Raw genomic sequence first — 57,671 nt, forward strand, 5'->3', positions numbered from 1 at the left:
GGGTTTCGGGGGTGTGGATCCAGTTCCTCAGCAGGCCCTGCGCTGCTTGGTATCTCACGCCGGGGTCCTCGCGGGAGTCGAGCAGAAGCTCCAGCAACACCGTGCTCGCGCCGCGCATCTGTGGCCACCACTCGGACAGGCCTAGTGCGACGAGCGTTCGCGTCAGCGCAACCGTGTCCTGGGCAAGGCCCAGCACAACAGCGCGAGCCTGATCGTCCCTCCAGCCAGTCCTAAAGAGGCTGTGCGCGGCGGCATTCCGAACGTCCGAGTGTTCGTCCTGAGCCAGCCGGGCGAGCGTGTCACACGGGGCATCCTCCTCCCACCAGCATTCGCCCAGCCCTGTGGCGACGGCGCACCGGACCTCCCACTCGGGGTCGGACGCCAGCCGCAGGAGCACGGCACGCGTGTCTGGATGGTCGGTCCAGTGCTCCACCAGAGTGGCGAGAGCGGTCCTGCGACTGTCCGGGTGGGACAGCCGGGTGGCCGCCACGAGCACGAGGCGCTCGTCGTCGGGTGAGGGCGGCTGTGACGCATCCAGGACCCGGTACAGGGTGCGGGCCTGCTCGTCCCCGCGGGCGTTGACGGTGTGGGCCTTCTCCAGCGCGGACTTGATGTCGTCGAGTGCGTCGAGTGCCGGCTCGGCGAACAACTCCACAGCGGGCAGCGGCGGTGCACCGGCAGGGTGGCCGGTGGCGGTCTGCGCGGCATCGGGGAGCTGGGACAGCCGGTGCAGTTGAGCGTGGGCCTGCTCCCAGCAGTCTTCAAGTGTCTTCAAGCGGGCGAGGGCACGGTCTGCTTCGGCTTGCGCGGCCCGCTTGTAGTCGAGTGCCCGCTCCGTGTCGCTGTGCAGTTCGGCGAGCTGGGCGGCCGGGCCGCCCGCGTGCGCGAGGCGGATCTGGTCGTGGTGGCGGCCGGAGATGATCTCGCGCAACGCGTTGATGATGTTCCACAGCGTCGCCACGAACACCTGGGTGTCCCGCAGCGCGTAGTCCAGCTGGGTCACGGTGTGCTGGGCGCGTGCCAGGTCCAGCTGGAGCCGGAGCCGGGCGACCTCGTCCCCTCGGGAACCGGATTCCGGTGCGCCCGGCTGGTCGAGCACACGCTGGTCGGCCCTCTCCTCGGAGAGCGCCCTGAGCAGCACGCCCGCTTGTTTCCACCGCCGCTCCTGTTCCGCTGGAGGGAGGCCTGCCGCCCTGCTGGTGATGATCAGGAACTGGCGGGTGAACGGCACGGGCGGACGGGGGAAAGCCCCACCCTTGAGGAGACGGTCGATGGTCGACCTGGAGCAGCTCATCGCGCTCACCGGATGCTGCGGGGGCTCGCCGGTGGCCGCCGTGCGGGCGCCCTGCTTACGGGCCTCCTCGGCGAAACAATCGGCCAGGGCCCGGGCACCGAGTCCCGCCTCCTCGGCCTGCCGCGTGAGGAAACGCGCGTACCGCTGCAGCGCCCCGTCGCTGTCCCGCCCCTGAACGGCCATCCATCCACCCCGCCTCGTCCGTGCAGCCCGTCCCAGGACCGCCCACCACGGCCCAAACAGCAGAATCCGCCCGCCCGGCGCCAGTGTCCCGTGGCCTGCCCTCATACTGCCGTACTGCCCCGCCCGGTCCCTCCCTGTCCCAGCCTGTCCCACAGCCCGTTGGGGACACGGCCGACGGCGGTTCATGGTCTGGCTCCACCCGCCAGACGCCACGGCGCCCGGCCGACGAGATCGGAGCTCCACACCATGATCGACTGTCCCTCCTCCCTGCACGCAGCCTCCGCCCACCCGGGACTTGGCCAGGCCGCGGTGTCCGTGCTGGCGTCCGCGGTGCCCGAGTTCCTCGGAGCACTTGGCGCCGCGCTCGTGATCGCCGCGGCCACCGCCGTGCTGCGCCGCCTGCGCCGCCGCACACCCGGTGATGCAGAGATCTCCGAGTAGACCCGGCCCTCACGACGCCAGAGCAACGCCGGGAAAGGGACGGTCCGTTGCTGGGTCTTGACCAAAGGCCGTCGTGCCGCTGTCGGCACTGCGGGCGATGACGGCGGCCCGTGACCGAAGGCTCGGGCCGGGGCCGGCCGGTGTTTTCAGATCGCCGCAGCCGATGCGCTCCAGTTCCTGGAACTGCACGTCGCGCTCCAGCTCGCCGACCACGGTCTTCAGCGCAGCGGCCTGCTCGTCGGTCACCAGGCGCACTGGGGCGGTGAGTTCGACCGTGATGCCGTAGGCGTGGCCGCGGTCGTCAGAGCAGACGCGTCCGGGCGGGGCTCCGCCGGACGCGTGGTGGTACAGGTACGCCGTGATGGTGTGGCTGCTGGTCAGCATGGCCGCCCGGTCCAGATCGGCAGTCTGTTCCAGGAGATGGTGGACGAAGTGCAGCCGGGCCGGGTCCACCCAGGTGCCGTCCGACGTCGGGCCAGGCCGTGACCAGGGCATCGGCGGCGGCGCGGGCGAGCCGGGGCACCGGCCCCCTGGACGGGGCCCTGTGGCCGTCATTCGTCTTCTGTCTGCTGGTCGACAGTCCGTGCCAGGCCGCCGAGGTCGAGTCGGTGGCGGGCGCGGGTGACGGCGACGTAGGCGAGACGAGCGTCCGTGTCGCTCACGTCAGAGTCCTGACCGGCCATGCTGGCGTCGGGGTCGGGGTCGGGGTCCTTGGGCTGGGGAAAGTCGTTGCCGATCCTGACCGTGGGCCATTCGCGGCCTTTGGCCTTGTGGGCGGTGGAGACGGTGACGTCGGCGTGCGCTTCCTCGGTGAGGTGCGACACGGCGGCGAGGATGGCGTCGGGGCCGTGGGTGTCGACGAGGTCGACGAAGGGCTGCAGGTCGTGGCCGGCCGGATCGTAGGCGGCGTAGTCCTGCAGGTCGCCCCAGGTTGCGAACAGCACGAGTTCGGGATGGTGGGTGCGGCGGCCTTCTTTCAAGCCGCGTGCCGCGGAGGCGAGTTGGGCCAGCTGCTGGCCTCCTCGGGTGAGGGCGACGCGGTGTCCTTCGTCGAGAAGGCGCATGACCTCGGTCATCGCACCGATGTTGGTCCGGCACAGCACGGCGTCGGGGTGGCCGACGCTGCTGACCTCCGCGGGAACGGTGGCGGATCCGGTCAGGCGGATGGGCGCGTCGGCGAGCGCGAGCCACCGGTTGGCCTCATCCGCGATCCGTGGCCCGAAGCGGAACGAGCGGGTGAGGGTCAGCTGCTCGGCGTCGAAGCCGGTCATGACGTCGGTGGCGCCCCGCCATCCGTAGATGGCCTGGGCCGAGTCGCCGACCATGACGAGCTGGGCGTGGTCGCGCTGGGCAGTGAACACCTGTTCCAGAACGGGGTTGGTGTCCTGGGCCTCGTCGAGGAAGAGGAAGTCGGCCTCGATCTTCGGGCCGGTCAGCGCCCACATCTTGAGGTAGTGGTCGTGCTCGAAGCGGACGACGCCGTGGTCGGGGCGCTGGAGGTCTTCCCAGGCCTTGGCCGCGAAGGGGAGCACGAGTTCGGCGAACTGGCGGTGGCTGGCCGGTGCGTCGAGGCCGCGCAGGGCCGGGACGTGGTGGCGGGCCAGGGTGGTGTCGGCGGAGTGGCAGAAGCGGGTGACAGTGCGCAGTACGTTGTGGGACAGGGTTCTTGGGCTGATCTCGTGGTCGGCGATCCGCTCGGGGCGCAGGATGCCGAGGGCCTGGCCGGTCTTCCAGGCCGGCTGGCGGGGGCTGTTGAGCCGGTCGGCGTAGCGGTGGCCGAGTGCGGCGAAGGCGGTGGCGTGGGCGGTGCGGCACTGCACGGTGGACGGAAAACGAGTCGCGGCGTCATGCGCGATGTCCTTGTTGAAAGCCAGGTAACGGCCGCGCCGTTTCGTGCCGGCGGCGAGCAGACACAGGGTGCTGGTCTTCCCGGTGCCGGCGCCGGCCTGCAGCGCGAGATGCCGGCCTGCGCGGAAGGCGTCCGCCGCGTGGACCTGTTCGTGGGTGGGGGTGTGCACTGGGGCTCCGTGGGATGAGGAGGGCTGGAACGGGCGCGGCGGGTGTCTGCGTCCGTCTGGGAAGCGACGGGGGGTTAGCGCGGTGGACGGGCCTGGAGAAGTCGGTCTGCCGCACAGGCCAGAACTTCTTCGGGGGTGTGGTGGGTGAGCAGGAGCTGCAGCTGTTGCTCCAGCCGGTGACGCCGCTGGTGTTGCCTGCGGGCGAGGCCGGCCGTGATCCGGTCGGCCAGGACGTCCCCCGCACGCCGACCCCTAGCGGCCGCCTCCCGGCGGATCTGCGTGTCGGCGCTGTGGCTGAGGACTACGTTGACCAGGACGTGGCCATGGCGGCCGGGGTAGTTCGTGGTCAGCACGTCGATCGGCAGGACCGTGTCGAGTCGGTGCCGCAGGCGGTGCAGGGCGCGGGCCGGGCTCTTGCCGCTCTGCACCGTCATGAGCCGGGTGCGCTGCGCGTTCGCGGCGAGCGTCACGCGGTGGCGGGCCTGCTGGAGTTCCCGTGCGGTGGCGGGCCGGGTCAGGACGATCTCGACGGCGTAGTGGCGTGTCACGGCCCAACCCGCCGGGGTGCATGGCCGCCGGGGCGGCGCCGATGGGCAGGCAGGCGGGTGTGGATGTGCTCGTGGTGGCGCAGCGGGTCGAAGGGATCCCAGTCCGCGACGGCGAGGTCACCGGCCGTGGTGGTGGCGGCGTGCTGTGCGCACCGCTGGGCGCGCCAGCGCAGCTGTTCCCGGTAGGGCAGGGCGGACAGGCTGTAGACGGCCATGACATCCGACGGCAGCGCCAGCTGACCGTGGCGTGAGGTCACCGGCACCAGGGTCCACACACCGTGCAGAGCATCAGGTGCGAGGACCCCGGCGGTGCAGCGGGTACGGCGCAGCGTCTGGGCGACGCACTGGATCTCGTCGAGGGGACGGGAGGCCAGGTAGCAGACGAACAGCAGCTGCACGACGGGCCGGGCCGGACGGCAGAGTGCCTCGTCCGGCGGCGGCCCGGCGGCCGGTGCGGCGGGCGGAACGAGGACTCCGGCGTCAAGCAGACGGCGCGTGCGCAGAGCGAGAGAGCGGCGCAGCCCGGACAGCTGCGGCGCGGCTGGCGGTGCCGGACGGGCGGGGCACAGCAGGTCATGGGCCAGTCGGCACCAGCTGCTGCCGTCGCCCGCGGGATGGGCGATGCCGCGGCTGACGTGCCAGCGGCTGGACTCCGGTACCCGGTCCGCCGGCAGTTCGCGCGGGTGCAGCCGCACCGGGTGGTCGTCGCCCCGCAGGTACCACTCGACCGGATTGCCGCATTCGCGGCAGGAGGCGGTCTGGCCGCAGCGCAGCAGGCGGCTGACGCTGTCGGGGGCGATACGCAGCGACCGCCGCTGAGGCGCGTTCGCGCGGCTGCCGTCCCAGCGCCGCGCAGAAGGAGAAGGAGAAGAGCACATGCGGGCGAACCTGCCAGCCGACACGCCGACACGGCGGCGCCCGGCCCGGAGGATCCCCCAGGCAGCGCAGAACAGGGGGACAGCAGTACGAACAACAGCTCGCGCATTCGATACGGCGTTGCCGGATCGGGTGAATCGCCGCCGGTGTCGGACGGCTCGGATCAGCTGCGGGAGCGGTCGTCGCCCCCGGGCAGGTCGTGCTCATGGCAGAGGGTCGCGAAGAGTTCGTCGAACGGGGTGTCCAGGGCGTGTGCGAGGGCGTGCCATGTCTTGAGGGTGCCGATGGTGCGGCCCTGCTCAATCTCGATCACGGTGCGCCTGGCCAGGCCACTGCGGGAGGCGAGCTCGTCGTAGCTCCACCCGCGCGCGGCCCGCAGACGCCCCAGCTCCAGCCGGAGTGCGTCGAGGTCCGGATCAGGCGGCAAGATCGTCACCTGACCATCCGACGGTGCAGACCCCTGCCCTGTCAGTGCAGGCCTCTGCCCTATTTCTCCCGGTGGCTCCCTCGACGGGAGGGCAGGGGTCTGCACTACGGTGTCGGCCGCCTGGCCCCGCCGTGCGGCGCGGACGGCGCGGTGGGGCCGGCGCCGGATGAGGAAGGGAGGGACACACGCACATGAGGCTGCGCACCGTGTGTCCTCAGGCGCCCCGGACCTGGACGGTGGAACTGAGATGCCAGAGTGGCGGGCTCGTCCTGGTCTGCCAGCACTGCCCCCAGGACGGCCGGCGGGTCACCGCGGAGTCCGCGCGCTCCGCAGCCCTGGCCCACCTCGCCCGGCATGCACGCGGTGATCTGAGGGCGCCTCATCTGAGGATCTGTCAGTGCCATGAACGTGGCTGCCGCTGGCACCGCCGCCACCGCGGATGCACCGGCCCCATCCGCCTGCTCTTGGCCTGCGAACGCGGGGGCCGCATCTGGCGCCTCGCCGATGCCTGCGGCGCCTGTGCCGCCGCAACCGCCCAGGCCTCGATCGTGCCCGACACCGTCCTGGCCGCCCCGCTCCGCCCGCCTTCCGCCAGAACGCGTCACACCCGGCTGCCCAGGGGGCCGGGAGAGCGCGTCCGGGTGCGGGAGATCCTCAGCTACCTGGCCGCGGCCCTGCCTGCGGATACTTCCGCCGGAGCGAGGCTCCTCGCTCTGCAGTGCGCGCTGCGCATGAACGCGTACATGCGTGTCGATCTCCCCGCGGGCCTGCTGTGCGGTCTTCGCGTCGACGCGGTGGAGGCCTGCCGCGAGTTGGAGCGGGCGCGGTGGCTGGGCGTGGCGAACGGTACTGGAACGACCGGGGTCACCGCGGAGCTCCGCGATGTCACGCTGCTCTCCCAGGCGTCGGCCCGTCCCGACCGGCGGCGCGCGGCCGACTGGGCACTGCGTACCGGGAGCCCCGCACGGATCGGTGCGGCCGAGCCTCTCCGGCTGGCGGGCATCTATCTCGCGGCGCACAGCGATCCGTCCTTGGGGGAAGGACGGAGCGAATGCGACCGGATCATCCGCGACTGCGGCCTGCACGGTGAAGGGTTCCACGGTGCGCTGACCCGCCTGACAGCGAACGGCGTCCTGGACGGGTGGCGGATCTGCCCGGCCTCGGGGGACGTGCACTGGACGCTTGCGCCCAGGCCGTGACCGGCGCCCCCACGGCCCCTCAGCCGTCGGTCGCGATGGTCCCTGCCAGTTCGGGAAAGGCCTCCTCCCATACCTCGCGGATATGACGGCTGATCAGCTTGCGCAGGACGGGCCACTGCTCGACCAGCAGCCGGTGATCGAGAAACGCGATCAGGTCGTCCCGCTGCCCCTCGGCGAGCACGGTCCGGTACAGGCCCATCCGCGACCTGGGCCCCTCCAGGGCGAAACTCGTACGCCCCGACCAGGCCACATGAAGGGGAAGGGCGACCGTACCGACGGTGGGGCCTGCCAGCTCTTCGAGCCGCTCGGGCATACGACGGCGGTAACGCGCCCGGAGGATCTCGCCGACGGCCGCCGGATCTGGCTCCCCACCCGTGTCCATGCCGTCAGTATCCGCCAGACCGTGCAGGCCCGAAGCAGGCCACCGACAGGGCAGGCCAAGGCGGTGCTCGTCCATGCCGTGCTGCTGGGATGAGCGGCCAGGCAGTCACAGATCCGCCTGCGGAACCGGGGCCTACGTCTCCGCCGCACAAAGCGAACCACCCTTCCCCCTTCGAAGTTGCAGGAGCACGGCCGATAAGTCTGGGACCGGTCCCGTTCCGTCGGAACAGTACTGGAGTTCAACCCGATTTCACCTTGCCTCACGCGCAATCTGACATGGTGGGACCGGTCCCGAGGGCTTGACATGAGGTCGCCTCTGTTGTGTGAATGGGACCGGTCCCGATCGCCGTTGCTCGAAAGGCCACACCGTGCGTTCTTCCACCCGCTTCAAGCGCGTCGCCGGCTGTACAGCCGTCGCGATGTCGTTCGTCCTCGCAGTCGCCGGCTGCTCGTCCTCGTCCTCCAGCAGTGACGGGAAGACCAAGCTCAGTCTCATGATGTGGGACCCGGAGCAGCAGGCCGGCGTTCAGAAGGCTGTCGACGGCTTCGAGAAGGCCAACCCGGACATCGCGGTCGATGTCCAGATGGTCCCGCAGGCCCAGTACTTCACGAAGCTCGACGCTTCTCTCCAGGCCGGAGAGGGCCCGGATGTGATGTGGCAGAGCAGTTCGGCGTCGCAGTACGTCAAGGGCGGTGCGCTGGAGCCGCTCGACAGTTACATCAAGCAGTCGGGCCTGAAGCTGTCCGACTACCCGGCGAAGCTCACGAACCTCTACAAGTTCGACGGGAAGCAGTACGGCGTCCCGAAGGACGAGGACGTGTGGAGCTTCATCTACAACACCGCGGTGTTCAAGAAGCTCGGGATCACCGACGTCCCGAAGAACGACTGGACCTGGGACGACATGGTCCGGATCGCCACGGAGATCAAGGCGAAGCAGACCTCCAGTGCCGACTATCCGATGTACTACAACACCACGTTCAACAACGGTGCGGCGGGCATCGTCCACCAGCTCGGCAGCACCGTCGTCAAGGACAACAGAGGGAACATGGCCTCGCCGCAGGGCACCGAGGCGCTGGAGCGGATCAAGAAGCTGCAGGACGACAAGCTGATCCCGCCGGTCAAGGACTCCGCCGACTTCAGCGTGACCTCGGCGCTGGTCTCCGGCACCATCGCCATGGGTGCGGTCCCGTCGTACTTCCTGTCGGACCTGACGAAGGCCAGCCTCCCCAGCGGCACGCTGCACGCGGTCCCGGTGCCCTCGGTCAACGGGTCGCGCGCGACGGACACCAACGGACTCGTCTACACGATGAACGCGCAGTCGTCGCACAAGGACGCCGCCTGGAAGCTCATCCAGTACCTCACATCGGACGAGGGCGCCACGCTGCACGTCGAGGGCGGTGCGGGCTTCGCCGCCAACACCTCCAGCTCCGTGGAGGACGCCTACTACAAGGCGAACAGCATGATCACCGGCCTCAAGGAGGCGTACCAGCCGATGCTGGCCGACAGCTACCTGCGCACCACCACGCAGTACCCGGCGACGCGTCCGAACTTCCCGGAGATCGAGAGCGCCATGGGCGACTACCTGGCCGGCTCGATCTCCGCGCCTGACGTCGAGAAGAAGATCGACTCGATCCTCACGGACGCGCTCAAGTGACCAGCGCGTCCATCACGCGGCCCGAAAAGGCCGTCGAGCCGAGCCCGCGCAGCCGCCTCGTGCGGCAGCGCCGGCTCGGCCGGCGTGACGCCTTGACGGGCTGGCTGTTCCTGCTCCCGCTCCTTGCCGGCCTGCTCGTCTTCCGCTTCTACGGGTTCGGCTACAACGTCTGGCTCTCGTTCACCAAGGCGGGCGCGTTCGGCCCGCCGCAGTGGATCGGAACGGGCAACTACACAGAGCTGTTCAGCGACGATCTGCTGCGGACCGCGCTGGTCAACACGTTCAAGTACTGCGCCTTCATCGTCCCCAGCGTCGTCGTGGTGTCGCTGCTGTGCGCGACGCTCATGAGTTACCGGTTCCGCGGGCAGTCGGTGTTCCGGGCCGTGATCTTCCTGCCCGCCGTCACGCTGCCGACGGCCGTGATCCTGCTGTTCGGCTGGATCTTCCAGACCCAGTACGGAATCATCAACGCCGCCCTCACGGCGGCCGGAGGATCCCCGGTCAGCTGGTTCGGCAGTGCGGCCGGCGTCTCCGTCGTCGTGACGGTGGTCGTCGTCTTCCTCTCCTTCAGCATTCCGACGGTCATTCTCTACGCCGGTATGCAGGACATCTCCCCGGACGTCTACGAGGCCGCAGCCCTCGACGGCGCGGGCCCCGTCCGCAGGTTCTTCTCGATCACGCTGCCGCTGCTGAGCCCGTCACTGTTCTTCGTGATCCTGACGACCACCATCAGCACGCTGAAGCTCTTCGACGTCGTCTATCTCCTGCTGCCACCGGACCGGCCCACGGCAGCGAAGTACGGGATCACGCTCGTGTACTACTACTACCAACTCGCCTTCTACGGCGTCGGCCAGCGCGGCTACGCGTCCGCGGTGTCCATTGTGCTGTTCGTGATCGTCCTCGCGGTGTCGCTGGTGCTGTTCCGGCTGCAACGCCGCTTCGTGCACTACGGGGAGGACGGCTGATGCCGCACCAGACCCGCACCCCCCGCGCCCGCTGGTGGACGTACACCCTCATCGCCGTGGTCGGGCTCCTGGCCCTGGCCCCGTTCGCATGGATGATCTCCACCGCGCTGATGACCACCGGCCAGACCCTGCAGGTCCCGCCGAAACTTCTGCCGTCCCCGGCGACGCTGGCCGGGATCAAGGAGGTTTTCGAGCGGCTGCCCTTCGGCACCCTGGTGCTGAACACCGCGCTCGTCTCCGCGGCACGCGTCGCCGGAACGATCGTGATCGCCTCGCTCGCCGCTTACGCCCTGGCCGTGATCAAGGTGCCCGGCGCGCGGATCGTCCTGATCACCATCCTGGCGCTGATCATGGTTCCCGGTGACATCTTCATCATCCCGAACTACGCGATCATCTCCTCGCTCCACCTCACCAACACGCTCACCGCGCTGTTCGTGCCGAACGTCTTCGACGTGTTCGCGGTGTTCCTGCTGTACCAGTTCTTCCGCAGCATCCCGCGGGAGCTGGTGGAGGCGGCACGGATGGACGGCGCATCCCATCTGCGCATCCTGGTCACGATCATCGTTCCTGTCGCCCGCAGCGGCATCATCACGGTGGCCCTGCTGACGGTGCTGTCGGAGTGGAAGGAACTGCTCTGGCCGATCGTCGTCAACCGGTCGGAGGACAAACTCCCCGTCGGGCCGGGGCTGGCCATGCTCCGGGGCACCTACACCACGGACTACAACGTCCTGATGTCGGCCGGACTCCTCGCGGCACTGCCGATGGTGATCATTTTCCTCCTCCTGCAGAAGCACTTCATCGCCAGCGTCGCCCGCAGCGGACTGAAGTAACAGGCCCGCACGCCATCGCGCCCCCTCCCCGCCGCCTCCGCAGCGGGGAGCGGCACGCACAACAGACAAGGACACACGTCACCTTGACCGACACCAACCCACTCGAACTGCTGGACATCGCACAGAAGGTCGCCGCTGCGGCCGGAACCCTGGCCGCGAGCATGCGCAGCGACGGCATCAGCGTGGCCGCCACGAAGTCCAGCCAGCTGGACATCGTCACGCAAGCCGACACCGCCGTCGAGACCCTCATCCGCGACCGCCTGCGCGAGCTGCGCCCCGACGACGGCTTCTTCGGCGAGGAAAGCGGCGAAGCCGGCGGCACCAGCGGGATCATCTGGGTCGTCGACCCGATCGACGGGACGGTGAACTACCTCTACGGCTCCCCCTACTGGGCCGTCTCCATCGCCGCGACGGCACCCGGACCCGGCAGCACCCGCCTCTCGGTCGCGGCCTGCGTCCACGCACCCGCCCTGGGCGCGCAGTACACCGCGGCCGCCGGCCACCCGGCGCGCCGCAACGGAGTGGAGCTGCGGGCCAACCTGGACGTGCCGCTTGCGAAGGCGCTTGTGTCCACCGGGTTCATGTACGACCTGGCCACGCGGCCCCGTGTCCTTGCCGACCTCACCGCGCTCACCCCGCTCATCCGCGACGTCCGGATCGGCGGGGCGGCAGCCCTCGACATCTGCGCCGTGGCCGAGGGCCTCACCGACGGCTACGTCCAGCGCGGACTCCCACTGTGGGATTACGCCGCGGCCACCCTGATCGCCGCCCAGGCAGGCGCGGACGTGCGCGGGCTCGGCGGTGGTGCGCCCTCCTCCCCTCTGCTCGTCATCGCGGGCAAGGGCCTCGCCGGCGCCATCGAACCGCACCTGGCCTGAGAGCCGGCTGCTCGACTGTCCGCCCCAACTCCCCACCGAACGAAGGAACTTCGATGACCAGCCCCCGCACGTTCATCCTCTGCGGACACCGCGGCAACCTGGCCAACACCCCGGAGAACACGCTCTCCGGGTTTGCCAGCGCAGAGCACATCGGCGTCGACGAGATCGAGCTGGACGTGCGCACGACCCTCGACGGCGAACTCGTCATCCTGCACGACCGCACCGTGCGCCGCACCGCCGCGGCGCCGACACCTTTCCTCGACGTGCCGATCGAGCGGCTCACCTTCGAGCAGGTGCGCAGCATCGACCTGGGGGCCGGAGAGCAGATCCCGACCTTCACGGAGACCCTGGAGGCGACCAGCGTCCTGCTGCAGGTCGAGATCAAGGCACCGACCGCGGCCCGCCCGCTCGCACGGTTCTTGCGCGAGCGGCCTGCCACAGACCGCGACCGGTGCGTGATCACGAGCTTCGATCCGCTGTCTCTCGCGGACTTCCTCGACGAGTGGACGGGAGGCGCCCGCGGACTCGGGCTGCACATCCCCGATGTCACCGAGAACTGGCGCGACCACGTCGAACGGCTCAACCTCTCGACGGTCTACATCCCCGTACCGCAGCTCACCGTCGAACTCGTCCAGGAACTGCACGAGGACGGGCGACGCGTCGCGGGCTCGCTGATCGACGGCCCCGACGACGTACGGCGCCTCGTGGAGACGAACGTGGACGCCACCGCCTCCAACTCGCCCGCCTACGCCCGCCGGCTCCTGGAATCCAACACCGACTTCATCACACGCTTCCCGACGTTCCAACGGACCGTCGCTGTGACGGCGTAGGGCATGCAGTACGTCCCCCCACTACGAAAAGAAGGGTTGGTAGCATGATCTCCATGCCACCCGGCCCCCACAACCAGCACGGACGCCGGCCCAGTACCATCCGCGACGTCGCTGCCCTGGCCGGGGTTTCGAAATCGACAGTCTCACGTGCCGTCATGGGCCAAGGCGGTGTCAGCGCCGAGAACATGGAGAAGATCCAGCGCGCGATCGAGCAGCTCGACTTCGTTCCCAACCAGCTCGCCCGAAGTCTCAACGCCCGCTCATCAGCCGTCCTCGGCCTCTTCTTGCGGCACACCCGCTCCCCGTTCTACGCCCACCTCGCCGGCGCGTTCGAGGAGAGCGCCGGCGAAGTGGGGTATGAGGTGATGTCCCTCGCCTCGGGGGATCAGCCCGACGACGCGAACTACCGTTCGCTGATGCTCATGGCCGACATGCACACCGCGGGCATCGCCGTCGCGGCGCCGAACGTCGACCCCCGCACAATCCGCCAGGTCGCCTCCCGGGTCCCCCTGGTGCTGGTCAGCCAGATGGGCCAGCCATCCAATCCCGGGGTGCAGTATGTCGCCCCGGACCCGCGGGCGGCCGGCGCGCTCATCGACCACATCGCCGATCTGGGCCACACCTCGATCGCGCTGCTGGCCCATTCGCCCGAGCAGTCTCCGACCCAGTGGGCCCGGATCACCTGGATGCGCGACGAGCTCACCTCCCGCGGCCTGCTCGCGGGCCCGCAGAGGATCGAGCCCGACCAGGACCTGACCCACGTGATCGGGGAACTGCACCGAGCAGGCGCCACAGCGATCCTGTGTCCCAGCGACTGGGTGGCCTTCGACGCCCTCGCCGCCGCGCAACGGCTAGGGCTGGCTGTCCCGGACGACATCTCGATCACCGGCTACGACGGGGTCCCGCCCTTCGACCACGAGGTGTTCGGCCTGACGACGTACCGGATTCCGGTCGACGCGATGGCGGCCGCCGCTCTCGAACTCCTCGACAACCTCATCCGTGACAACCATGTCGAGGCGGGTGGGATCTTGATGAGCGGCGAACTGGTCACAGGCCGCACCACCGGACCAGCCCCGGCACGCTCAGCCACCCCCCGCACGTCGTGACCCGGAACCCCGAGCTCCTTCCCCAGTAGCTCGGGGAGTTCACCGAAACCCCTGCGCGGACCGTCCTCCTGCTCGTACAGCGCTGGAGGCCCGGTCTCCGTTCCAGGGGCCCTCAGCACTACACCGGCGGACCGTGTCTCGAGCTGCGGCTTCTGCAGTCGCACAAGCGGCTCCAACTCAGCGCGTGGCGGGCGGGATCGGGGACGGACTGCGGCCTTCACGGGTTCGCCAACCCGTGGAGGCCGCAGTCCGAGAGCAGTACACCGCCCCCGCCAGCCGCTGCCCCTGACTCCTCCCGCTGGCACTGGTGCGCTCACATCGGCCGAGCACGTCCGTCGCGCAAACCGACCAGCGCAGCGGACAACCGCCTCCACCTCCTGCAACGGATCGTCCGGCACGTTCCTGCCGGTAGAAGGGACCACCTCACCATGGCCACTGTCACGTTCGACAAGGCGACCCGGATCTACCCGGGTTCCACCAAGCCCGCCGTCGACGGCCTCGACATCGCGATCGAGGACGGCGAGTTCCTCGTCCTGGTCGGCCCGTCGGGTTGCGGCAAGTCCACCTCGCTCCGGATGCTCGCGGGGCTCGAGGACGTGAACGCCGGCGCCATCCGCATCGGTGAGCGCGACGTCACGCACCTGCCGCCGAAGGACCGGGACATCGCCATGGTGTTCCAGAACTACGCCCTCTACCCGCACATGACCGTCGCCGACAACATGGGCTTCGCGCTCAAGATCGCCGGCGTCAACAAAGCGGAGATCCGCAAGAAGGTCGAGGAGGCCGCCAAGATCCTCGACCTGAGCGAGTACCTGGACCGCAAGCCGAAGGCCCTCTCCGGCGGTCAGCGCCAGCGTGTCGCCATGGGTCGCGCCATCGTGCGTGAGCCCCAGGTCTTCCTCATGGACGAGCCGCTGTCCAACCTGGACGCCAAGCTCCGTGTCTCCACCCGTACACAGATCGCCTCGCTCCAGCGCCGTCTCGGCATCACCACCGTCTACGTCACCCACGACCAGGTCGAGGCCATGACGATGGGCGACCGGGTGGCCGTGCTCAAGGACGGTCTGCTCCAGCAGGTCGACTCGCCGCGCAACATGTACGACCGCCCGGCCAACCTCTTCGTCGCCGGCTTCATCGGCTCCCCGGCCATGAACCTGGTCGAGGTCCCGATCACCGACGGCGGTGTGAAGTTCGGCAACAGCGTCGTGCCCGTCAACCGCGAGACCCTGACGGCCGCCACCGACAAGACCGTGACCGTGGGCGTGCGTCCCGAGCACCTCGACGTCGTGCCCGCCGACTCCGACCAGGGCCTCGCCATCACCGTCAACGTCGTCGAGGAACTGGGCGCCGACGCCTACGTCTACGGCACCGCCAAGACCGACGGACAGAGCAAGGACCTCGTGGTCCGGGTCAGCGGCCGGTACATCCCGGCGAAGGGCGCGACGCTGCACATCGTCCCGCGCTCCGGCGAGACCCACGTCTTCTCCACCTCGACAGGCTCACGGCTCTCCGGCTGACCTGCCCGTCATCCCGGATGTGAGGGGTGTCCCGCAGACATCTGCAGGACACCCCTGTCACTCCGACGACGCCCAAGGCGAGGACACCCAGCCGCGCCCAACCAGGCATGGGCGGGCCTGAAACGACTACAGACCACAGGAGGAACAGCGATCTCATGACCTTCTCGCTGCCCCACGCATGGGTATGGGACTTCTGGACAGCCGTCGACAAGGACACCGTCCACCTGTTCTACCTGCACGCGCCGAAATCACTGAACGACCCGGAGCTGCGACACCGCAACGCTTCGATCGGCCACGCCACCTCGACGGACTGCATCACCTGGACCGACCACGGCACCGTCCTCGAACACGGCCCCTCAGACGCCCCCGACGCCTCCGCCACCTGGACCGGAAGCGTCATCCAGGACGACGCCGGTCTGTGGCGCATGTACTACACGGGATCACAATTCCCCGACGTATCAGCACGCCTGAACCAGCAGACCATCCTGATGGCCGCCTCCCCAGATCTCCACCACTGGACCAAGAACCCCCAGACCTTGCTGGAAGCAGACCCGACCTGGTACGAGACGCTCGCCGACCAGACCTGGCACGAGCAGGCCTGGCGCGACCCCTGGCTCGTCCCGGACCCCGCCGGAAACGGCTGGCACATGCTCATCACAGCGCGCGCCCGCCATGTTCCGCCCGGCACCGACCCCCGCGACCGAGCCGTCATCGGGCACGCACACTCCGCCGACCTCACGACGTGGACCGCACGCCCACCCCTTAGCGCCCCCGGCGCCGGATTCGCGCACCTTGAAGTGCTCCAGCTTGTCCGTGTCGACGACCGCGAGTTCCTCGTCTTCTCGTGCGACGGCGCACACCTCGCCGGCGCATACACCGGACAAGCGGGCGGCATCTGGGGCATCCCCATCCCTCCGGCCGAGGACCTGTTCGGCCCCGCGGCCGTGTCGCTGGAGGCGGCGTACCGGATCACCGGGGAAGAGCTGTATGCCGGCCGCCTGGTCCAGACTCCTTCCGGCCCCGTCCTGCTCGGCTTCGAAAACCTCAGCACCGAAGGAGAGTTCATAGGCCAGCTCTCAGACCCCATCCCCCTGCGCCTAAACGGCAGCGGGCAACTGGTCGCGGCCAAGCCATAGGAAGCGGACGTCGTGACGACCGGGCGGCCGTCCGACACCGTCGTGCCCCCCCTGCGTCGAGTACAGCACCGACACGGCGTCCGTGCACACCCCCTACACCGGCGAGGTCACCGCCTCGGTCCCCACCGTCGACGCCACCGCGATCGGCAGCATCCTGCAGCAGGCCCGCTGCGGGCGGTGCACCGCGGCCGCGCTGTCGCGGGCCGCCTGGGCTGCCGTCCTCGAACGCGCCGCCCGCGCGGTCAACACCTTGTCACTGTCTGTCCGCGGCTGCGGCTCGCCGCGATGCCGACGAGGTCATCCCCTTCGACTCCTACGAGGGCTCGGAGAAACGGCAGGGTTGGTTCACCCGCGAGCCGTTGCTCATCATCGCCGCCATCAGCCCGTTCAACGGCCCCTCAACATGGTCGCCCACAAGCCCTGCCCGGCCGTCGCCGACGGCAACGCGGTCATCCTCAAACCGTCCGTACTGATCCCGCTGTGTCTGGTCGACACCCTCATCGAGGCCGGCCTGCCCGAGGAGATCGTCACCGTCATCAACGGCGACGCCGGCGTCGGGGCCGCGATCGTCGCCGCACTGGATGTGCGCATGGTGTCCTTCACCGATGGGTTCGCCACCGGCGAGGCCATTTTCCCGCACCGCCGGCCTGAAAAAGCTCGCGATGGACCCGGGCGGCAACGCCCCGGTCATCGTCATGGACGACGCCGGCCTGGAGGAGGCCATGGCCTCCTGCATCTCCGGTGCGTTCTGGGCCGCGGGCCGCAACTGCATCGGCACCCAGCGCATCCTCTGCCGGGCGGCTCGGCCGGCCGCGCCCCTGAGGTGCGGCTGCTGGTGGCAGTGCCCCCTTCACCTTGCCGCCCGCCCCAGCTGACGGGCACGCGGTGCGGTCGGCTGCGCCGTTCGGCGTACATGTCACCTGTCGAGCTCGGCGCGATAGGTCATACCCGCAGGTAGAGCGGCCGTGACGTACCCCTTTGCCGCCCGTGCCTGGCCTGCGGAGTGCCCCAGTGCCGTCGTTCCCGTGACATTGAACCGCAGGAGCTCTCGCCGCGACCAGCTTCGCGCAGCCGTTCGCAGTGAACCGCGCTCATGCCCTCGATGAACTTCATGCGACCTCTTGACGAGTGGAACTCCCCATAGGACAGTCCTACTGTCAGACAGATGAACAAGGAGACAGTATGAACAGACGCACAACGGCCGTGATTGTTACTGGAGCCGTCGCCGCCGTCACCTGCCTCGCGGGGTGCGGCTCGGGCTCCGGCTCTTCAACGGCCGACTCGTCCGCCGCAGCCGCCGCGACCTCGAAGGTGTCGAAGGACGCGGCCCTGGCAGCCAAGTTGCCTGCCGAGGTCCGCAAGGCCGGTGTCATCCGTGTGGCGAGCGATGAGACCTATCCGCCGTTCGAGTCCCAGAAGAGCGGCAAGACGGTCGGACTCGATCCTGACCTTGCCGAGGCGATCGGCAAGGTCCTCGGAGTCCGCATGGAGTTCGTCAACACATCGTTCGACGCGATCATCCCGTCCCTGACGGCGAACAAGGTCGATATGGCCATGTCCTCCATCGGCGACACCAAGGAACGCGAGAAGACCATCGACATGGCCACCTATTACTGGAACGGCTCGCTCGTTCTGGTGAAGAAGGGAAACCCGAAGAAGGTCAAGGCCGACGAGACCTGCGGAGCCCGGGTCGGTGTGGTCAGGGGCTCGCTGCAGCAGACGGATTTCCTTCCCGCCCAGGCATCCAAGTGCAAGAGCCAGGGGAAGCCCGTACCGGTCGTCTCCATCTACCAGAACTCGCCGCAGGCGCAGCTGGCCCTGCAGAGCGGCCGTATCGACGGCGTCATGGCGGACGCGCCTCCGCTGGTGACCGTCGCGGCCGAGCAGTCCCAGATCTTCGAGACGGCCGGACCGCTGGTCCGTAACCCGAACCCCGGCGGGGTGGCTTTCCCCAAGGGGAGCCAGCTGGTCGAACCGGTCAACGGAGCCCTGAACGTCCTGATCAAGAACGGTACCTACAAGGCGATCCTCAAGAGGTGGAATCTGCAGAGCATCGCCATCGATCAGTCCGAAATCAACGGCGCACGTTCGTAGTGACGTCCCGGACTGATATCTGGAAGGAAAGCGCGGTATGGCAGCAATAAGCGCACCGGAACGAACGGAACGTCAGCCTGAGGCTGTGGTCAAACTGCGGCATCCCGGCCGCTGGATCACCTATGCCGTCGGTGCGGTCCTGGCGGCAATGCTCGTGAATACCCTCTTGACCAACAAGAACTTCGGCTGGGACGTGGTCGGACACTACATCGTGTCCGGAGACATCCTTCTCGGCATGGTCAAGACCATCGAGCTGACGGTCATCGCCATGGCCATCGGGATCACCCTTGGCGTGCTCCTGGCGGTGATGCGGCTGTCGAGCAATCCTGCGATGAAGGGATTCTCCTCAGCGTATGTCTGGTTCTTCCGAGGCACCCCCGTCTTCGTGCAGCTCCTGTTCTGGGGATACGCCTCCGCGTTGTACCCCCGCCTGGGGATCGGCGTTCCCTTCGGCCCGGAGTTCGCCTCCGTCAGCACCAATTCGCTGATCACGCCGTTCGCCGCCGCCATCCTGGGACTGGGCCTGAACGAGGGCGCCTACATGGCGGAAGTGGTCCGGGCCGGCCTCCTCTCGGTCGACCGCGGTCAGACCGAAGCAGCCCAGGCCCTGGGCATGTCCCGGCTGCGGACGCTGCGACGCATCGTCCTTCCTCAGGCCATGCGCGTGATCATTCCGCCGACCGGCAACAACGTCATCAACATGCTCAAGACGACCTCCCTGGTGAGCGTCCTGGCATTCCCCGAGCTGCTCTACTCGGCCCAGCTGATCTACTCCACGAACTTCAAGACCATTCCGCTGCTGCTCACCGCATCGCTGTGGTACCTGCTGATGACATCGATACTCAACGTCGGCCAGCACTTCCTGGAGCGACGCTTCAGCCGCAGCGACCGACCTGATTCCCGGCGCGCAGCGCCCAGGGCCCGCGCGCGCGGCATCGCCCAGCAGAGCCCGGAGGGCTGATGGAAACCCAGAACATCACCGCTCCCGGCAGCACCGCCGCTGCGGAGCCCATGATCAAAGCGCAGGGCGTCTGCAAGACGTTCGGCAACGTCGAGGTCCTCAAAGGCATCGACCTCGAAGTACGGCGTGGGGAGGTCATGACGCTGCTCGGCCCCTCGGGGTCCGGAAAGTCGACCTTCCTCAGGATGATCAACCATCTGGAGACCATCACCGCCGGCCGCCTCACCGTGGACGGACAGCTCGTCGGCTACAGCGAACGCAACGGCCGGCTGTACGAGCTGCACCCGTCAGCCATCGAGCGGCAGCGCGCCGACATCGGCATGGTGTTCCAGCGCTTCAACCTCTTCGCCCACATGACAGCGCTCGAGAACGTCATGGAGGCCCCCGTGGGGGTGCGCAAGCAACGGCGGGACATCGTCAAGAAGCGGGCGATGGAACTCCTGGACCGGGTGGGACTCGGCAACAAGGCATCCTCCTACCCCAGCGCCCTGTCGGGCGGACAGCAGCAACGCGTCGCCATCGCTCGCGCCCTGGCCATGGAGCCGAAGCTGATGCTCTTCGACGAGCCGACCTCTGCACTCGACCCCGAACTCGTCGGCGAGGTCCTGGACGTCATGAAGGATCTCGCGCGATCGGGCATGACCATGGTCGTGGTCACGCACGAGATCGGCTTCGCCCGCGAGGTCGCCGACCACGCCGTGTTCATCGACCAGGGCATCGTCATTGAGAGCGGAACACCCTCCCAGTGCCTGACCAATCCGCAGCATCCGCGGACCCAAGCATTCCTCGGCAAAGTGCTCTGATGCATCGGCCGTCCCGAAAGGAAAACCCTCACGTGAAGGTCGTTGTCATCGGAGCCGGCGTCATCGGTCTGTCCGTCGCAACGGAACTCGCCCGACAAGGCGCCCGGGTCACCGTCGTCGAACAGGACGCGCCCGGAACCGGCACCTCAGCCACAAGCTACGCCTGGGTCAACTCCAACAACAAAGAACCCCGCGAGTACTACGAACTGAACCTGGCGGGCCTCGAAGCACACCACCGCCTTGCACAGACCGCGGGCGGTCAGTGGCTGCGCACCGGAGGCCACATCGAGGTCGCCACCGACACCGCGCACCGCCACGAACTCCAGCAGCGAGTCTCACGGCTGCAGGACCTCGGCTACCAAGCCGAACTCATCACACCCCAGGCTGCGCGCCAGCTCGCACCGGACCTGCTCGTCTCCGACACGGCCGGCCCCATCGCCTACTTCGCCCGAGAGGCATACTGCTACCCGCAGCTCTACCTCGCGCACCTGCTCAACACCGCATCCGACCTCGGCGTGCACATGAGCATCGGCACCCCGGTCAAGGCCCTGGAGGTCGAGAACCAGCGCCCCGTCGTCCGCCTGGCCGACGGCACCGCCATCCGCTGCGACCAAGTCGTCACCTGCGCCGGACGCTGGACCGACACCGTCCTCGCACAAGCCGGCATCACCCTGCCGATGGCAACGTTCGAGCACGCCGGTGACGTCACCGTCGGCTACCTCGCCGTCACCAACCCGCTGCCGGTCTCCCTGACCCGTCTCATCACCACCTCCCACCTCAACGTCCACCCCGACGGTGCAGGACGGCTCATGCTGCAGGCCCTCGATCTGGACGCCACCGCCGACCCCCGCCACACCCCCAAAACCGACTCCGCCGTCGCGGAGGAGATGCTCGACCGCCTCGCCGGGATTCTCCGGCACACCCAGACGGCCACCATCACCGAGCTGCGCGTCGGCCGACGCGCGATACCCGCCGACGGACTCACCGTCGCCGGCCCCGTGCCGTCCCTGCCCTGGCTCTACTCCGTCGCCACACACAGCGGCGTGACCCTCGCCCCCCTGCTCGGCGAACTCGTCGCAAAGGAGATCTCCACTGGCGTTATCCAGGACCAGCTCACCCCCTTCCGGCCAGAGCGGCTGCTCAGCGCTCACGTGGCCAAGGGGCCGGATGCACCGCGCCGGCCGGGCGAGCAGTAGTCTCAACATCAGTTATTTCAAGAAGGGACCCGGGGTGCATGACCCGCATTCAGCGTGAAACCGTTGCCGAGAAGAGCGCCGCGATGCTGCGGGACCGCATCCTCAGCGGGCGTCTGAGCCCCGGAACGCCCGTCACCGAGGAGGCAGTGGCCGAAGACCTCGGAGCATCGCGCGCAACCATCCGCCAAGCACTCAATACCCTGATGCTCGATGGACTGCTGACCCGCCACCCGACCACACGGGTACTCCAGGTCACCACGCTCAGCCCCGAGGACGTCCACGACATCTACCGCGCCCGACGCTTCCTCGAACTCGGCGGAGTCGACGCTGCCGCACACGCTTCCACACAGGACCTGGAGCGCATCACCCGCGCCGTAGACGAACTCGAGAACACCGTCCGCAGCAAGGACGCACCCGGGTTCGTACACGCCGACATGCGCTGCCACACCGAGGTAGTCGCACTCCTGGGCTCCCAGCATCTCCTGGCGGCGCACCGGCACCTGATGGACAAACTGCGACTGGTTATCACCGCAACCGGAACGGACCTCGAAGCAGGACTCGCGGAGCACAAGACGTTCGCACACCTGCTGGTCACCGGTGCGATCGCCGAGGCACGGGCCAACCTGGCCGCACGACTCGACGAAGCCGAGCAAGAGGTAGCCAGCCAGGCAGAGCGAGACCAGGCCAGCGCCGCGAAAACCTTCGCCAGCTGAACGACACCCGGCCCAGAAGGTCTACCTGGTGACCTGCAGCCCGACAACAAACAGCGTTTCCCCCTCCTGACCACGGCAATTTCGTGCGCCTCACCGCGGCGACTCCACTTCATCCCGAACGGTGAAGCCTGCCCTGAGGCAGCCTGTATTTCCCCGCATCGATAACCAGCCCGAAGGACCAACGGGGGACCACCACAGCCCGCCTCCTCGAACGGCGACTTTCACAAACCGTGGCCTATTCGCAGAGTTTTTGGCTTCAAGCGCCGCCGTCGCATCCAGGCTCGGCCAGCGCTGTTCCGGCGGAGTACCCCCCCTCGTTTCACCTCAGCAAGGAATTCCTCACATGACCAGCACACCTGCCAAAACAGCCATCACGCCGACCACGCACTCTGCCCCGTCCGCCGCGTTCAAGCACGGCGTACGCAAGGGCAACATCGTCCAAGTCGGGGGACAAGTGGGCTTCCTGCCCACCGATGTGGCCCCTGCCCACACGCTCGCCGGGCCCACCGTGCGAGAGCAGACACTGCAGACCCTCGCCAACGTCAAGACCGTCCTCGAAACAGGCGGCGCGACGTGGGACGACGTGATGATGCTGCGCGTCTACCTCACCGACGGCGCCCACAGCGACGAGTTCAACGAGACCTACAACACGTACTTCGCCGACTTGCGCGAGCCCCATGCCCGCGCCACCGTCTACGTCGGCCTGCCGGAGGGACTCCTGATCGAGATAGACGCCCTCGCCGTCATCGATTAAGGCCGTGTAATCGCCGACTTGCACAGCGAACTGCCCACCTGGCGTCCTGGCGTGAGCTGGTCAACGGCGAGTCCCGCGCCGGGATGTTCACGGCCTGGCGTGGCGGCGGAACGCCATCCTCCCAGGAACCAAGAGCGGCTGTTCACCGACTGCCCGGTACCAGCCGCGCACCATGGCCTGCGTGAACCCCAAGAACAGGCCAATCACAGCCACCAGTCCGGGAGAAAAGGCTTCACCCAACGGGAAACCGCTGCCTATACGGCTCACTCGGCGCCGAGAACGCGCACAACCGTTGAGGTAATCAGGTGGATACGCCGCGAGCGTGCCTACTGATGCCTGCCATATGCCAGGGTCAGTGGGAACGCTACGGCTGGAGGGCAATCAAGGGCTTCCCGGACGATCATGCGCACCCTCAACCGGCGGCAGCGAGCTCAAGCTCCGCGGCGTGTCCTCGCCTGGGCGAAGTTGTGGCTGCTCAGGGCAGCAACATGCTTCCGTACTGCTCCGCGATCATGCAGATGAGCCGAAGATCGGACAGTGTGAGCAGCTTCGCGGATCGAGAGTCCACCCTTTCCGTGAGGGCCGATCGCAGGGCGTTCAGCGCCGTCTCGTTCCATAGGAGGTCTTGGCGGATCGCCTCCCAGTACAGGGGAACCCCGAACTTCATCTCGGAGGCGATTACGACGGCGCTGTTCGTGTAGAGGGAGACGCTCGACTCCAGCAGCACGGGGATCAGGCTCGGCCGCTTCATGTGCAGCAGTGCGGTGGCGAGGGTCGCGCCCATTCTGTACTGGTAGCGCAGCAGTTCGTAGACCCGAACGACGTCTTCCCAGACCTCTGGTTGCTCGCGGGCGTTGAAGTCGCGCAGATCCGAGGCCGTTGGGATCTCGTGCAGGACGGTGCTACGGCCCACCGCGACAATGTCGAAGAGCACATGCGCATCTATCGCCACGCCCAACGCTATGACGCGCGCACAATCCTCCAAGCTGAACCGGAAGGGATCGATGACCCGACGGGCGGACGTGCCCTCGGTGACCAATCCCAGGTCGTAGACATCGATCTTTCTGATGTCGTAGCCGTAGAGCAGGTCGAGGATGTCGTCGAGGCTCAGGAACGCCGATGCGATCCTCATGTTCACGCCGACCGTCCTGTCCTGGCGCATGCCGCTGCGCGATGCGCCGAGCCGAACAACTCACTGCCAACGATGGACCGACAAGAGACGTGCCCACCACGACCACGCCGGCTCTGCGGGCCACCCGGTGAGGCACGAGAGCTGGTCGCATACCCTGTGGTCGCCTCGCTGGGGTGGGCGCGCTAGAGTCCTTTACAGTGTCCGACTCCGTTCTCAAACAAGATCCACCCGCCTCCGCTTCGATACAGCGCGCGTTCGAGGCGCAGATTCGAGCGGTCGCGGCGGGCGGTGGGCTTCCAGCGATCCTCGATCAGGCCGCTCCGCTGCTGAGGCGCTGCGATCTCATCGTAGTCGGCTCAAGCGCGGAAGTGATCGAGCAGCGTGGCCACCACTTCTCCAGCGAGGTATCACTCCTCGACCTCATCGAGGAGGCCGGCGCAGCCAGCGCTCATGAGGGCGTGATCGAGCGCGACCGGGTCAAGATCCACCGTATCCCGATCCGGTTCGTGGGCCGCCCGAGCACGTTCCTGCTGTGCGTCACCGACCGCGACTTGAATGCGGACGAACTCCGGGTTCTCGAGCAGTGCCGGCTCGGTGTCCTGCTGGCGCGCACCTACGGTGCGGCGAACGAGAAACTGGACCGGGGCAAGATCAGTTCGCTGCTCGAGGCGGTATTCAACGGCGCCGTCGAGGTTTCTCGCATCACCGAAGTGCTCGGGCCGTACGGCATCGATGCGATCGAGGGTATCCGGGTCATCGCCTTCGCCGCAGACTCCCTCAGCGCCAGGCACCACGTCATCGGCGTCTTGGAGGACAAGCGCCACATCGGTATCCCGATCGCAGTGGGGGAGCTGAACGGCGGGGTTTTCTGTGTGATCAACAGCGCCGACCGAGGCCACTCGGAGCGACTGCTGGCGGGGATTCTCGAGCTGGAGGGCACTCGCAGCAAGGGCAAGCCCTCGGTCAGAGCCGGCGTCTCTCATCCGCACCACAGTGTGGGACAGCTCAGGCGCGCGATCCTCGAGGCCCGCCTCACCCTGTCCGGGACGCCTCGTACGGGACACACGATCGCCTACGCCGAAGACACGGTCGTGTCCACCGTTCTCGCCTCTCTGTTCGAACACAACGCCGTGCAGTACTTGATGTCGCGATACATCGATCCACTCGGCCAATACGATCGCCGCCACGGCATGGAGTTGCTGCCGACTCTCGCTCACTACGTCAGCGAGGGATTCCGTCCCGGGGTGTCCGCGGACGCGCTGTTCATCCACCGGCAGACACTGAAGTACCGTCTCGACCGCATCGCCAAGGTGACGGGAGCCGACCCGCGAGACCCAGTCAACATGCTCGAGTACATCCTCGCAGTCAGGCTCCACCAGGAGTTCCCCGAGGCGGAGGACCAGTAGCTCCTGGCGGCCCTTGAACGCCATGCCCTGGCGCGTTGCGCCGCGCATCAGCGCACTGCCGAGGACCAGGCCGGCGTTGATCGGCAGGCCCCATCCGCAGCGATCATCACGCACGCCGACACAGGAGCCGATCTCCGGCGTGAGCGGATGCCGAGCATCGACTCCAAGGGCGACGGCAGGGGTGACCCGCAGCAGGCTCGTTTCGGTGTCTTGGAACGCGAGACGGCCCATGGCGGACCACCTGCGCAAGCACCGCCCGGCGAGGTGTAGCCGGATCTGGTGGCACAGGCGCCGCTGAGGTGCAGCGTGCGGTGTGTGTCCGGCACATCGTCGCACCAGGTGGCCACGGCGACCGCAACTGGCCGCACGATGATTCGTACATACGTTCTTATTAGCGGGTCGCTGACGGCAAGCTCCGACCGCCGGGACTCAGCGTCCCCGGTAGGGGCTCCTCATCGCGTGCAGTTCCCCGGCTGAGGTGTGGCGGCAACGCCCGCGACAACCCGGTGCGGCGCCCTCACTGGGTCCGCAGCACGCTTCTCCCGCGGCGCGGTCGGCGCTGGTGCGAGCCGCTGTCGGGCTGCCAGGCGGTCTTGGTCATCACGCTGCTCGTACTCGTCCCGCTTGCGTTGATGCTGGCGAACAGTTTTGGCCACCGGGGATGTATATGGCGCATCACAGCGGGTTCACCGCGAGCAGGTCTTCATACGGATGGATGAAGCATGACGCGGTCCCTAGTGCGTCGGTATGTAGCTTGCCACGTGCAGTTCATCACATCGTTGCAGCACGTTAGCGATGGCTGAAACCAGCCGAAGCCAGTGGGAGGTCACGTGTACCGGATCGGAATCGACACAGGCGGGACGCACACCGACACCGTTCTGCTCGATGAGGATTCGGGTCAGACCTGGGTGGACAAGGTCTCGTCGACCCCCGATGACCCGGCGGTCGGCGTCATCGACGGCTTGAAGCGGCTGATCGCCGTCAACGGGATCGCTGCCGACGAGATCGCGATGGTCGTCTACGGCACGACGGTGATGGTGAACCGCATCATCGAAGGCCAGTCGACCAGGACCGCGCTGATCACGACGCGCGGCTTTCGAGATGTACTCGAGCTGCGACGCTCCTTCCGCACCGGCAGCGTGTACGACGTCCAGTGGGACCAGCCGCGCTCGGTCATCCCCCGCAGCCGCCGTTTCGAGGTCGCCGAGCGGATCAACCACCGGGGTGAGGTGATCCACCCCCTGGACGAAGCCGACCTCGCTCGCGTACTGGAGGACATCCGCGAAGCCGGAGCCGAATCGGTCGCCGTGTGCCTGCTCCACTCCTACGCCAACCCGCAGCACGAGCTCCAGATCGAGCGCTATCTCACTAAGCACGCGCCGGACCTTCATCTGTCGATCTCCTCGCGCATCAGCCCGGCCGTCGGAGAGTACGAGCGGTCCAGCACCGTGGCGATCGATGCGATGGTCAAGCCGGCTTTGTCCTCGCACCTGCGCCATCTCGAGCAGCGCATTCGGGAAATCGGCATTGACTGCTCGCTCAACGTCATGCAGTCCAACGGCGGGACGATGTCCTTCGAGGCCGCATCCCGGGCCCCGGTGCGCATCATCAACTCCGGTCCGGTGGCCGGCGTGATGGCGGCCGCCGTGGTGCGTGAGCGGCACGGCATCGAGAAGGTCATCTCCCTCGACACCGGCGGCACGAGCACCGACTTCGCCATCGTGCTCGAGTCCGGGCCGATCGAGATGCTGCAGGGCGAGGTCCAGGATCAGCCCATTCAGCAGTCGGTGGTCGAGGTCCACCCCATCGGCGCGGGCGGCGGGTCGATCGGCTGGGTCGACGACGGCGGGGCGCTGCGGGTCGGCCCCCGCAGCGCGGGTGCGACGCCCGGTCCCGTCTGCTACGGCAGGGGCGGCACGGAGCCGACCGTCACCGACTCCGCGCTCGTGCTGGGCTACATCAATCCGGACCGCTTCCTCGGCGGCCGCTCGCACCTCGATCTCGAGGCGGCGCGAGAGGCGATCCGGCAGCGGGTTGCCGAGCCGCTCGGCTACAGCATCGAGGAGGCGGCCTACGGGATCGTCCAGATCGCGGTGGCCCACTGTCTGCGGGCCGCGCGCCGGATGACGGTCCAGCGGGGGCACGATCCCCGGGACCTCGGCATGATCGCTTTCGGTGGCGCCGGCGGGCTCCTGGCCGGGTTCCTCGGACGCGATTTGGGGGTCAGTTCCCTCATCGTGCCGCGTGATCCCGGCAACACGTCGGCGCTCGGTCTGCTCATCACGGACGAGCGGCACGATCACCTGCGGGTCATGCGCGGTCTGCTCGACGCGTTCCCGGCGGCCGATGTGGAGGCGGCGTTCGCAGCGATCAGCTCGGAGCTGTTCGAGGAGCTTGCCGCGGAGACGATCCAGCCCGGCGACGCGGAGGTGTTCCGCACCCTGGACCTGCGCTATTTCGGGCAGACCTACGAGCTTCCGATAGCGAGCCGGGGTGTGTTCGACGACCGGGAACGTGACCGGGTCAAGGATGCCTTTCACGAGGCCCACGCGCAGCGCTACGGGCACTGTGCCCCCGAGGACCCGGTCGAGCTCGTCAACGTCAAGACCCACGCGCTCGTGCGCGCTCCCAAGGTGTCCGAGTGGCGCATCGACGAAGTCGAGGGCTCCCCGTCGCCGAAGCCGGTCAGTACGCACCGGGCGTACTTCGGGGACTGGCACGAGACCCGGTTCTACGACCGCGTGCAGCTGCGGGCCGGTGCCTCGCTCGTCGGACCGGCCGTGGTGCAGGAGAACCTGACCACCATCGTCGTCCTGCCCGGGCAGACCTGCGTGGTCGACGAGTCCGGCGATCTCGTCATCAAGGGCTGAGCGCCGCGCCACGCGGACCGAATTGGAAGGAGCAGTACATGGCAGTCGACGTGGTCACGGTCGAGGTCATTCGCAGCTATCTGGAATCCCTTGCCGAGCAGATGACAGACACGATGGAGCGGACGAGCTACTCCCTGGTCATCAAGGAGGGCAAGGACTGTTCGTCCTCGATCTTCGACGCGAGCGGGCGGCTCCTGGCGGAAGGGGCGAACGTTCCCGTCCACCTGAACGCGCTCGGCCCGTGCCTGCGGGCGATGCTGCAGAACGAGATTCCGGCCGAGCAGATCGAGCCCGGCGACGTGCTGCTGACCAATGACCCGTTCATCGACGGGAGCCTGGGAGCGCATCACACCTCCGACTTCATCGTCTACTACCCGATCTTCCACGGTGAGACCCTGCTCGGGTTCTCCACGCTCTTCGCGCACCTGGCCGGGACCGGCGGGGTCGATCCCGAGGGCTGGCACACCACGATCTTCGACGAGGGCCTGCGTATCCCTCCGATCAAGCTGTTCCGCCGCGGGGTACTCGACGAGCGGCTGTTCCGCCTGATCCTCGCCAACACCAACGCCCCCTACGCGCAAAAGGGCGACATCCTCGCGCAGGTCGCCGGCGCCCGGGTCGGCGCACGCGGCTTCCTCGACCTGGTCGACAAGTACGGGCTGGAGACGGTCACCGAGGCGATCGAGAACCAGATCGACTACGCGGAGCGCCGCACCCGTGCCTACATCGAGCGCATCCCGGACGGCCGCTACGAGGCCGAGACGCAGGTACTGGAGGACGGCTCGATGGGCGGGCCGCACCGGCTCAAGCTCGCCATCGACGTGCGCGGCGACGACATCGTCTTCGACTATTCCGGGACCGCCCAGCAGATCGTCGGCCCGATCAACTGCCCCAAGTCGGCCACCATTTCAGCGAGCCTCTTCGGGCTCATGGCCCTCATGCCCGCGGACATCCCGAAGAACCAGGGAACCGCGAACATCGTCACGGTGCGGACCGAGCCGGGAACGCTCGTCGACCCGCGCGAGCCGGCCGCGGTCTACCAGCGCATGGCCATCACCCACCAGATCGTCGACCTCGTCTTCGAGGCGATGGCCAAGGCGGTACCGCAGGACGTCGTCGCCAACTCCTGCGGCATGGTGTACTGCAACGCCACCGCCATCAACCCCGATCCCGCCACGCTCGGAGCGGACCTCACCGGACGCCAGTCCTGGGACCAGGGAACCGGACCGAGCACCGGAGGGCTGGGAGCCCGGGCCGGCAAGGACGGCCTCAACGGCATGCCGGGATGGATCACGAACGTGGCCTCGTCCTCGATCGAGAGCACGGAGATCGAGGCACCGGTGCTCTACCTGCGCAAGGAACTGCGCCAGGACTCGGGCGGAATCGGCGAGTTCCGCGGCGGACTGGGACTCATCCTGTCGTGGCAGTGCCTGGGAAGCGAGGGCCTGCTCTCGCACACCTCACAGCGCTCGGCGATCCCGCCGCAGGGACTCTTCGGCGGCGGACCCGCCGAGGGAAGCGCATGGGTGATCAACCAGGGCACGGAACGCGAACACCGCCTCGAATTCCAGGCCGGCCCCACGATCAGCATCGACCACGGGGACACGCTCACCTTCTACGCGCCCGGTGGCGGCGGCTACGGACCCCCGCAGCAGCGCACCACCGAGCAGATCCTCAATGACCTCGAGTCGGAGTACGTGTCCGAGGTTCACGTACGCGCACACTACCCCGCCCAGTGGCGGGAACTGGAGGGCCGTCAGGCATGAAGGTGCTCATCGTCGGTGCAGGAGCCGTGGGCTTGTCCACCGCGTACTGGCTGCATCAGGCCGGACACGAGGTGTCCGTGGTCGAGCGCGGCGGCATCGCCGCAGGAGTGTCGTGGGGAAACGCCGGGGAGATCTGCCCGGCCGTCGCCACTCCGCTGGCCGAGCCGGGCCTGGTCGTCAGCGCCCTCGCGAATGTGTTCGCGAAAGGCAGCGCCCTGTCGATGCGGCCCACGCAAGTGCTGCGCAACCTGCCGTTCTTCCTGCGGCTGCTCGCCAAGTCCAACGCTCGCGATTTCCGGCACGGGACACGCGTTCTCACGGAACTCGGCAAGGACGGCCTGGAGCTGTTCGGGCACATGCAGTCCGAGATCGGGACCTTCCAGCTGGTGAAGGACGACTACCTCCAGGTGTACTCCAGCCGGGAGCGCTCGATCGGAAGCCGTGACGAATACCTCTCGCTGTTCGGCGAGACGATCGACTGCGGCGACATCCTCAGCACTGACGAGCTCAAAGCGGCCGATCCCTCACTCGGGACGGAGGCCCGCGCCGGCTTCTTCCTGCGGGACCAGGCGTATCTCGATCCCGGCCAGTTCTGCAACGCGATCGCGGACTATCTGCGGGGCGAGGGCGCCGAGATCCACACCCACACCGCCGTGGAACGGCTCATCGAAACCCCGGGATCCGTCACCGCCGTCACCGCTGCGGGCGACCTCGTCGCGGACCGGTGTGTCGTCGCCGCCGGCGTGTGGTCCGCTCAACTGCTCAAGTCCATCGGCGTCCGCATCCCCATGTACCCGGGGAAGGGATACAGCTTCAACATCTTCCCCAAAACGCCGCCACGTCACGTGCTCAAGCTGGAAGAAGCACACGTCGGTGTCGTGCCGATGGACTCCGGGGTCCGGGTGGCCGGAACGATGGAATTCAGCGGATACGGCCTGTCGATCGACCAGCGGCGCATCCGCTCGATCATCCACGCCGCCCGCCCCTTCCTCGCCGACGTCGACTGGGAGGCCCGCAAGAACGAGTGGGCCGGCCTGCGACCGCTCACGCCGGACGGTATGCCCTACGTCGGCCGCGTCGGCCAAGGGCAGGTATGGGTTGCCGCCGGTCACCAGATGCTCGGCGTGCTCCTCGCGCCGAGCACCGGCAAGCGGCTTGCGGACTCGCTGAGCGGCTCCGAAGCGCCGGTCATGCGGCACCTGGCCGTCCGGTAACTAGGGAGAGTGGTTTCCGTGTCCGTAACGCACGACCTGCCTCGTGAGGCACCGCCCGCAGAAAACGGGACCAGCGTCGCACGACGGCTTCGAGGCCTCAGCGACCTCGGACTCCTGGCGCCCGCGGCACTGACCGTGATCATGTTCGTGGTGATCCCGCTCATCGTGGTCATCCGCACGAGCTTCGCGCACGCCGGCGCCTACGGCGGAATCGAGGGCGGCTGGACGCTCGAGAACTACCGGGAGCTCTACGACCCGGTCTACCTGAAGGTACTGACCTACAGCCTCTACCTGGCGACCGCGAACACGATCATCTGCGGACTCGTCGGATACTTCGTGGCCTACTACATCGCCACCAAGTCGGCCCGCGTGCAGTCGATGCTGCTGTTGCTGATCATCGTCCCGTTCTGGACCGACTTCCTGGTCCGCGTCTTCGCCTGGATCAACCTCCTCAGCCCCGGCGGACCCATCAGCAGCTTCCTCGACGTCTTCGGCTGGCACCACGCCACCGACGGCTGGATCCCCAGCACCGGGGCCGTCTTCCTCGGACTGCTGTACATCTTCCTGCCGACGGCGGTCTTCCCCATCTACGCCTCGATGCGCCAGCTCGACATGTCGCTCACCGAGGCCGCCGCCGATCTGGGATGCGGCTGGTTCGGAATCCACCGGCGCGTTCTCCTCCCGCTCGTGCAACCGGGGCTCATCGGCGCCGCGCTGCTGACCTTCATCCCCTCCCTCGGCGTGTTCGTCATCCCGGTCCTGCTGGGAGGCGGCAAGAACCAGCTGATCGGGAACGTGATCGTCACTCTCAACACCGAGTACCGGAATCAGCCGATGGGAGCAGCCGCATCCGCAATGCTGCTCGCGCTCATGGCCGTGGCGCTTCTTGCCCTGGGCGCACTTGCCCGGCGCGCTCGACGAAAGGCAGCCCCACGATGACCGACAGCACCGAACGCACCACCGAGTCTGACCGCACCCCGCCGGCACGGCGACGACCGCGAGGAAAGCGCCAGCGGCGACACCCGATGGACGTCGTGACCGGGCTGGTCGCCAAAGCGGCGATCGTGTTCCTCTACGTGCCCATCGTCGCCGTCATCGTGCTGTCCTTCAACGACTCCGACGTCACCTACAAATGGGGCGGCTTCACCACCCGCTGGTATGACGTACTCCTCCACGACACGCCCCTGCTCGACGCTCTGCGCACCAGCGTGATCGTCGGCGCTGTCTCCGCGACACTGGCCACCGTCCTCGGCTTCATGGCCGCAGCCGGGCTGAACAAGAGCAACCTCCCCGGCAAGAAACTCTTCACGGGTCTGCTCGCCGCACCCCTGATCATCCCCGAGATCGTCCTGGGCGCCGCGCTCCTGACCGTGTTCGTGCAGGCCAACGTCAGCCTCGGGTTCACCACACTCTCGGTGAGCCACCTCGTCGTCACCCTTCCCTACGCGGTGCTCATCCTCACGGGTGCCTACTCCACCCTCGACCCGTCGCTTCCCGAAGCCGCCACCGACCTCGGCTGTACCGGGTGGCAGACCATGCGCCGCGTCACCATCCCCCTCATGGCCCCGTCGCTCCTCGCCACGTGGCTGCTGACCTTCACCATCTCGTTCGGGACCATCGTCATCTCGACGTTCACGAACGGCGTCGGCACGACGACGCTGCCGCTCCGGGTCTACTCGCTCCTCAAAACGGGGCTCACGCCGGAGATCAATGCTCTGGGAACTGTCCTGATCGGAGTCACGATGCTGATCGTTCTGCTGGTGGGTGCCCGCCAGATGCGCGACATCGTCGCCTCCGACCGCAACTAACTGATTCGCGAGTCGATAACCAGGAGAAGCAATGCGCACGACACCTTCGATCGCTGTCTCAGCGATCACCGTCCTTGCCCTCTCGGCCCTCTCCGCCTGTAGTGGGAACGGCAGCGGGAGTGCCTCCGCAGACGTCTCGAGCGCCCCCAAGACCAAGAAGCTCAACATCTACGCGTGGGACGGCGAGATCCCGGCCTCGGTGGTCAAGAAGTTCGAGGCCGAGACCGGAGTCCACGTCACGATCGACACGTTCGACAGCAACGACACGATGATCTCCAAGCTCGCCGGCGGCGCCGGCGGATACGACATCGTCGAGCCCACCCAGAACGCCGTCCAGGCCCTCGTCGCCCAGAACCTCGTCCAGAAACTGGACCAGTCCGAGATCAAGGGCCTCGACAACCTCGGGGCGAAGTGGCGCAACCCGAGCTTCGATCCCAACAACGCCCACAGCATCCCCTGGGTCTGGGGAACCACCGGCCTCGCCTACAACGACCAGTGCGTCAAGCAGGCGCCGACCTCGTGGAAGGCACTGTGGGACAAGCAGTACAAGGGCAAGATCTACATGCTCGACAACATGCTCTCCGCCTACGTCCCAGCCCTGCAGGTCAACGGCTACTCGGCCGCCAGCACCAGCAAGGCCGAGATCGAGAAGGCGACCAAGTCACTCGTCGATCAGAAGCCACTCCTCGCGGGCTACAACGCCACCAACTACCCCGACCTGCTCAGCAGCGGCCAGGCCTGCCTCGCTGAGGCCTGGAGCGGCACCACGATGGCGAAGGCCCTCGACGCCAACTCCCACGTCCACTACGTCCTGCCCAAGGAGGGCGGGACCGTGTGGACCGACACCTTCAGCGTTGTCCGCAACGCCCCCAACCTCGCCAACGCCTACAAGTGGCTGAACTTCACGCTCCGGCCCGACATCGCTGCCCTCGGATCCAACGACGGCAACCAGGCCGTGGCGAACGAGGCCGCCCTGAAGGACGTCAAGCCCGCGCTGAAGAACAACCCGGCCGTCTATGCGCCGACCAAGTCCATCGCGAACGCCGACTTCGTCCTCGATCCCGGCACGGCGATGCAGTACTTCCAGCAGGGCTGGACCAAGGTGAGGGCCTCGTGACCAAGACGATGACGGACCCAGTGCAGTCCTCCCGCGCCGACGGCCAGAAGGTGGCCATCGAGCTGACCGACGTCTGTAAATCGTTCGGATCGGGCAACGCGGTCGACAGAGTCTCGATGCGCATCATGGACAACGAGTTCTTCTCGATTCTCGGGCCCTCCGGATGCGGCAAGACGACCCTCATGCGCATGATCGCAGGCTTCGAGAAGCCGACCACCGGCTCCATCCTCCTGCACGGCGAACCCATCGAGACCAAGCCGGCCCACAAGCGCGACCTCAACATGGTGTTCCAGAGCTACGCGCTCTTCCCGCACCTGTCGGTGTACGACAACGTGGCCTTCGAACTCAAGGTACGCAAGCACCCCAAGAAGGACATCGGCCCGGCCGTCCGCGACGCCCTCGCACTGGTCCACCTGACCGGCATGGAGGACCGCAAACCGAACGAACTCTCCGGCGGGCAACGCCAGCGCGTCGCACTGGCCCGCGCACTGGTGTCCAGGCCGGCTCTGGTCCTCCTCGACGAGCCACTGGGCGCGCTGGACCTCAAGCTGCGCAAGCAGATGCAGGTGGAGCTGAAGCGGATGCAGCGCGAGGTCGGGATCACCTTCGTCTACGTGACTCACGACCAGGAGGAGGCGCTGACCATGTCGGACCGCATCGCGGTCATGAACAACGGCGTACTGCTCCAGGTCGAGGACCCGCAGGCGCTCTACGACCGACCCGCGACGCGCTTCGTGGCCGACTTCATCGGCGTCTCCAACGTCTTGACCGGCCCCGTGAAGAGCCGCGGCGGACAGCTCGTCGCCGAGCTCGAGGGCATCGGCCCCGTTCCCGCGGCTATCGACCAGGCCGCCGACCTGGCCCACGCATCCATCCGACCCGAACTCGTCAACATCAGCGGACTCGACAGCCCCGACACCGACGACGTAGTGACGGTGGGAGAGATCACCGAGTCCATCTTCCTGGGACGCGAGACCGAATACCGCATCGCTGTCACCGGCCGAGAGATGCCGATCCTCGCCCACGTGGCCAACACCGGAGGCAGCCAACACCGCTTTCCCGTCGGCCAGAAGGTCAAGGTCAGCTGGGCGCACGACAGCATCCGCTGGCTCCGCGACTGACCGAGCAACAACCACCCAGACGTCGCCTAGATGGTCGCGCCAGTTCCCAACAACGGCACAAGCACGCACAGAACGGAGCACCATGACCGCCTCGGTAGCGACCCAGACCTCCGATCTCGGCATACAGACGCACTTCGACGAGATGGAGCAGATCCTGCGCCACGTCCTCACCGATGCCGACGAACTTACCCAGGACGGCCGATGACAGACCAAGCGGCGGGCCCCTTGGGCCAGCTTCTGCAACGGTGCCTGTGGTTCGATCAGCTGGACGCGACAGTCGTTCCCAGGCCGGGCCTGCTGGGAACGACTCACGCGGACGTGGTGATCGTCGGTGCGGGATTGACAGGGCTCTGGACGGCCTATTACCTCGCCTTGGAGAGGCCCGATCTCCAGATCGTCGTCGTAGAGCGTGAAGTCGCGGGCTTCGGCGCCTCCGGGCGCAACGGCGGATGGGCGAACGCGGGAATCGCCGGGTCCGCCTCGCTCTACGCCCGGCGATCCGGACCGGCGGCGGTCCACGCAGCCGAAATCGAGACGAACCACGCCGTGAGCGAGATCGGTGCCGTCATCAACCGACACGGCATCACGTGCGACTACAACAAGGGCGGATCGCTCGCGGTAGCGATGACCGAACCCCAGCTACAGCGGTTGCAGGCCGAGTACGGCGCCAAGCAACGCCTGAACCCGGAGGCAACCGACCTGCAGTGGCTGAACCGAGACCAAGTCAAGGAGCGCGTGAACATCCCTGACGTTCGCGCGGGGCTGTTCACACCTCACGCCGCTCGGATCCAGCCGGCAAAGCTGGTGCGAGAACTTGCCCTCGTGGTCGAACAGATGGGTGTCCAGATCGCGGAGAACACCGCGGTCACGGGCGTTCGCTCCGGTGTCGTCGAGACGGACGGAGGTTCCCTCGCCTCCCCGGTCGTCATCCTCGCCACGGAGGCCTACACCACTCAGCTGCCCGGTCGCCACCGGCGATATCTGCCACTCACATCGCTGATGGTCGCAACAGAACCGCTGCCACCTGATGTGTGGAACTCGCTGGGATGGCCAGCGGGCATGACGATCCGGGACAAGAGGCACCTCTTCTTCTACGCACAGCGAACTGCCGACGGCCGTATCGCCATCGGCGGCCGGGGGGCTCCCTACCGACTCGGAAGTCCGATCGACTCCGAGAACGAGGTCAGCGCCGAAGTCGCGGACAGGCTCCAGCAGACGCTTCGCCAGCACTTCCCCCAAACTGCCGAAGCACGAGTGACCCATCACTGGGGCGGCCCGCTCGGGGTGCCCAGGGATTGGTGCATGTCGGTCGGCTATGACACGAGCACGAAGATCGGCTGGGCCGGGGGCTATTCAGGTCACGGCGTGACGGCGACGAACATCGCAGGGCGGACGCTCCGCGACCTCGTTCTCAACCGATCCACCGCTCTCACCAAGCTCCCATGGGTCGCTCACCGCGCCCGCGGCTGGGAGCCCGAACCGTTGCGCTGGCTCGCCAGCAACTCGATCGTCCGGGTCCTGGGCAGCGCGGACCGCAAGGAAGATCGAACCGATCGACCGGCACGGCGGGTCGCGACGGTCGCACCCTTTCTGCCGCCGAGCTAGAAGTCCTGAAGATCTTGAAATCACGCCCCGCCTGCACCGGTCAATGGTGATTGACATTTATCAGCGATCCCGGGCGAACCGGGCGGCCAGAGCAAGATCTTCATCAGTCTTCCAGGCCGCCCGCCGAAGGTCTCGAGCGAGCCCCGTCAGGCAGTCCGGCCTCCGGGCAAAAATCCAAGAGTTGCACTGCTGCAGCGAGGAGAAAGAGTGCGGATCGCCGTTCCGAAGGAAGTCAACGAACACGAGTACAGGGTGGCGATCCCGCACTCCACGCCGCTGCCGACCCACGCAGTGACGGCGCCGCCCTGGGTGCCCGGATTCAGCCACGGACGCTGACCCAAGATCGGACATCGTCATGACCACATATGCTGTCACCAACCCAAACACGGGTGAACTGGTGCAGAGTTACCCGACCGCTACCGATGTCGAAGTCGAGGCTGCGCTCGCCTTGGCGATGTCAGCCGGCAAGGGCTGGGCCCGGACGACGCTCGCTGAGCGCGCCGTGCTGGTGAAGCGCGTCGCCGAACTGCATGACAAGCGCAAAGATGAACTGGCTGCGATCATCGTCCGTGAGATGGGCAAGCCGCTCGGGGACGCTGTCGGCGAGGTGGAGTTCAGCGCGGCCATCTACCGGTACTACGCCGACCATGCGGAGAAGCTGCTCGCCGACGAGCCGGTCGAGCTGCTCGACGGCGAGGGCTCGGCCCTGATCCGGCGGTCGCCGTACGGCGTCTTGCTCGGAATCATGCCGTGGAACTTCCCGTACTACCAGGTGGCCCGGTTCGCCGGCCCGAATCTGTGCATTGGGAACCCGATCATCCTGAAGCACGCGCCGCAGTGCCCCGAGTCGGCCGCCGCGATCCAGCAGATCTATGACGACGCGGGTTTCCCGCCAGGCGTCTACGCCAACGTCTACGCCAGCAATGAGCAGGTCGCGGCCGTGATCGCCGACCCACGCGTCGCCGGCGTCTCGCTGACGGGCTCAGAGCGCGCGGGCGCGGCCGTCGCCGAGATCGCGGGCCGCAACCTGAAGAAGGTCGTCCTCGAGCTCGGTGGTTCGGACCCTTTCATCCTGCTGTCCACCGACGATCTCGACGGGGCTGTCGAGGCGGCCGTCACCGCGCGTCTGGACAACACCGGCCAGTCGTGCAATGCGGCGAAGCGGTTCATCGTCGCGGAGGAGCTCTACGAGCCGTTCGTGGAGAAGTTCACCGAGGCCATCAAGGCGGGCGCCGAGGGAATCTCACCACTGTCGTCGGTCGCCGCCGCCGACCGGCTGCAGGCGCAGGTCGACACTGCCGTCGAGCAGGGTGCGGACCTGGTGTCGGCCGGCAAGCGTGACGGCGCCTTCTTCCCGACCGGGGTCCTGACCGGCGTCACCCCGGAGAACGACGTCTACCACCAGGAGCTGTTCGGTCCTGTGGCGATGGTTTTCAAGGCGTCGTCGGAGGAGGAGGCGGTGTCGATTGCCAACGACATCCCCTTCGGTCTCGGCTCCTACGTCTTCACGACGGACCCGGAGCAGGCCGAGCGCGTTGCCGACCGGATCGAGGCCGGCATGGTGTTCGTGAACGGGGTCCTGCTCGATGGTGTCGAGCTGCCCTTCGGCGGCATCAAGCGCTCCGGCTTCGGCCGCGAGCTCGGCCGGTACGGCATCGATGAGTTCGTGAACAAGAAGCTGATCCGCACGGTCCGCTGACGGCCCGCTCACACCGACAACGCTTCCCCGTCAACGAAGTGGGGTGTCGACGGCCCAGCCAGTGAGGGCATCACCACGTGTTCCCGACGCTGACGTGGCATCACCCACCCGCGCCGGGCGGGGAAGCGCCTTTGGGGGTGCGCCGCTTCGACCCCGAGATCGGTTGGTCGATCCGCGCACTCGCCCAACCTCGTTTTGCTTACCCAATATCGATTGGCAGATCTTCATGATTCAGTTCCAGCCGGCGTTCCCGAGCAACCGATGAAACGCCACAGCACGGTCTTCGAACGACAGGCGCCGCCCGATGCCCTGGTGACGGAGGCACTGCGCTCGGCTGAGCGGCGGGTGTTCTGGCTGGACGACGCGCCGGGTGTCGACCACCCGCAGCTGACCGGCTCGATCGATGCCGACTTGACAGTCGTAGGGGGCGGCTACTGCGGGCTGTGGACCGCGCTGCTGGCCAAGCGGCGCGATCCCGCAGCGCGGATCGTGCTGCTCGAGGCCGAGTCAATCGGCTGGGCTGCGTCGGGACGCAACGGCGGATTCGCCGAGGCGAGTCTGACGCACGGCGCGGAGAACGGCCGCAGCCGCTGGCCCGACGAGTACGACACCATCGAGCAGCTGGGCATCGATAACCTCGACGCCCTCGAGCGCGATGTCACCGAGCTCGGGATGGACGTGCAGCTCGAGCGGACGGGCGTTCTGTCGGTCGCGTACGAGCCGCACCAGGTGCAATGGCTGGAGGAGGGCTCTTACGGCGAGTGGCTCGACGAGGGCGCCGTGCAGGCCGAGATCGCCAGTCCGATCTTCCGCGCAGGACGCTGGGCCAAGGACGACAGGGCGCTGGTGCACCCCGGTCGCCTGGCCCGTGAGCTGGCGCGGGTCGCCGCCGATCTCGGCGTCGAGATCTTCGAACGCTCCGCTGTCACAGGCCTGGGTTCGGCTCGCACCGGACGGGTCGACGTACGGACGACCTACGGTTTGGTCCGCAGCCGGAAGGTCGCGCTCGCGACCAATGTGTTCCGACCCCTGCTGCGTCGGTCACGGCTGTCGACCGTTCCGGTCTACGACTACGTCCTGATGACCGAGCCGCTCTCCGCGGCGCAGATGAGCACGATCGGCTGGCAGCACCGGCAGGGCGTGAGCGACTTGGCCAACCAGTTCCACTACTCCCGGCTGACCGCCGACAACCGGATCCTCTATGGCGGCTACGACGCGATCTACCACGCGGGACGACGTGTCCGTCCGGAGTACGAGGACCGTGACGAGTCCTATCGCCGGCTCGCGTCACATCTCCTGACGACGTATCCGCAGCTTGAGGGCGTGGGCATCAGCCACCGCTGGGCGGGCGCGATCGACACCTCGACGCAGTTCTGCGCGTTCCACGGGCTGGCCCGTCGCGGCCGGGTCGCCTATGCCGCCGGGTTCACCGGGCTCGGCGTGGCCGCGACACGGTTTGCAGCGGAGGTCATGCTCGACCGGCTCGACGGGAAGACGACCCCGCGCACCCGCCTGGGGATGGTGCGCAAGAAGCCGCTGCCGTTCCCGCCCGAGCCGTTCGCGAAGCTCGGGATCGAGGCCACGAAATGGTCGCTCGACCGTGCCGATCACCGTGAAGGACGCCGCAACCTGATGCTGCGGACGCTCGACCGGCTCGGACTGGGGTTCGACTCGTGACCGGCACGCAGCGAATCCTGCACGCCGACATCCTGACCGCAACGCTGACATCCGATGTCCTGGACCCGTCCGACTTGGTCTCCGGCACACCGGCGGTCACATCGGCAGACCTCGCCTCGATCTCAGGTGTCGACCTGCACATGACACCACGCAGGTCGGCGTGCTGGTCGTCGGTACGGGAGCAGCGGGACTTTCGGCGGCGTACGTCCTGCAGCAGGCGGGACATACGATCCGGGTTCTGGAGGCGCGCGAGCACGTCGGCGGGCGTCTCTGGACCGACGAGGTCGACCCCGAGAGACGAGCCGCCAAGCGCCCTCGACCTCAAGCTGCGCAAGCAGATGCAGGTGGAGCTGAAGCGCATGCAGCGCGGGGCCGCTATCACGTTCGTCTACCTGACCCATGGCCAAGAAGAAGCACTGACCATGTCCGACCGCATCGCGGTCATGAACAACGGCGTACCGCTTCAGGCCGAGGACCCTCAGTCGCCCTACAACCGACCCGCGACGCTCTTCGTGGCCGGCTTCATCGGCGTCTCCAACCCCTTCATCGGCCCCGTGAAGACGTACGGCGCGCAGCACGCCGCAACACCGGAGGCAGCCAACACCGCTTTCCCGCCGGCCACGAGGCCAAGCTCAGCTGGGCGCACGACAGCATCCGTTGGCTCTACGACTGGCCGAGCATCAACCGCCATGACGCACTGCGGTTGCGCGACGACCGTGACGAAGCAACGGCATTGCCCGTGCTGCCGGCCCCGGCAGAACCGCATCGAGAGCGCGGATCAGTTCCGCTGCTGGCTGTAGCAACCGAGTCCGCAGGAAGCACTCCGCCCCGTCGAACGCCAGTCGATCTACTACCGAGCGATCCATCCAAAAAGGCGCCGCAACCATGTCCCGTCCGACCACTACCGATTGATAGATCATCATGATTCAGTTCCATCCGAACCCGCCCGCCGAAGGCCTGTCGTCCGACTGCACGATCGTCGGCGACCTCGTGTTCACCACTCAGATTCCGGTCGACGACAATGACGTCATGCCTGAAGGCATCGGCGCCCAGGCGGCGCTCGTTCTCGAGCAGACCCGCAAAACACTGGAGAGCGTCGGATCGACCATGGCTGACGTCGCTCACCTCACCATCTACCTGACCGACATCGGCCATCGCGCGGTATTCAACAAGTCGTACGCGCAGGCCTTCCAGCCTCCGTACCCGGTCCGTGCTGCGATCGGAATCGACCAGCTGGCGCGGCCCGGGATGTTGGTCGAAGTTACGGCCATCGCAGCCCGACGCTGAGCGCGGAGACTGTGCATGGGCGCCTTGGTCGCCCGTGGAGACCACGCAGGCGAGCCGGCCGCCGTTCCGCAACGATTCTGAAGGCACGCGCGGCGGCGGAAGCGTTGCCTTTCCGTACTCCTGAGAGAAGAGACGCGCCGACGGGCGAGAAGCACGTCCAGTCCGTGCTCGCTCACCCGTCGGCGCGTCAATATCTTGTAGGCCCTGAGTCTTGGGCAACGGCGTTTCCAGGCAATATCACGTGACGGCGAAGCCGATGATCCCGCCAGTGATGTTGCCCAGGACCCGGATGCCGTCGGGACAGATCATCATCAGGACCCCGGCGACAGCGAAGCCGGACACCATGCGGACAACGGCGCCATACGGCAGTACCGGCCGGCATGGGCCCGGCGGAGTTTTTCCGAAGGGTGAGTATCGCCGACATCGACGCCGAAGACCGCTCTCCCTCTTACCCGGCGGCTGCCCACCCTGGGCGAAACCCTTCTCGTACTCGCGGCTTCTGCACGGCTTGCCCTGTCCGCCGAGAAGTCGAACGAGGCGGCAAAGTCCACTCGGGCATGCTCGGCGTGACCCGACTCCACAACCTGTCCCTTTACCCGACAACTCCCGGGCGGCTAGGAGACTCTTTGGTGAGGAAGCCAGCGTCGACCAGATCCGTCGAGGCTTGTTCTCCGGAGGTCCAGAGGTAGGCGTTCCATCCGGCTGTGCGTGCACCTTCGACGTTGACAGGCCGGTCGTCGAGGAACGTGATCTGCCCCGGGGAGACTTCGAGGACGGACTGGACGTGCCTGTACAGAGCCAGGTCCGGCTTTGCCATTCCCAGTTCCGAGGAGAAGAACCAGTGGTCAATCCACTGCGCCCATGGTGTCGTCCGGGCAGCTACGGCCATCTCGGGGGTCGCGTTGGACAGGATGGCGACGGGTACGCCTGCCGTGTGCAGCGTTTCAAGCAGAACGCTGGCGTCGTCCCGGATTGCGACCCACGCCTCCGTGTCCATGCGCGTGAGGTCGTCCACGAGCTCAGCGGTATGGGTGGCTTGGAGCTCTGCGAGAACCCTGGTCCAATATTCTTGCGCCGATCCGCCGCGGTCGTACGCGTCGCGGTGGTTCCAGTACGCGCGCTCTTCGGCAACAGGGTCATGCCCGATCAAGCGCGCCAGGCGCTCGTGCAGATCGGCCGGGGAGGCGAGCACTTCTCCGAGGTCGAAGACGACGACCTTGCGTTCATCGCTTGCGCCCGCGCCTGGCGCGGCAGTGTCAAGAGAACTCATGCCTGCGCCGCCCGCTGAATCGGTGCGGCCTTGAACGTGCTGACCGTGGACACGGTGTTTGCGGTGTCCCAGGACTGCAGGTGCCGCCACGTCAGAGTCTCCCACCAGTACCCGTCCCAGTCCGCGCGGAACTCAAAGAGGGTGTACCAGCGAGCGGTGAAAGACGCCGGCGGCTGCCAGTCCAGTTCGTCGATGAACTCTCCAATTTCTCCCGAGCGCCGGTTGTCCACCATGAGTTCGTGGCTGGCGAGTGACAGGTGCGCCTCGAACTCCTGCTCTTCGACAGGCGGGACGAGGTACTCGTACGTGGGAATTGACAGCGGGAGAACAGCTTCTCGCACGGCCTGTGCGAGCGCATTGAGCGGGACGTTGGGCTTGTCGCCGCTCTCGTCGCGGTTGATGTTGTAGGCGTGCCCCACCGGCGAGTGCTGAACACCCGGGTTGTAAACGGTGAAGGGTTCGGTTTCAGCGAATACGGGATCCAGGACCGCAATGAGCTCGTCGACGGAGGCGTCGGTTTTCATGTTGCCGACCAGCGTGGCATGAGGCGGGAATGCACCCGCCGAGAGCAGGCCGAATTGGTGGCGAAGCGCGGTGGTGATCTGAGTGACGTTCCAACACGTGCGCGCGTCGGGACGCAGGTACACGCCGTACCGGACCTGGTGCATGATTTCTTCCTTCGTCGGAGCGGGTCCGGGAGGATGGCTCCCGGACCCGCTGGGTGTCGCGTTACTTGCCCAGCTGCTCGCTGTACTGCTTCAGTGCTGTCTCGGCCTTGGCCGCTGCGGAGTCAAGCGCGCTGCCGACGCTCTTGGTGCCTGCGAAGATCGCCTGCATTTCGCCGACGTTGGCGGTGCGGATGGCCGTCATCGCTCCGGTGACGCACCCGGACGTCACGGAGTTGACCGGAGTGTTGCCCACCAGCTTGGGGAACTTCGCGTATGTCGGGTTGGCGGCGAGGAACGCCTTCTGGGATGCGGTGCCCGCGACCGCCGTGTTGGTCGGGATGTATCCGGTGGCCTGGCTGAACTGTTCCTGCGCGGCGGCGGAGGCCAGGTACGACTCGAACTTCCACCCGGCCACCTGCTGCGCCTTCGACGCGGTCGCGCTCAGCCAGAGAGCTGCTCCGCCGATGACGGGGCCTGCCTTGCTGTTGGAAGCCCCGGTCGGGAACGGAAGGGCGTCGTACTTGAACTTGGTGCCGGTCTTCAGGATGCTGAGCGTGCCGGAGCTGCTGAGCATCATCCCGACCTTGCCCGCCTGGAACGCCGAGATTGCGGTGGACCCGTCAGGAGAGCCGTCGACTGCGACGCCGCCGGTGTAGAGGCTCGCGATCTTCGTGATGGCTTCCTTCGCCGCCCCGGTGTTGATGGTGATTTTCGTCGGAGCTTTGCCGGCGCGCCCGTTGTCGGGGCTGCAGAACTCCTGGCCGGAATTGGCGGTCATCTGCTCGAAGTACCAGTCGTCGTCGGGCATGGTGAAGCCCTTCTGACCGGTCTTGCTGGCGAGGGTCTTCGCCGCCGCGACGACGCCGTCGATCGTGGACAGCGAACTGTCTGAGATTCCCGCCTTGTTGAGGAGGTCTCTGTTGACCCAGAGGACCGGCGTCGAGACGTTCATGGGCACCGCCTGCTGCTTGCCGTTGACGGTGTAGTAGTTCCGCGCGGCCGGCACGAGGTCGGCGAGGTCGAGGTCGCCGGGGTTGGCCTTGGCCATGTCCGCGGCGGGGATGCTCTGCTTCACGTCCGTCAGGAAGCCTGTACCGATGTCACTGGCCAGCAGGACCGTCGGGGAGGACTTGTCCCGGATGGACGCGGTGTACTTGGCCAGAAGATCCGCGTACCCGCCCTGGAACGTCGCCGTGACGTGGATGCTGCCCTTGTTCTGGGCGTTGAACTGGTTGACGAGCTTCGTGAGTTCTTCACCGTTGACCGCACTGACCCCGTGCCAGAACGTGATGTTCGTGACGCCCTTTGCGTTCTTGAGCGCGGAAGCTCCTGGGGCCTGTGCGGACGCACCCGAACCGGTAGAGGAGGAGGTGCTCGTGCACGCCGCGAGGAGCGTGGCGAGCGTCGCCGCCATGGCCGCCGAGTAGATTCTCTTCTTCATTGGACTGCCTTCTGGTCTGGTTTTCGAGGGGTATTGACGGATCAGCGGAGTACGCCGCGGGCGAGCCCGTTGACGAGGAACCGTTGGGCGAAGACGACAAGAAGCATGGTGGGGATCACGACCAGTACGGCGCCGGCGAAGACGACGGCGGGGCTGGTCGATTCGGACGCCGCAAGCTGCGAGATACCGACCTGGATGGTTCGGGCCCGCGCCGAATCGGTGATGAGAAGCGGCCAGAAGAAGCCGTTCCAGGCCGCGAGGGCGCTCCAGATGGTGGCGTTGGTCACCTGCGGCCGGCAGGAGGGCAGGATGATGGCGAACAGAGTCCGCAGGTCGCCCGCCCCATCGAGCTTTGCCGCCTCCCATGTCTCGCGCGGCACGGCGGCGAATGCCTGCCGCAGCAGGAAAATGGGGTATCCCGCAGCGAGATAAGGAAGCACCACGCCAAGGATGGTGTTGCGGAAACCGAGCGAGCTGACCAGCTCGTAGTTCGGGATGACGATGCTCTCGCCGGGCACCGCCAAAGTAATGATCACGAGCGCGAACGCGATGTTCCGGCCGCGCCACTGCGGGAACACCAGGGCGTACGCGGCGAGCGCTCCGGTCACCAGCTGAGCGGTCGTCTGCAGGGTGACAACTCCGACGCTGACCAGGTATTGCTGGGCCAGGGGGATTGTCGTTGCGGCTGCTTTGAAGTTCTCAAGAGTCGCGTCGAAGGGGTTCGGGAACAGACCGTCCCGGGCGAAGGATCCGTTGGTGGTGAATGCCCCGACGAAGGAGACGTAGACGGGCAGGAACATGACCGCCGCCAGAATGAGCACGACGACGAACCGTGCGCTGCCGGCAACGGTCAGGCCTCGGGCCGGTCGGCGAGGTTGAGGAGAGGCGGACAGTGGCGCGACGCGTTGGGTCTTCATGATCGTAGTCATGCGTTCTTGTCGATTCCGAGGAGTCGGAACTGGATGAGGGTGATGAGTGCCACGATGAGGATCAGCACGATTGCCACCGCTGACGCGCGGCCGAAGTCCGGAGTTCCGTTGCCGAAGGCCAGCTGATACAGCCGGTAGATGAACGTTGTCGTCGCTCCGGCAGGCCCGCCCCGGGTCAAGACCTGAATCTGCGCGAAGGACTGCAGACCCGCGATGGTCTGGGTGACCACGAGGAACAGGATGCTGGGCCGCATGATCGGCACAAGGATCCGTGACGCGAGCCGGAAACCTCCCGCACCGTCGAGCTGAGCCGCCTCGATCACTTCGGGCGGGACATCGCGGATCGCGGCTGTGAGCACCAGGAACGCGAAGCCGAACTCATACCAGGCTGTGGCGATGGCGATCGCCCAGATGGCTGCGGTCGGCCTGCTGAGCCACTCGGGACCGTCGACGCCGATACCGGAGAGGATGATGTTCAGGATGCCGACCGTGGGCGCGAACAGGCCGGCGAAGATCGCGGAGGCGGATGCCGCGGAATAGGCGAACGGCAACGAAAAGATGATGGTGAACAGTCCGCGGCCGAGGAGATGCGCGCGGAGCAGGATGACGACCACCAGTGCGCTGCCGGTCGCGAGGACCATTCCCAGCACCGCGATCAGTGCCGAGATGAAGACGGTGTAGAGGAAGTCCGGGTCCGTCAGCAGAGAGACGTAATTGCCGAATCCCACGAAACGGGTCGGGTTTCCGAGAATGTCGCTTGCGTAGGCGCTGAGCTCCACTGAGCGGAGGAGGGGGCGGAAGATGAACGTCCCGAGCAGCAGCAACGCCGGCAACGCCAGCCACGGTCCGATCCCGTTGCGACGCCACCTCCGTGAGCGTTGAGCCGTCGCTGGTGCGGTCATGACCACTCCTCTACCGCCTTGAACTCGTTGACGTAGTTTTCGAAGCCGCCCGGGTTCGCCCGGGGCGGGCCGGTGTTCCGCTGCGGCGCCGAGTAGGAGAACGACTCCCACAGCGGCTCTTGGGTGAGGGCGATCAGGGTCGCCGCGTCCGGCCGGGCGAAGTGCGGCACCAGAAGCCACTTCCACGCCTGCTGCCCCACGGATCACCGCCGGGCTTCAGGTGACTGTCCCCGGCCCTGCCCTCCCCCCGGTGAGGCGCGGTCATTCATCGCGCCGCGATCGGGTCACTCCGGGAAGTCACAGACCGCCCTCTTCTGCCTCATAAGCGATCCAACTGGATTGTTCTTCTGCTCGCATGATCGTGGGAGCGCCTCAGGCCGGAGGGCATTCCCAGGGCCGGAGAGGGGACGTTGTGCGTGATCGTCTTGTAGGCAACTCACGCGGGAACGTTCCCGGGTGTTGTTGCCGGTAAATTAACAGGACGGCTTCCCGCTGACAAGGCCCTGGTGCATACGATGCACCTTATTGTCATCAGATGCCCTTATCTTGAGGCGCGATCGGCATGCCCTCAGATCGGGAGCGTTCCCGGCGCGTGTGTTGCTGGAAATCCCTTGTTCATCAATTTTTCCCGTTCGTTCAGGGCCGGATCGCTTCGTGCATGCCCCCGGGGCCGTTCGCGCGCGCACGTAGGTTCCTGGTCGCCACGGTGCCGGGCGCAGCAGCAGGTCCCGCATGGCAGGTGTCTGCGCATTACGGACATCCGCGTCGGCATCCTGGTCTCCCTGAAAGTGCCGGTGTCCCTCGCCGCGGTTGCCGGCGGCCAGAGCGTCCCCGGCACCCGTCTCACGCGCGTGGGCGGCCCGGGTCGTCTCCTGTATCGGCTTCGGCGGGGTCGGCCCGGCCTTGCACGACGGCTTCACCGTCAGAGCCAGCCGGCAGCGGTCTTGCGGTGTGCTACTTCTGGCTGGCTCTGTGGCCGGAGCCTGCATGGAGATCGTGGCGCTCGTCGGCGGCCAGGCGCTGATCACGGGGGCCATGTTCCGCGTCCCTTGGGGTGATGGGCCAAAGGACGCCGGGCGCACATGGGAGTCTCCGCAGCCACCGGAGACGAAGGCGCTCTCACGAGGTTCACACTCGAGGCCGTCACCGCAGGCACGAGCGGATCTCAGGCCAGGGTGCTGGTGTCGCAGGGCGGGCGGCCGGTCCGAGTGCGCACTTCGGCCGGTCGGCATACGAAACGGCGAGAGAGCGCGTGCGAGCGTGCTGTGAGGACCGCCGCGGCTTTCAGCAGGGACACAGCCAGACCGGAGGTGACCGTCCGGCGGATAGGTCTGGATCCTCATGCCCTGTTCAGGCGGTGGCATCCGACGGGGATCGACGGCTGCGGGCCTGCCGGCACCTGCGCTGCGGACCTGGACGGCGGACGCCGCTCATCGTGCGCGAAATGCCCGCCATCAGACAACAACACGATGACGAACGCGGCCTGGCATCGCGGAGACGTCTGCAGGGACTTCCGTGGGTACTACCGCGTCAAGATCTTTTGGCACCAGGCCCGAACCCGGTGCACGACAGTTCACTCGAGTCCCTGACGGCCGCTTCTCGCTGGCTGTGCGTGTGCGTAGGCGACTTACAGGCTCTCCGGTCGAACGGCCGTCGGAGCCAAGAGAACTCGGAACTCGGGTGTTGACGAGGGTCCGTACAACCGCACAGATCAGCGGAGCATGGGCATGCTCAGGCCAGCGGCCTCGGCGTATCGCGTGACGGATCCGGGAAGGGGCGTGATGCGCAGCGCCTCCCCCGTCGTCGTCGCGCGGAGCACGCCCGCCTGGATCTCGGGGGGCGGAGAGCGGCGAAGAGGGCACGCCGGGGTCTCATGGCCTCTGGCCCCGGGATGCCGTCCTGCCTTCTACGAAGCTGCCCCTGAGCTCTACCAGGCGATCCTGGTGGGTCTTTCCTTCGAGCCGGTCGAGCAGCAGATCAATCGAGGTTCTGCCGAGTTCTTCCACCGGCTGCCGGAAGGTGGTGATACCCAGATAGGGAGCGGCCAGCGGCCCGAATCCGTCAAATCCAGTGACAGCAAAGTCCTCCGGGGCGGACTTGCCCCGCTGGCGCAGCACTTCAAGGACGGCCATCACGGCCTCGTCCGTCGGGCACATGATGGCCGTGACGTCGGTATCGTCGATCCGGGGTGCCACGACGGCTGCTGCCCCTCTGTCGTTTCCGGCCTCCCAGACCACGGCCTGTTTCCCCGCAGCCCGTACACGCTCGATCATGGCAATGCCGCGGGCGTGCTGGCTCAGCGAGTACTGCTGGTCCACCAGGATGATCGCGATGCGTTCGTGGCCGAGTCCCAGCAGGTGGTCCGCCAGCGTCCGGCCGCCGTCGGCGTTGTCGCAGAAGACGCTCGTGACACCTCGGCTGGTTTCGCGTCGGCACGCCACCACAGTGGGAACACGGTCGATGTAAGGGACGATCTGCTCCGACGGCAGACGGGGTGACGCTACGACGAGACCGTCGATCTGCAGGGAGACCAGATGTCTCAGTGCCCGCAGCGGGTCAGCGACCCCGAGGTCGTCGCCGGCACTCGTTGCGGTCACCGTCTGATAGCCGCGCTCCTCCGCCGCGAGTTGCATGGCCACCTGCAGCCACGCGTAGTACGGGCGAGTTATGTCGCGCACCAGAACACCGACCGTCTTGGTACGCGAGCTGACCAGTCCTCTGGCCATAGCGTTGGCGACGTATCCGAGCTTGGATGCCGCGCGCTCGACCTTCTCCCGGGTCTCTGGGCTGACTTCTCCTTGCCCCGACAGTGCACGGGACACAGCTGACTTGGAAACCCCCGCCTCAGCAGCGATGTCCAAAATCGTCGGTGCCTTGCCGCGGGCCCTCGCCATCCGTCCCTACCTCAACCACGTGGATATGGTGCTGTCAATACGCTACCCGGGAACGTTCCCTTCCGGTAACTATAACTGTTCGCGGCCCCATCGCTCAGGGAACGGGGGTCACCGCCGCAGCAGGTGGCCGAAACGTGCCTGATCAGACCTTAGAGCAGGCCAGAGCTGCTGTGGTCCGCACACGGGACACTTTCGCCGGGAGCGGCACGAATGAATCCTCTCGCAGGTCGCTGCGAAAGTGCTGACGGTGACGTCGCCGACCGCGTGCAGGGCCCTACCGCCGGTCGCCTTGTCGAGCCGGGCGTCCAGGCGGGCCGCTGTTTCGGGCAGGACATCCCCGTTTGGAGGTGTGACGGGAAGTTTCGGCTGAGTGCGCTTCCTGTGGCAGCGTTTGCCGGCGCCGATGAGACCAGCCGGGCAAGGCTGGTGTGCCATACCGGGGAGCGGGAGCGGCGATGACACGGGGCTGCGCACGCGCAGGCCGGACCGGGGCTACGCCATTCCTGGCCGTCGTTCATCGCGCCGGCAGAAGGTCAATCCTGTTCGTCCACGTGCAACACCCTGCACGTGCTGTCGTCGTCTCGCTGTGGGGCGACATGAGTGGCGCGATGTCCGGGCGTTCCTGATCTGTCTGTATGGCTGCCGGTGGGTGCTCGGAGCATTCACGACGTCTGCCGCCATCGGTGGGCGCCGGTTCCGGGTGGTTCCTGCCGTAACCGTGTGCGCGCCGTCGGCCCTTTCAGTCGTCGGTCTCGGCGGGCCACCACCTGCTGGAGGTCACCTTCGGGTCCAGGCTGATCCTCTGAACGGCTACTTCCAGACCTGCCGTGTCACCGGCGTGCTGCGCGGACACACCCGCCATGACCTTCGTCTGCGAATTCTTTCCGGGCCGTATGTCGAGGGAGCGCAGTGTGTACTCCGGTCGGTCGACTGCCTGCAGAACCAGAGCTCTGATGCGGGGTTCGCTCTTGTCGGACGTGGCGACCTCAAGGATGAAATCGGTCGGCACGTCCGCGTCGTCCGCCTGCTGCAGTGGCTCCCCGGCCTGGCGCTGGCGGCCGTTGACGAACCGGCTGAGCGGACGCAGCAGCGTGTTGGTCGCGATGATCGCCGTGCATCCGATGAGCGCCATGACCTCCATGCCGGCCCCGGCGAGGGAGCCGATCGCCGCGGCGCACCACAGGGTCGCGGCCGTGGTCAGTCCTCGGATGTTGATCCCGTCCCGCAGGATCACGCCGGCTCCGAGGAAACCGATGCCGGACACGACCTGGGCCGCCACACGTGTGGGGTCTGCGCCTGGGTTCTCGCCGAGCCCGACGGCCCCCATGAAGACGAACAGGCACGCGCCGACGGAGACCAGGGCGTTGGTACGGATGCCCGCGGTGCGCAGACGCCACTGCCGTTCCATGCCGATCGCCGCGCCCAGCACTATGGCCACGAAGATCCTGAACGAGAGCCCAAGGATGAGGCCCGGGTCGGTCACGGATGGTCCTTTCCTAACTGATCACTGCGTCGGCGCACCGTCGTGCCGGGTACGTTCCCGGCGGCACGGATTTTCCGTACGAGCACGAGAGTCCGGAACGGCCAGGGCTTGGATGCACCTCGGCGGCGAAGAAGGGGGAGGGCCGCTGGTAGCGCGTGGGTCGGGCCGGAGCGCGGCCGGGCGAGAACGCTCGGCCCGGTTTCGCGCCCGATGATGCCGTGCCGTGGCATGCCTCTGCCGTGGCGGCGACGCAGGTGCCGGCCTCCCGGTGACTCACGCCCCGACGACTCCGGAACGGTCCTGGGCCCTGGACGGTCGCCGTTGCCGACAGGCTGACCGGGCCGCGCATCACCATGGTGATGCGCGCAAGGACGGGGGCTCTGGTCTGGTGGCCATCACGCTTCGCGATGGTCTGCGTGCAGGTCGGAGTCCTGTAGACGCCGGACGTGGATGAGTGCTGACTGCTCCGGGTTGAGCGCCGGTCCCTGGATCCCGACTCGGCTGATGACCGTGCCGGGAAGTGTCAGGCCATGCTGCCACCAGGCCAGGCCGTCGTCGCCGGTGCGCCCTCCCAGGGTGTCGCCCGGCGCCAGGGGCGTCACCTCGTAGCGCGTCGCGGGGTCCAGCCCGGGCAGGCGGACCCGGCCAGGCGCGGCCGTCATTGCCGTGCGCAGTGCGACGACTGCGTAGATTGCTTCGCCACCGTCCTTCGCGACGACGCCGCGCACACGGTAGGCCGGGTCGGGCTGGTCGCTCTGGACGACCCGGCCGGTGTGCAGCAGCGGACGGTGTCGTTTGTGTGCCGTGATCCACTCCGCCAGGTGCTGCCGTTCGGCTGGCGCTGCCGAGGTCAGGTCCCACTCGACGCCCATGTGGGAGAAGAAGGCGTTCGCGGCCCGGAAGTCGAGGCTGTGTGAGCGGCCGGTGGTGTGGCTCAGAGGGGAAGCAACGTGCGATCCGACCATTTCCGGCGGCAGCAGCAGCGCGGTGCCTTCCTCGATGAGCTGGCGCTCCAGCGGGTCGATGCAGTCGGAGGCCCAGACCCGGTCGGCGTGCTGCATCATCCCGAGGTCGATGCGCCCACCGCCGCTGGCACAGGACTCGATCTCCAGGCCGGGGTGCAGCTCCCGCAGTTCGTCGACGAGCTGGTAGACCGCCAGCGTCTGCTGGTGGACCGATGCGCGCCGGGTCCTGCGATCACCGGCCTCGATCAGGGGACGATTGTGATCCCATTTGACGTAGTCGATCGGGTACTCGGTGAGAAGCGCGTGCATACGGTCGCGGATCCACTGGTAGCACTCTGGGATGGCGAGGTTGAGGACTTGCTGGTGGCGGCGCGGGAGCGGCAGGCGTTCACCCGGGCCCATGATCCACTCGGGGTGGGCCCGTGCCAGGTCGGAGTCCTCGTTGATCATCTCGGGTTCGAACCACAGGCCGAACTGCATGCCCAGGGCCTGGACGCGGTCGATGAGGGGGGTCAGTCCGTGGGGCCAGACGTCCTCGTCGACGAACCAGTCGCCGAGCCCTGCCGTGTCGTTGCGGCGGTGGCGGAACCAGCCGTCGTCGAGCACAAAGCGCTCGACGCCCACGTCGGCCGCGATGGCAGCCAGCTCGGTCAGACGCGTCAGGGAATGGTCGAAGTAGACGGCCTCCCATACGTTGAGGGTGACGGGCCGCGGACTCTTCGGATGCTGTGGGCGTGAGCGGAGGAAGTCGTGGAAGCGGCCCGCCATCTCGTCCGTCCCGATGCCGTACGAGGCATACAGCCACGGCGATGTGTAGTCCTCGCCGTGGGCCAGGCGCACCTCGCCGGGCAGCAGCAGTTCACCCGCCGCGAGCAGCGCGGCACCCGTGGAGTTGCGTTCCGCGAGCATGCGGGAGTGGCCGGACCAGCCGAGGTGGATCGCGTAGACCTCGCCGGCCCGGTGACCGAAGCCGGCTGTGCCTGCTGCGAGGACCGTGCTGGCGTCATGTCCGGCGGCGCGACGCGACTCGCGAAGGTGGGTGCCGTGCGTGAACGGCGATCGCTGCTGGGCGCGCTCGCGGGCCCAGCGTCCGGCCAGGTCAAGCAGCTCGGTCGCCACTTCCGGAACCGGCAGCGCCAGGTCGACGCCGAGCACGTCGTATACGCCGTTCCCGGTGTTCGTGACGGATGCCCGCAGGCGTAGCAGGCCGGAATGGGCCATCTCGATCTCCAGGGCGAGGCCGAGGGCACTGACGGCGTCCCGCGCCTCGATCAGTACGCGGTGGGCGATCACGGCGTCGCTCTGGAGCGTTGTCACCTGGACGGCCGTCGTGACGAAGCGTGTGGAGAAGTCCGCGCCATCGCGGTGGCCGGAGACTCCCGGGGTGCCGACCCACCCACTGCTCGGCTCAGGAAGGAGGGAGACGACGTAGTCCCCCTGTACCGGGGCCAGCACGTCGGGTATCACGCTCGCCTGCCGGAGTTGCTCTATGTCCGCGTCGGTGAGAGTGCCCAGGTCGGCGCCCCAGTGCAGCACGCTGGGCAGCACGTCGCGGGAGGTGTCCAGCACCAGCTGGACACCTCCGGCACGCAGGTCTATGTGACCGGGGCGGCGGGGGGCGCCTGCTGGCCGTGCCGCGTCGTGGACCTCAAGGCGCTGCAAGGGTCACTCCTCTTCCTTCGTGTTCCGGCGTTCGAAGCTGGAATTATCTCTACTCCAGAACATAATCGAGGTCAAGCATCGCGCGGCGCCCCGTCTGGCATGATGGGTCCAGGGTGAATATGTGCCTCTGCAACGCGAAATGAGAGAAGCATGACCTGGCTGCCGGCAGACACCCTGGCTGACGTCTCCTCGCGCGCCGTGGCCCTTGAGGTCCTTCTGCGCGGACCGCTCTCGCGGGCGGAGCTCGCACGCCGGGTGGGTCTGTCCTCGGGCAGTCTTTCGCGCCTCACCAGACCGATGCTGGCCTCGGGCTTCCTCGTCGAAGCATCGCCGGAGCCCGCGGCCGGACGAGGACGGCCCAGCCAGCCGCTGGACGTCGCGCCTTCAGCGCACCGCGTTGTCGGCGTGAAGATCACTGAAGACGCGGTGTACGCCGTCCTGACAACCCTGCGTGCTGAGGAAGTCGCACGCTCGAGCGCACCCTTGCCATCACACGACGTGGAGGCTGTCGTGTCGGCAGTGGTCGACACGGTGCACCGACTCGCCGATGGCAGCGCGCTCAACGGCGTGGGTGTCGCGCTGGGCGGCCGCATCCTCGACCGACGGGTGCTCGCGGTGTCGCCCTACCTGGGATGGAAGCAGGTGCCGCTCGCCGACCTACTCAAGGCCCGGCTCGGGGTGCCGGTCATCCTGGAGAACGACGTCGTGGCACTGACCCGTGCTGAGCAGTGGTACGGGGCGGGACGCACGGTGGACACGTTCGCAGTGGTGACCATCGGGGCCAGCGTGGGACATGGCCTCGTTGCCAGCGGTGCAGTGGTGCTCAGCACGGACATGGGACGCAGCATGGTCGGCCACATCACCGTCGATCCCGTCGGCCCGATGTGTCCTCAGGGCCACCGTGGATGCGCAGAGGCCATGCTCACCGTCAGCGCGATCACCTCCCAGGCATCAATGGGTCTGCGCCGGCCGGTCTCGTACGCGGAGGTGCTCCAACTGGCCGCGGCAGACGATCCCGTCGCCGGTGAGGTGGTACGAAGCTCCGGCCGGGCCCTCGGAGTCTTTCTCAGCACGGTGGCCAGCGTGACGTTCAGCGACACCCTTGTTCTCGCGGGCGAGGGCGTCGGTCTGCTCGACACGGCGCGTCGGGAGGTCGAGCAGGGAATGGCACGGATGCGGCCCGACGGGGCGGCCCCAGTCGAGCTGCTCAGCCGCGACCCGGGGTTCTCCGCATGGGCCCGGGGCGCTGCAGCCGTCGCCGCCCAGGAGTACGTACTCGGCTGACTTTGTCGGGCGTCTGATTTCTCCGCGCCGGTCAGCGTCCTCTACGACCCGCACTCGCGGAAGGTCTGCAACCGCAGACGCGCTGGCGGGCGAGCGGCACGTCCAGACCGTGCTCGCTCACCCGCCGGCGCGTCAACATGGTGTGGGCCTTGAGTCCTGGCCAACGGTGTTGCCGGGCAACACCACGTGACGACAGCTGCCCGATAACAGCGTCAAGCAGCAGGGTCCGCCTCGGGTACGAGGGCAGGAGCGCTGGGCTGTGTCTGGCCGGTCTGCGGTACGGCTCGCTTGGCGGCCTGGAACAGCTGGGCCACGCGGTCGCGTTCCTGCGCGGTCTGGCCGGTGATCGCGGAGACGATGAGGAAGACGGCGAGGTTGACGGCGAAGCCGATGATGCCGCCGGTGATGCTGCCCAGGACGCGGATGTCGTCGGGGTAGATCATCGTCAGGATCCCGGCGACGGCGAAGCCGGACACCATGCCGGAGATGGCGCCGTACTTGTTGCCCCAGCGCCAGAAGATGCCCAGGAACAGCGGCACGCCGAGCTGGACGATGCCCTGGTAGGAGATCTGGGCCAGGAGCTGGAGCCGGCTCATGTGGAAGGTGAGGTAGGCGACCACGGCGGCCAGGGCCATGAAGGCGATCATGCTGGTCTTGGCGATCGTGGTCAGCTGGGTGTCGGTGAACTTGCGCTTGCCGCTGTTGATGATGTCGTTGGCGATCTGCAGGCCGCACACCTGGACCGCGCCGTCGATGTGGCCCATGGAGGCGGCGAAGACGATGACGACGGCAAGGCCCAGCATCCAGGTGCCGCCGAACTGACCCAGCAGGGTGAACCAGCCGTTCTGCGGGTCCTTGGCCACTTCGGGGATCTGGGTGGCGGCGATGCCGACGAGCATGAGCAGGGTGTAGAAGGCGCCGGAGATGAGGATCGTGCGGACGGTGCCGGCCTTCACGGAGCGGACGCTGGCGGCGGTGTAGATGCGCTGGAAGCTGGTCGGCCAGCACAGCGAGCCGACGACGCCGGTGAAGATGAGGCTGGCGATGTACCAGGGCCCATACGTGCCGCCGTCGCCCGGGAGTGTCAGGACGCTCTCTCCGACCCGTGAGAGGTCGGCGAAGCTGATCGGGGAGCCGCCTGCGCCGGTCAGCATGATCACGCAGACGAGGACGGAGACGACGTAGGCGACGACGCCCTGGAACATGTCGGTCATGATCAGGCCGCGCATGCCCATCTTGACGGTCCAGAACTGGCGGATGACGATGACCGCCAGGCCGATGACCAGGCAAGCGGTCAGCGACCAGGCGCCGTTGCTGGCGATCTCGAAGAGGCTGGCCAGGGCCTGCATGCCCAGGACGACCCAGGGGAAGAGCGAGACGACGCCGATGACGCTGGCGATGAACTTCACGGCCGGGGACTTGTAGCGCATGCCGAGCAGGTCCGGCTGGGTGCGCAGGTTGTACTTGGCGCCCCACCGCCAGGCGCGGGTGGCCATGAGGTACATGACGGTCACGCCGAGGATGGAGTAGGCCAGCCCGTACAGGCCGAAGACACCGGCCCCGGCGGCCAGGCCGAAGAACGCGATGAACGTGGCGCCCGGCCACCAGGAGTTGACGTAGGACATGGCCACGTACCAGGGGCCGTAGCTGCGGCCGCCCACCGCGTACTCGTTGAACGTGGGCTTCGCACCCTGCTGGGTGGCGTAGAGGATGCCGATGACGATGCCGTAGAACACCGTCAGCATGGCGAGCGTAGTGATCATGCGATGCTCTCCTCGGTGGCGCCGACGGCGGCGGCTGCGGGGATGATCTCCTCGTCGAGTTCACCGCGGATGTGCTCCACGGCGTACTTGGCCCACAGCGCCAGGCCGGTGATCGCGGAGCCGGCGATCCAGTAGAAGATGCTGAAGGGGATGCCCAGCACGGTGGTGCGCACGCCGCTGGCGGCCAGGTACAGGGGCGGGCACAGGGTCATCAGCAGGGTGATGGCGTAGACGAGGCCGAAGGCCGTCTGGATGGCTGCCGGCGGCAGGCCTTTGATGAGGGTTTTCACGGTCCACCTCGCGGTTGATCTCACCTGGAGTGGCAGGGGATGCCTGTCAGGGAGTGGCGTGGGGGGCCGCCGTCGACGCCAGTCGGTTTCTCCCTGGGGGATGCCGTTCAGAGTGGGAGCAGACCATTACTGGTGGCGTGGTCGGTCTTTTACGGGCGCGTAAATGGTCCTTCAGTGGTCCCTGTTCGTGGTCTCGGTGGCTTCGGAGCGGACCCGGTGGGCGGGGTTGCTGGTCTGCACGGTCAGCCGGGTCCGGTCGGAGCGGAACAGGTCGAGGGAGTACTCCAGCGGGGCGCCTTGTGAGTCGTAGGCCCGGCGGGTCAGTTTCAGCAGCGGGTCGCCGTCCGAGCAGCCGAGCAGCTGGGCGACTGGGGGCGGGGCGGGTGCGGCCTCGATCGTCTCCTCGACCCGTCCCACGCTCGCGCCGTACTGCGTCTCGAACAGTTCGTACATCGAGTCCTGGAGGTCGCGCTCGATCAGGGCGGGGAAGCGCAGGGAGCTGACGTACATGCGCTCCAGGGACAGGCTGTCGCCGTCGGCGAAGCGCAGCCGCAGGATGGAGGCGGCCAGGTCGCCGGGGCGCAGCCTGAGGAAGGCCGCGACCTCGGGCAGG

The 57,671-nt window shown here is 67.3% G+C and carries 53 protein-coding genes and 1 pseudogene (2 of these 54 only partly in view); 33 read left to right on the forward strand and 21 right to left on the reverse strand.

The genetic code is table 11. The annotated features are described in order from the left end of the window. A protein-coding gene (locus ACIQPR_RS09110; protein ID WP_403644231.1) for a HEAT repeat domain-containing protein crosses the window boundary here: on the reverse strand, positions 1-1,231 show its 5' portion. The gene continues 590 nt to the left of window position 1, outside the view; the window shows 1,231 of its 1,821 coding nt (coding positions 1-1,231); its start codon is at positions 1,229-1,231; its stop codon lies beyond the left edge, outside the window. Positions 1,232-1,723: 492 nt separating this feature from the next. On the opposite strand from ACIQPR_RS09110, the gene ACIQPR_RS09115 reads away from it, so the two are divergent. Then, on the forward strand, positions 1,724-1,918 hold the full coding sequence (locus ACIQPR_RS09115) for a hypothetical protein (protein ID WP_403644233.1): 195 nt from the start codon (positions 1,724-1,726) through the stop codon (positions 1,916-1,918). A 9-nt stretch (positions 1,919-1,927) separates the two neighbouring features. Here ACIQPR_RS09115 and ACIQPR_RS09120 read toward each other — a convergent pair whose 3' ends face one another. From ACIQPR_RS09120 to ACIQPR_RS09140, 5 genes are all read right to left on the reverse strand, one after another. Beyond that, a complete protein-coding gene (locus ACIQPR_RS09120; RefSeq protein WP_403644236.1) occupies positions 1,928-2,371 on the reverse strand; it encodes a hypothetical protein in 444 nt (147 codons plus the stop codon). A gap of 98 nt (positions 2,372-2,469) precedes the next feature. Continuing rightward, positions 2,470-3,936 (reverse strand): UvrD-helicase domain-containing protein, encoded by a 1,467-nt coding sequence (locus ACIQPR_RS09125; RefSeq protein WP_403644239.1) that lies wholly within the window; start codon positions 3,934-3,936, stop codon positions 2,470-2,472. Between the two features lie 74 nt (positions 3,937-4,010). Beyond that, the gene (locus ACIQPR_RS09130) at positions 4,011-4,484 is read right to left on the reverse strand and encodes a hypothetical protein (RefSeq protein ID WP_403644241.1); all 474 of its coding nucleotides are present in this window, start codon (positions 4,482-4,484) and stop codon (positions 4,011-4,013) included. Next, positions 4,481-5,362, reverse strand: a complete 882-nt coding sequence (locus tag ACIQPR_RS09135) for a DUF6083 domain-containing protein (protein ID WP_403644243.1) — start codon at positions 5,360-5,362, stop codon at positions 4,481-4,483. The genes ACIQPR_RS09130 and ACIQPR_RS09135 overlap by 4 nt, the downstream gene beginning before the upstream one ends. A 161-nt stretch (positions 5,363-5,523) precedes the next feature. Continuing rightward, positions 5,524-5,796: a helix-turn-helix transcriptional regulator gene (locus ACIQPR_RS09140; protein WP_403644246.1), complete on the reverse strand. Its 273-nt coding sequence runs from the start codon at positions 5,794-5,796 to the stop codon at positions 5,524-5,526. Positions 5,797-6,335: 539 nt separating this feature from the next. Between ACIQPR_RS09140 and ACIQPR_RS09145 the strand changes: the two genes are divergently transcribed. Further along, entirely contained in the window at positions 6,336-6,986 is a 651-nt protein-coding gene (locus ACIQPR_RS09145) for a hypothetical protein (RefSeq protein ID WP_403644249.1), read from the forward strand. A 19-nt stretch (positions 6,987-7,005) separates the two neighbouring features. On the opposite strand, the gene ACIQPR_RS09150 is transcribed toward ACIQPR_RS09145, so the two are convergent. Further along, complete coding sequence (locus ACIQPR_RS09150; protein ID WP_403644252.1) at positions 7,006-7,368, reverse strand: hypothetical protein; 363 nt, start codon at positions 7,366-7,368, stop codon at positions 7,006-7,008. Between the two features lie 367 nt (positions 7,369-7,735). Between ACIQPR_RS09150 and ACIQPR_RS09155 the strand changes: the two genes are divergently transcribed. The 8 genes from ACIQPR_RS09155 to ACIQPR_RS09190 all read left to right on the forward strand — a co-directional run bounded on the left by ACIQPR_RS09155 (position 7,736) and on the right by ACIQPR_RS09190 (position 16,284). Beyond that, positions 7,736-9,022 (forward strand): ABC transporter substrate-binding protein, encoded by a 1,287-nt coding sequence (locus tag ACIQPR_RS09155; RefSeq protein ID WP_403644255.1) that lies wholly within the window; start codon positions 7,736-7,738, stop codon positions 9,020-9,022. Beyond that, complete coding sequence (locus tag ACIQPR_RS09160) at positions 9,019-9,987, forward strand: carbohydrate ABC transporter permease (protein WP_403644258.1); 969 nt, start codon at positions 9,019-9,021, stop codon at positions 9,985-9,987. Before ACIQPR_RS09155 ends, ACIQPR_RS09160 begins: the two co-directional genes overlap by 4 nt. Beyond that, complete coding sequence (locus tag ACIQPR_RS09165; RefSeq protein WP_403644261.1) at positions 9,987-10,817, forward strand: carbohydrate ABC transporter permease; 831 nt, start codon at positions 9,987-9,989, stop codon at positions 10,815-10,817. Before ACIQPR_RS09160 ends, ACIQPR_RS09165 begins: the two co-directional genes overlap by 1 nt. An 83-nt stretch (positions 10,818-10,900) precedes the next feature. After that, on the forward strand, positions 10,901-11,695 hold the full coding sequence (locus tag ACIQPR_RS09170; protein WP_403644264.1) for an inositol monophosphatase family protein: 795 nt from the start codon (positions 10,901-10,903) through the stop codon (positions 11,693-11,695). A 53-nt stretch (positions 11,696-11,748) separates the two neighbouring features. Next, positions 11,749-12,525, forward strand: coding sequence for a glycerophosphodiester phosphodiesterase (locus tag ACIQPR_RS09175; RefSeq protein WP_403644267.1), 777 nt, complete (start codon positions 11,749-11,751; stop codon positions 12,523-12,525). A 53-nt stretch (positions 12,526-12,578) separates the two neighbouring features. After that, positions 12,579-13,631, forward strand: a complete 1,053-nt coding sequence (locus tag ACIQPR_RS09180) for a LacI family DNA-binding transcriptional regulator (RefSeq protein ID WP_403644270.1) — start codon at positions 12,579-12,581, stop codon at positions 13,629-13,631. 428 nt (positions 13,632-14,059) lie between these two features. Further along, complete coding sequence (locus tag ACIQPR_RS09185) at positions 14,060-15,148, forward strand: ABC transporter ATP-binding protein (protein ID WP_403644273.1); 1,089 nt, start codon at positions 14,060-14,062, stop codon at positions 15,146-15,148. A 155-nt stretch (positions 15,149-15,303) separates the two neighbouring features. Beyond that, positions 15,304-16,284, forward strand: a complete 981-nt coding sequence (locus ACIQPR_RS09190) for a glycosyl hydrolase family 32 (RefSeq protein WP_403644275.1) — start codon at positions 15,304-15,306, stop codon at positions 16,282-16,284. Positions 16,285-16,377: 93 nt separating this feature from the next. Here ACIQPR_RS09190 and ACIQPR_RS09195 read toward each other — a convergent pair whose 3' ends face one another. Beyond that, a complete protein-coding gene (locus ACIQPR_RS09195) occupies positions 16,378-16,533 on the reverse strand; it encodes a hypothetical protein (protein WP_403644277.1) in 156 nt (51 codons plus the stop codon). A 154-nt stretch (positions 16,534-16,687) separates the two neighbouring features. Between ACIQPR_RS09195 and ACIQPR_RS09200 the strand changes: the two are divergent. The 8 genes and pseudogenes from ACIQPR_RS09200 to ACIQPR_RS09235 form a co-directional block, all read left to right on the forward strand. Beyond that, positions 16,688-16,858, forward strand: a pseudogene (locus tag ACIQPR_RS09200) (aldehyde dehydrogenase family protein); the annotation flags it as partial. 121 nt (positions 16,859-16,979) lie between these two features. Continuing rightward, positions 16,980-17,159 carry a hypothetical protein gene (locus ACIQPR_RS09205; RefSeq protein ID WP_403644782.1) on the forward strand — a complete coding sequence of 60 codons (180 nt, stop codon included), beginning with the start codon at positions 16,980-16,982 and terminating at the stop codon, positions 17,157-17,159. Positions 17,160-17,466: 307 nt separating this feature from the next. After that, on the forward strand, positions 17,467-18,378 hold the full coding sequence (locus ACIQPR_RS09210; RefSeq protein ID WP_403644280.1) for an ABC transporter substrate-binding protein: 912 nt from the start codon (positions 17,467-17,469) through the stop codon (positions 18,376-18,378). Positions 18,379-18,415: 37 nt separating this feature from the next. Then, a complete protein-coding gene (locus ACIQPR_RS09215) occupies positions 18,416-19,339 on the forward strand; it encodes an amino acid ABC transporter permease (RefSeq protein ID WP_403644283.1) in 924 nt (307 codons plus the stop codon). After that, positions 19,339-20,142, forward strand: coding sequence for an amino acid ABC transporter ATP-binding protein (locus ACIQPR_RS09220; protein ID WP_403644286.1), 804 nt, complete (start codon positions 19,339-19,341; stop codon positions 20,140-20,142). The genes ACIQPR_RS09215 and ACIQPR_RS09220 overlap by 1 nt, the downstream gene beginning before the upstream one ends. Next, entirely contained in the window at positions 20,142-21,338 is a 1,197-nt protein-coding gene (locus tag ACIQPR_RS09225) for an NAD(P)/FAD-dependent oxidoreductase (protein WP_403644289.1), read from the forward strand. Before ACIQPR_RS09220 ends, ACIQPR_RS09225 begins: the two co-directional genes overlap by 1 nt. Before the next feature lie 38 nt (positions 21,339-21,376). Continuing rightward, positions 21,377-22,051, forward strand: coding sequence for a GntR family transcriptional regulator (locus ACIQPR_RS09230; protein ID WP_403644292.1), 675 nt, complete (start codon positions 21,377-21,379; stop codon positions 22,049-22,051). 343 nt (positions 22,052-22,394) lie between these two features. Beyond that, the gene (locus ACIQPR_RS09235; RefSeq protein ID WP_403644295.1) at positions 22,395-22,805 is read left to right on the forward strand and encodes a RidA family protein; all 411 of its coding nucleotides are present in this window, start codon (positions 22,395-22,397) and stop codon (positions 22,803-22,805) included. 475 nt (positions 22,806-23,280) lie between these two features. Here the strand turns inward: ACIQPR_RS09235 and ACIQPR_RS09240 are convergent, their stop codons facing one another. Further along, complete coding sequence (locus tag ACIQPR_RS09240; RefSeq protein ID WP_403644785.1) at positions 23,281-23,937, reverse strand: DUF6308 family protein; 657 nt, start codon at positions 23,935-23,937, stop codon at positions 23,281-23,283. 197 nt (positions 23,938-24,134) lie between these two features. On the opposite strand from ACIQPR_RS09240, the gene ACIQPR_RS09245 reads away from it, so the two are divergent. The 14 genes from ACIQPR_RS09245 to ACIQPR_RS09310 all read left to right on the forward strand — a co-directional run bounded on the left by ACIQPR_RS09245 (position 24,135) and on the right by ACIQPR_RS09310 (position 41,507). Then, positions 24,135-25,343 carry a PucR family transcriptional regulator gene (locus tag ACIQPR_RS09245; protein WP_403644298.1) on the forward strand — a complete coding sequence of 403 codons (1,209 nt, stop codon included), beginning with the start codon at positions 24,135-24,137 and terminating at the stop codon, positions 25,341-25,343. Between the two features lie 830 nt (positions 25,344-26,173). Continuing rightward, positions 26,174-28,213: a hydantoinase/oxoprolinase family protein gene (locus ACIQPR_RS09250; protein WP_403644300.1), complete on the forward strand. Its 2,040-nt coding sequence runs from the start codon at positions 26,174-26,176 to the stop codon at positions 28,211-28,213. 38 nt (positions 28,214-28,251) lie between these two features. Beyond that, positions 28,252-29,979 carry a hydantoinase B/oxoprolinase family protein gene (locus ACIQPR_RS09255; protein WP_403644303.1) on the forward strand — a complete coding sequence of 576 codons (1,728 nt, stop codon included), beginning with the start codon at positions 28,252-28,254 and terminating at the stop codon, positions 29,977-29,979. Next, on the forward strand, positions 29,976-31,193 hold the full coding sequence (locus ACIQPR_RS09260; RefSeq protein ID WP_403644306.1) for an NAD(P)/FAD-dependent oxidoreductase: 1,218 nt from the start codon (positions 29,976-29,978) through the stop codon (positions 31,191-31,193). Before ACIQPR_RS09255 ends, ACIQPR_RS09260 begins: the two co-directional genes overlap by 4 nt. A gap of 18 nt (positions 31,194-31,211) precedes the next feature. Next, positions 31,212-32,132 (forward strand): ABC transporter permease, encoded by a 921-nt coding sequence (locus ACIQPR_RS09265; protein WP_403644309.1) that lies wholly within the window; start codon positions 31,212-31,214, stop codon positions 32,130-32,132. Between the two features lie 86 nt (positions 32,133-32,218). Next, on the forward strand, positions 32,219-33,001 hold the full coding sequence (locus ACIQPR_RS09270) for an ABC transporter permease (protein ID WP_403644312.1): 783 nt from the start codon (positions 32,219-32,221) through the stop codon (positions 32,999-33,001). Positions 33,002-33,032: 31 nt separating this feature from the next. Then, the gene (locus tag ACIQPR_RS09275) at positions 33,033-34,118 is read left to right on the forward strand and encodes a PotD/PotF family extracellular solute-binding protein (protein WP_403644314.1); all 1,086 of its coding nucleotides are present in this window, start codon (positions 33,033-33,035) and stop codon (positions 34,116-34,118) included. After that, complete coding sequence (locus ACIQPR_RS09280; protein ID WP_403644317.1) at positions 34,115-35,239, forward strand: ABC transporter ATP-binding protein; 1,125 nt, start codon at positions 34,115-34,117, stop codon at positions 35,237-35,239. The genes ACIQPR_RS09275 and ACIQPR_RS09280 overlap by 4 nt, the downstream gene beginning before the upstream one ends. 82 nt (positions 35,240-35,321) lie before the next feature. Then, positions 35,322-35,444: a hypothetical protein gene (locus ACIQPR_RS09285; RefSeq protein ID WP_403644320.1), complete on the forward strand. Its 123-nt coding sequence runs from the start codon at positions 35,322-35,324 to the stop codon at positions 35,442-35,444. After that, positions 35,441-36,844 carry an NAD(P)/FAD-dependent oxidoreductase gene (locus ACIQPR_RS09290; protein ID WP_403644323.1) on the forward strand — a complete coding sequence of 468 codons (1,404 nt, stop codon included), beginning with the start codon at positions 35,441-35,443 and terminating at the stop codon, positions 36,842-36,844. Before ACIQPR_RS09285 ends, ACIQPR_RS09290 begins: the two co-directional genes overlap by 4 nt. Positions 36,845-37,199: 355 nt before the next feature. After that, positions 37,200-38,543: an NAD-dependent succinate-semialdehyde dehydrogenase gene (locus ACIQPR_RS09295; RefSeq protein ID WP_403644326.1), complete on the forward strand. Its 1,344-nt coding sequence runs from the start codon at positions 37,200-37,202 to the stop codon at positions 38,541-38,543. A 261-nt stretch (positions 38,544-38,804) separates the two neighbouring features. Next, positions 38,805-40,220 (forward strand): NAD(P)/FAD-dependent oxidoreductase, encoded by a 1,416-nt coding sequence (locus ACIQPR_RS09300; protein ID WP_403644329.1) that lies wholly within the window; start codon positions 38,805-38,807, stop codon positions 40,218-40,220. Positions 40,221-40,380: 160 nt separating this feature from the next. After that, the gene (locus ACIQPR_RS09305) at positions 40,381-41,145 is read left to right on the forward strand and encodes an FAD-dependent oxidoreductase (RefSeq protein WP_403644332.1); all 765 of its coding nucleotides are present in this window, start codon (positions 40,381-40,383) and stop codon (positions 41,143-41,145) included. Next, on the forward strand, positions 41,142-41,507 hold the full coding sequence (locus tag ACIQPR_RS09310) for a RidA family protein (protein WP_403644335.1): 366 nt from the start codon (positions 41,142-41,144) through the stop codon (positions 41,505-41,507). The genes ACIQPR_RS09305 and ACIQPR_RS09310 overlap by 4 nt, the downstream gene beginning before the upstream one ends. 592 nt (positions 41,508-42,099) lie before the next feature. On the opposite strand, the gene ACIQPR_RS09315 is transcribed toward ACIQPR_RS09310, so the two are convergent. From ACIQPR_RS09315 to ACIQPR_RS09355, 9 genes are all read right to left on the reverse strand, one after another. Further along, a complete protein-coding gene (locus ACIQPR_RS09315; RefSeq protein WP_403644337.1) occupies positions 42,100-42,777 on the reverse strand; it encodes an HAD family hydrolase in 678 nt (225 codons plus the stop codon). Beyond that, positions 42,774-43,445, reverse strand: a complete 672-nt coding sequence (locus ACIQPR_RS09320) for a 2'-5' RNA ligase family protein (protein ID WP_403644340.1) — start codon at positions 43,443-43,445, stop codon at positions 42,774-42,776. Before ACIQPR_RS09320 ends, ACIQPR_RS09315 begins: the two co-directional genes overlap by 4 nt. A 61-nt stretch (positions 43,446-43,506) precedes the next feature. After that, positions 43,507-44,886, reverse strand: coding sequence for an ABC transporter substrate-binding protein (locus ACIQPR_RS09325; RefSeq protein WP_403644343.1), 1,380 nt, complete (start codon positions 44,884-44,886; stop codon positions 43,507-43,509). 41 nt (positions 44,887-44,927) lie between these two features. Further along, positions 44,928-45,803, reverse strand: coding sequence for a carbohydrate ABC transporter permease (locus ACIQPR_RS09330; protein ID WP_403644345.1), 876 nt, complete (start codon positions 45,801-45,803; stop codon positions 44,928-44,930). An 8-nt stretch (positions 45,804-45,811) separates the two neighbouring features. Further along, entirely contained in the window at positions 45,812-46,717 is a 906-nt protein-coding gene (locus ACIQPR_RS09335; protein ID WP_403644348.1) for a carbohydrate ABC transporter permease, read from the reverse strand. Then, on the reverse strand, positions 46,714-46,917 hold the full coding sequence (locus tag ACIQPR_RS09340) for a hypothetical protein (RefSeq protein WP_403644351.1): 204 nt from the start codon (positions 46,915-46,917) through the stop codon (positions 46,714-46,716). The genes ACIQPR_RS09335 and ACIQPR_RS09340 overlap by 4 nt, the downstream gene beginning before the upstream one ends. A 1,671-nt stretch (positions 46,918-48,588) precedes the next feature. Continuing rightward, positions 48,589-49,611 carry a LacI family DNA-binding transcriptional regulator gene (locus ACIQPR_RS09345; RefSeq protein WP_403644354.1) on the reverse strand — a complete coding sequence of 341 codons (1,023 nt, stop codon included), beginning with the start codon at positions 49,609-49,611 and terminating at the stop codon, positions 48,589-48,591. Between the two features lie 739 nt (positions 49,612-50,350). Next, on the reverse strand, positions 50,351-51,094 hold the full coding sequence (locus ACIQPR_RS09350) for an MgtC/SapB family protein (protein ID WP_403644357.1): 744 nt from the start codon (positions 51,092-51,094) through the stop codon (positions 50,351-50,353). 395 nt (positions 51,095-51,489) lie between these two features. Beyond that, positions 51,490-53,721 carry an alpha-galactosidase gene (locus ACIQPR_RS09355; RefSeq protein ID WP_403644359.1) on the reverse strand — a complete coding sequence of 744 codons (2,232 nt, stop codon included), beginning with the start codon at positions 53,719-53,721 and terminating at the stop codon, positions 51,490-51,492. Positions 53,722-53,871: 150 nt separating this feature from the next. On the opposite strand from ACIQPR_RS09355, the gene ACIQPR_RS09360 reads away from it, so the two are divergent. Continuing rightward, positions 53,872-55,005, forward strand: a complete 1,134-nt coding sequence (locus tag ACIQPR_RS09360; protein ID WP_403644362.1) for an ROK family protein — start codon at positions 53,872-53,874, stop codon at positions 55,003-55,005. A 212-nt stretch (positions 55,006-55,217) separates the two neighbouring features. Here the strand turns inward: ACIQPR_RS09360 and ACIQPR_RS09365 are convergent, their stop codons facing one another. The 3 genes from ACIQPR_RS09365 to ACIQPR_RS09375 all read right to left on the reverse strand — a co-directional run. Next, the gene (locus tag ACIQPR_RS09365) at positions 55,218-56,768 is read right to left on the reverse strand and encodes a sodium:solute symporter (protein ID WP_403644365.1); all 1,551 of its coding nucleotides are present in this window, start codon (positions 56,766-56,768) and stop codon (positions 55,218-55,220) included. Beyond that, positions 56,765-57,058 carry a hypothetical protein gene (locus ACIQPR_RS09370; protein WP_403644368.1) on the reverse strand — a complete coding sequence of 98 codons (294 nt, stop codon included), beginning with the start codon at positions 57,056-57,058 and terminating at the stop codon, positions 56,765-56,767. Before ACIQPR_RS09370 ends, ACIQPR_RS09365 begins: the two co-directional genes overlap by 4 nt. 171 nt (positions 57,059-57,229) lie before the next feature. After that, positions 57,230-57,671, reverse strand: the 3' portion of a protein-coding gene (locus tag ACIQPR_RS09375) for a GntR family transcriptional regulator (RefSeq protein WP_403644370.1). Its footprint extends 365 nt past the window's final position; the window shows 442 of its 807 coding nt (coding positions 366-807); its start codon lies off the right edge, out of view — the gene reads right to left on this strand; the stop codon is at positions 57,230-57,232.

The organism is Streptomyces sp. NPDC091280 (genome assembly GCF_044768565.1).
Lineage (GTDB): Bacteria > Actinomycetota > Actinomycetes > Streptomycetales > Streptomycetaceae > Streptomyces.

Bases quoted from the DNA above. Each gene is read 5' to 3' on its own strand.
- ACIQPR_RS09210 (WP_403644280.1), top strand. From the start codon at position 17,467: ATGAACAGACGCACAACGGCCGTGATTGTTACTGGAGCCGTCGCCGCC.
- ACIQPR_RS09290 (WP_403644323.1), top strand. From the start codon at position 35,441: ATGACAGACCAAGCGGCGGGCCCCTTGGGCCAGCTTCTGCAACGGTGC.
- ACIQPR_RS09175 (WP_403644267.1), top strand. From the start codon at position 11,749: ATGACCAGCCCCCGCACGTTCATCCTCTGCGGACACCGCGGCAACCTG.
- ACIQPR_RS09345 (WP_403644354.1), bottom strand. From the start codon at position 49,611: ATGGCGAGGGCCCGCGGCAAGGCACCGACGATTTTGGACATCGCTGCT.
- ACIQPR_RS09310 (WP_403644335.1), top strand. From the start codon at position 41,142: ATGATTCAGTTCCATCCGAACCCGCCCGCCGAAGGCCTGTCGTCCGAC.
- ACIQPR_RS09205 (WP_403644782.1), top strand. From the start codon at position 16,980: ATGGACGACGCCGGCCTGGAGGAGGCCATGGCCTCCTGCATCTCCGGT.
- ACIQPR_RS09325 (WP_403644343.1), bottom strand. From the start codon at position 44,886: ATGAAGAAGAGAATCTACTCGGCGGCCATGGCGGCGACGCTCGCCACG.
- ACIQPR_RS09150 (WP_403644252.1), bottom strand. From the start codon at position 7,368: ATGGACACGGGTGGGGAGCCAGATCCGGCGGCCGTCGGCGAGATCCTC.
- ACIQPR_RS09365 (WP_403644365.1), bottom strand. From the start codon at position 56,768: ATGATCACTACGCTCGCCATGCTGACGGTGTTCTACGGCATCGTCATC.
- ACIQPR_RS09275 (WP_403644314.1), top strand. From the start codon at position 33,033: ATGCGCACGACACCTTCGATCGCTGTCTCAGCGATCACCGTCCTTGCC.
- ACIQPR_RS09240 (WP_403644785.1), bottom strand. From the start codon at position 23,937: ATGAGGATCGCATCGGCGTTCCTGAGCCTCGACGACATCCTCGACCTG.
- ACIQPR_RS09230 (WP_403644292.1), top strand. From the start codon at position 21,377: ATGACCCGCATTCAGCGTGAAACCGTTGCCGAGAAGAGCGCCGCGATG.
- ACIQPR_RS09315 (WP_403644337.1), bottom strand. From the start codon at position 42,777: ATGAGTTCTCTTGACACTGCCGCGCCAGGCGCGGGCGCAAGCGATGAA.
- ACIQPR_RS09295 (WP_403644326.1), top strand. From the start codon at position 37,200: ATGACCACATATGCTGTCACCAACCCAAACACGGGTGAACTGGTGCAG.
- ACIQPR_RS09335 (WP_403644348.1), bottom strand. From the start codon at position 46,717: ATGACCGCACCAGCGACGGCTCAACGCTCACGGAGGTGGCGTCGCAAC.
- ACIQPR_RS09185 (WP_403644273.1), top strand. From the start codon at position 14,060: ATGGCCACTGTCACGTTCGACAAGGCGACCCGGATCTACCCGGGTTCC.
- ACIQPR_RS09220 (WP_403644286.1), top strand. From the start codon at position 19,339: ATGGAAACCCAGAACATCACCGCTCCCGGCAGCACCGCCGCTGCGGAG.
- ACIQPR_RS09300 (WP_403644329.1), top strand. From the start codon at position 38,805: ATGAAACGCCACAGCACGGTCTTCGAACGACAGGCGCCGCCCGATGCC.
- ACIQPR_RS09285 (WP_403644320.1), top strand. From the start codon at position 35,322: ATGACCGCCTCGGTAGCGACCCAGACCTCCGATCTCGGCATACAGACG.
- ACIQPR_RS09270 (WP_403644312.1), top strand. From the start codon at position 32,219: ATGGACGTCGTGACCGGGCTGGTCGCCAAAGCGGCGATCGTGTTCCTC.
- ACIQPR_RS09360 (WP_403644362.1), top strand. From the start codon at position 53,872: ATGACCTGGCTGCCGGCAGACACCCTGGCTGACGTCTCCTCGCGCGCC.
- ACIQPR_RS09190 (WP_403644275.1), top strand. From the start codon at position 15,304: ATGACCTTCTCGCTGCCCCACGCATGGGTATGGGACTTCTGGACAGCC.
- ACIQPR_RS09260 (WP_403644306.1), top strand. From the start codon at position 29,976: ATGAAGGTGCTCATCGTCGGTGCAGGAGCCGTGGGCTTGTCCACCGCG.
- ACIQPR_RS09255 (WP_403644303.1), top strand. From the start codon at position 28,252: ATGGCAGTCGACGTGGTCACGGTCGAGGTCATTCGCAGCTATCTGGAA.
- ACIQPR_RS09330 (WP_403644345.1), bottom strand. From the start codon at position 45,803: ATGAAGACCCAACGCGTCGCGCCACTGTCCGCCTCTCCTCAACCTCGC.
- ACIQPR_RS09135 (WP_403644243.1), bottom strand. From the start codon at position 5,362: ATGTGCTCTTCTCCTTCTCCTTCTGCGCGGCGCTGGGACGGCAGCCGC.
- ACIQPR_RS09165 (WP_403644261.1), top strand. From the start codon at position 9,987: ATGCCGCACCAGACCCGCACCCCCCGCGCCCGCTGGTGGACGTACACC.
- ACIQPR_RS09225 (WP_403644289.1), top strand. From the start codon at position 20,142: ATGCATCGGCCGTCCCGAAAGGAAAACCCTCACGTGAAGGTCGTTGTC.
- ACIQPR_RS09320 (WP_403644340.1), bottom strand. From the start codon at position 43,445: ATGCACCAGGTCCGGTACGGCGTGTACCTGCGTCCCGACGCGCGCACG.
- ACIQPR_RS09115 (WP_403644233.1), top strand. From the start codon at position 1,724: ATGATCGACTGTCCCTCCTCCCTGCACGCAGCCTCCGCCCACCCGGGA.
- ACIQPR_RS09215 (WP_403644283.1), top strand. From the start codon at position 18,416: ATGGCAGCAATAAGCGCACCGGAACGAACGGAACGTCAGCCTGAGGCT.
- ACIQPR_RS09180 (WP_403644270.1), top strand. From the start codon at position 12,579: ATGCCACCCGGCCCCCACAACCAGCACGGACGCCGGCCCAGTACCATC.
- ACIQPR_RS09235 (WP_403644295.1), top strand. From the start codon at position 22,395: ATGACCAGCACACCTGCCAAAACAGCCATCACGCCGACCACGCACTCT.